The following is a 57,286-nucleotide window of genomic DNA, read 5'->3' on the forward strand; positions in this document are numbered from 1 at the left end:
ATCTTACGATTCCTATACCGAAGATCTAAGCGGGTCTCTTCCCACCTATCCAAGTTTTGAAGAGAAAGTCCAATCGCAGCAGCCTGCTGAGCCTACTACTTCCCCTCAGGCGATGGATGCACAACTGACCGACTTGGCCCTGGCTCAATATGAAAAAAATAAATCTGAGCCTTATTTCAACGGATATAAAGTTCTTGTCTACTCGGGACTCAACCGGGAGGAAGCATTTCAAACCCAAGAAGAAATCCAAGAACTTTTTCCAGAACTCAAAGCGGACCTGCAATACCAGCAGCCGCGCTATCTGGTCAAAGTAGGCCGCTATGCTTACAAAGTAGAAGCTCTCAAAAGCTTTCATTTGATCAGAACAGAATTTCCATCAGCACGGATCATTCCGGACAGGATACAAAGACAGGAATTTTCCTTGCCTACTCAAACCAACGATGCTGAAAGACAAAATTAAATCTCTGGCCAAGGCCTATAAAGAAGAAGTCATTGCCAATAGGAGACATCTCCACTCCCACCCGGAGCTTTCCTATCAAGAATTCGAAACAGCCAAATACGTAGCTTCCAAGCTGGAAGAAATCGGTATTACTGACCTTGAGAAAAAAGCAAATACTGGCTGGACAGCCTTGATCAAGGGTAAAAATCCGGAGAAAAAAGTCATAGCACTAAGAGCAGATATGGATGCCCTGCCGATTATCGAGGCCAATGAGGTACCCTACAAATCCCAGAATCCAGGTGTGATGCATGCCTGCGGTCATGATGCGCATACAGCGTCATTACTAGGAGCTGCCAAAATCCTCCATGAAGTCAAAGATCAATTTGAAGGTACAATCAAATTGATTTTCCAACCCGGCGAAGAAGTCGCTCCGGGAGGTGCTTCTTATATGATCAAAGACGGCGCTTTGGAAAACCCTAGACCCGCTGGTATCATCGGACAACACGTAATGCCTTTCATTCCTGCGGGCAAGGTGGGATTTCGTCAGGGAATCTATATGGCTTCGGCAGATGAGCTTTATATCACTGTCAAAGGTAAAGGCGGCCATGGGGCAATGCCTGAGACCTTGATAGATCCGGTCTTGATCGCATCCCATATGATAGTGGCGCTGCAGCAGGTAGTAAGCAGAGCGGCCAGCCCTAAGATTCCATCTGTTCTTTCCTTTGGAAAAGTAGAAGCTTTGGGTGCGACTAATGTTATTCCAAATGAAGTCAAGATTCAGGGTACTTTCCGTACGCTTAATGAAGACTGGAGAGCAAAAGCCCATGAAAAAATGCTTTCCATAGCCAAAGGGCTGGTAGAAGGCATGGGTGGCGAAGTGGATTTTGAGATTCGCAAAGGCTACCCTTTTTTGGAGAATGATCCAGAGTTGACTGCAAGAGCGACTACTGCGGCGAAAGCATATCTAGGAGAAGAAAACGTGGTGGATCTGGATATCTGGATGGCAGCAGAGGATTTTGCCTATTATTCGCAAGAGATCGATGGTTGCTTTTACCGATTGGGTACACGAAATGAAGCCAAAGGAATCGTTTCTGGAGTCCATACTCCTACTTTTGACATAGAAGAAGATGCTTTGGAAATAGGAGCTGGATTGATGGCATGGCTTGCCGTGGCGGAGTTGGAAAAAGCATAAACATCTCTTAATCCCTTAATTCAATTTCATCAGTATCTTAGGGCAAAATTTTCACCCATGAACAAACTCAAAACTGCGGGGATTTTTGCCCTTTTACTTTTTGTCCACAGCCAGGCATTTGCTTGGGGTCAATTGGGGCACTATCTGATCGGTCTCATGGCCGAGATGCAACTGAAGAAATCCACACTCAAAAAGGTAGAGCGTGTCATACAGCCGATGTCTCTAGGTAGAAGCGGGACTTGGATGGATGAGATTCGCTCTGATAGCACCTTTGATTATGCGACGACGTGGCATTACCTCACTTCCAAAGACGGAGAGTATGATCCAGCACATCAGGAAAAATCCGGAGATGCCTACGAGGCCATTTTGCGCATCAAAGCGGAACTGAAAAAAGGAGGTTTAAGTCCTGAAGTAGAAGCAGAGAAGCTCAAAATGCTGATTCACATGGTAGAAGATATTCATCAACCACTTCATGTCGGCACGGGTGATGATCGCGGAGGCAACGATGTGAGATTAGAGTTTTTTGGAAATCCGACCAACCTTCATGCGCTATGGGACAGTGGGATGATCGATCGCCAAGGCATGAGTTATACAGAGCTAGCTAATGAATTGTATCGAAGAATCACTCCAGACCTACAGAAGCAGTACCAGCGTGCGTCCATGCAGGATTGGCTAGCCGAAGCTGTGGCAGTGAGAGGACAGGTCTATGATCTGCCAGAATCCAAACGGATATCCTATGGATATCTCTACTATAAATATCCTGTTTTGGAAGAGAGACTAGTGGCTGCGAGTGTGCGCTTGGCCCAGATTTTAGAAGAAATTTATGGATAAGTCCATCTGAATGAAAGAAGCTTTGGCGTTGGTGTTTTTATACCAACGCCATTTTTTTATATTTAAAATCAGTTGGCCGATTTTATGAGAGTTTTTTTCACCCTGCTATCTCTTTTTGTCTCTGGATTTCTTTTTGCTCAAAACAAAGAGCTCAAAAAGGAACTGGGTAGAATGTATGCCCAGCCCGATTCTTCAGAGATTTATTTGAAACAGGGAGAAAGCAAATTGCTCACGAAGGCCGACTCAGGGATCTACTTTTATTTTTTGGCAGAGTCATACAATCTTCAGCTGCAAAATGAAGCAGCCCGAAAGGCTTTTCTGCATAGCTTGGACTACATTGATCCTACACTTAATCCGGAGCTGATTTCCTTGGCTTTTATCCGCCTGACACGGATCGAGCAGGGAGCTGGCCAATTTGAAAAAGCACTGCAATACTCTCACGATGGGATCAAACATGCAGAATATTCTCAGGATTCTAATTATTGGGCCTATCACTTACTGGATATTTCGGTCATCCATCATGACATGGAAAATTACGAGTTGGGAATAGACTATGGTAAGCAGGCCTGGGAGCTTCTGAAGTCCTATGATAAAGCCATCCCAGCCTACAAAGCCTATGCACTGAATAGTATCGCTATTAATTTTGACGATTGGAACAAGCCCGATTCGGCACTTTTCTACCATTACAAGGTGCTGGAAGATATCCAGAATCTGGATAGTTTGAATGTCGTTTTTACCTTCAACAACATCGGGAATACGCTGCTCAAGCAGCAAGAATATCTGGAGGCCCGCAAATGGATCGAAATTGCCGTAGGGCTCAATAGAAAGGATGGCTATGCTGCCTATGGATTGGCTACCAATTTTACCAACTTGGCTCACATCGCTTTCAGTCTGGGAGAATGGTCCGAAGCCAGATCATTGATGGATAGTGCAGCTCACTATGTGCAAATCAGTGAGTCGACGGAGAAGCGAAGAGACTATCTCTACGAAGAATACCGCTTTCATAAAGCAAAAGGAGAACTGTCTACGGCAATGGATTTCCTAGAGCAATATGCTTCACTCAAGGATAGTATCTTCCAAGAGGAGCGACTGCAGACCATGGGTGAGCTGGAAACACGCTATGAAGTCGAGCAAAAAGAACGTCAACTTGCAGAATCCAGAGCCTCTCTAGCGGAACATGAGTTGCTGGTCAAAAGCAGAAATAACCAGTTGCTTTTGCTCCTCATTTTCTTGCTGACAGCCTTAGGTTTGGGATTCTTCATTTACTACAGACAAAAGAATAAAAACCGACATTTGGAGCAAGAAGCCAAGCTTCAGGCGATCTATGCTGAGCAAGAAACTCAGAAGAAACTCAAAGACCAGCGTGATGCCATCGCATCCGATCTTCATGATAATATAGGCTCTCAGCTGACCTTTATAGTTTCCTCACTGGGCAATCTGAAATTTGCTGATCTCAGTAAAGAGCGGATGGCGACAAAAATTGATCAGATTTCCGGCTTTACAGTCGAGACAGTCAATGAACTGAGGGACACCATCTGGGCTATGAATAAGGAGACGATCGCTATTCAGGATCTTCAGGCCCGGATCCAAAACCTGCTGGCCAAAGCTCGTGAATCCTGTCCATCTATTCATTTTGAACTTGAAGTAGCAGCAAGCCTTGATCCTGAGCGAAAGCTCAATTCGATCGAAGGGATCAACTACTATCGGATCATCCAGGAGGCCATCAATAATGCCATCAAATATGCTGATGCCAAAATCATCACGATTCATATCTATGAAGTGGAGGGCAAGGTTCAGTTGAAAATCATGGACGATGGGAAAGGAATCGAATCGGACAATCCCTTTGGAAATGGAATGAGTACGATGCGTACCCGCGCTCAGCGGATCGGCAAGGAAATGCAAGTGACCAGTGCAAGCAATGAGGGAACAGAAATTTTAATCAAATAAATCACACATCATGTCCATACGGATTGCGATCGCCGAAGACAATTCATTTTTGCTGAAAGCCATTCTGGAAAAGCTCTCTTTTTACCCAGATTTGGAAGTGAAATTTCATGCATTAAACGGACAGGAATTTTTGGAAAAACTAGAACAGGATTCCAATATTCAGGTCATTCTCATGGATATAGAAATGCCCAAAATGACTGGCATCGAGACCGTGGCTCAGGTTTCTCAGAAGTATCCTCAGATCAAAACGATCATGTTGACAGTATTTGATGATGATGAGAATATCTTTCGATCCATTCAGGCCGGAGCCAATGGGTATTTTCTGAAGGAAGTAGATCCACCGACGCTGTATCAGGGCATCCAAGATATACTGGATGGCGGAGCTGCGATGACTCCATCTATTGCCTTGAAAGCACTCAAGTTGCTTAGAAATCCTCCTTCATTTGAGGAGCCAAAGGAAGAACTTTCCTTGACAAAGAGGGAAACGGAGATTTTGGAGCAAATAGCGAAAGGATTGAATTACAATCAAATCGGTGAAAACCTCTTCATTTCGCCTAAGACTGTCCGAAAGCATATCGAGAATATCTACCAAAAACTACAGGTTCATAGCAAACTAGAAGCAGTGCAGAAGGCTGTCAAAAACAGAATCATCGAAGGCTGATCAATCCTGGAGGCGGATTCTCCATTCTTTGGGGTAATAGTTGTTGATCCGATTGCCGAGGTTTTTGATCCAACCAATCGGTAAATTTTCGTAAGTTATCAAAACCCAGCCGATAGGCATTTCTGCGAGGTTAGGGTCATTTTTTCGGAGAAACTCCAAGGCTTGTTCCTTTGGCAAATCTACTGTCTGAAAGCCCTTTTTGGGAAGTGTCGATAGAGCCCATTCGTGGGATGGAATCCAATCAGTCTTTTGCTTTTTACCGATTTCTACCCCAAAATATCGGATACTTAGATGCTGAGTGAGTTTTTCAAAATAAGCTTTCCACTCCGAAGAGATGCGGAAGTAAGAGTCATTCAGTTGGTAATATTGGCCAGTAAGCGGAAAACCCAATTCCTCATCCAAGCTAGTGGAGTCTTTAGGGCTGACTTCTTTCAAGAAAGGATGTTTGTAGTCTTTGATCTTGCCCGGAGGCAGGGTATATGCATCATCGGGTCGTTGCATGACTGTGATGAAAAAACCCTCTCCTTCGACCAAATGGGGGTAAAATCGATAGCCATAAAATGTCCCATCGTCAGTTTGGACTTGAGTTTCCCGGATATTCCAGGCAGGGTCCAGGGGAATTCTCACGGGCTTGTAGGCAAATTCTGAGGTGAGAAATTGGATCATTTCCTCATTTTCCTGTTCATTGAATGTGCAGGTGCTATAGATCAGATAGCCACTTGCCCCAACCAAACTACCAGCTCGATCCATAATTCTCTTTTGGCGTGACGCGCAAAGTGTGACATGATCCGGGGACCATTCATTTCTGGCTTGAGGGTCTTTTCGAAACATCCCCTCTCCAGAGCAGGGTGCGTCTACCAAGACCAGATCAAAAAATCCCTCCAATGGCTCAAAATGCTCTGGATCATTGTTGCTCACCAAGGCATTGCCCAATCCCCATTTGATGATATTTTCTTTGAGAATCTGAGCTCTTGTTTGGATCACTTCATTGGCTACGAGAAATCCTTCCTTGCCCAAGTAGCTGCTTAGCAAGGTTGATTTGCCTCCCGGAGCAGCTGACAAATCCAGAAAAAGGCCTTTTGGAACCTGAAGTGACTTGAGAATGTGCTCGATAAACATGGAGGATGCCTCTTGGACATAATAAGCTCCAGCATGAAAGCTAGGATCCAGTGTAAATGAGGGCCTTTCTTTCAGAAAAAAACCAGTTTCTGTCCAGGAAATTGGCGTAGCAGATTGAGGGATCTCGTTTGTCTTGTCCGTATTGATTCGGATGGAAGTCTTGGAGTCCCGATTGATAGCCTTTTCAAAAAGATCATAGTCCACATTTCCCAGTTGGGATTTCATTTGGTTTTCAAACTCTACAGGAAGGGAGATGGACATAGTCTGGATTTTTGCCAAAGATAAAAAATTGATCCAAAGGAGTCTCAATCCCCTTTGCGCGGGTAAGATTAGTAGATTTTAATTTTTAAATTCAGAAAAATTCTAAAAATGGACCTTGTTATAAAAGTGATTGTTGCGCTGGTGGCACTCCAGCACATCTTTTTCCTTTGGTTTGAAATGTTTGCCTGGGAGACCATGGGAGCGCGACTTTTCCGCGGCAATTCGCCAGAATATTATAAAAAGACGAAAGCGATGGCAGCCAATCAAGGTTTGTACAATGGCTTTTTGGCTGCCGGGCTGATTTGGTCATTACTTTACCCGGACTCAGGTGTTGCCAGCCAACTATCCTTATTTTTCTTAGGCTGTGTCTTGGTGGCTGGACTGTATGGTGCCTACTCAGTCAGTCGGAAGATCCTTTTTATTCAAGGAGTACCTGCTCTGATTGGAATTTTGCTCATTTTAGTTGCTAATCATTAAATCAATAAACCTATTACCTATGAAATTGTATAAACTACCCAGCAACACCCTGTTGGAAATTGAATCTGAATTTAGGCTTGGACCTGAGCTGGACTGGGATGACCTTCTTGGAAGGGAAAATTTGAAATCGCTGCTATCCAAAGAAAGCATGGCTTGGGAGAAACTCTCAGCAGGAGATGCTGAAAACTTAATCCAAGAGGAACTATTGGCGCCGATGGGCAATCAGGAAATTTGGGCCGCCGGAGTGACCTACTATCGGAGCCGAACTGCCAGAATGGAAGAATCTCAAGACGCTGGTGGTGCAGATTTTTACGACAAAGTTTATGCAGCAGATCGTCCGGAGCTATTTTTTAAAGCGACTCCCTCCCGAGTTGCCGCACCTCGAGGTCAGGTGAATATTAGGAAAGATTCTACTTGGGATGTGCCTGAGCCAGAGTTGACCCTACTGATATCTCCACAAGGAAAAGTGCAAGGCTTCACCATTGGCAATGATATGAGTAGCCGAAGTATCGAAGGAGAAAATCCACTTTACCTTCCCCAAGCCAAAGTCTATCAGGGCTGTGCAGCGATAGGTCCGTGCATATTAATTCAGGATTCTTTGCCGGAAAACACCGAAATTTCATTGAAAATCTACAGGAATGGAATGTTGGCAAGTGAAGGCAAAACTAATTTGACACAATTAAAACGGAAACCACAGGAATTAGCTTCTTGGTTATTCCGAGGCAACACATTTCCAGTGGGTTGTTTTTTGATGACTGGTACTGGTATTGTTCCTGATGATTTCACTTTGGCTAAAGGAGATGAAATAGAAATTAGTATTGAAGGAATTGGTTCACTGGAGAATAAGGTTGGATTAATTTAAATTCTCTGTAGCGTTTGATGCAAAAATTTCGTGTTGATAAACAAAAGCTAAATTTTCAGATATGAGACGATTTTTACTATTCGCATTGTTGATTACTTCCTTGATATCTTGTCAGGAGAGTGAAAAACCAGCTGTCGCAGAATTTCCGCAGACATGGGTTTTCTCAGGATATTCTTCTTCTTGGGTGGCAAATCCTGAAATCACCCCAGTAGTGGATTCACTTTACTATTATGAATTGAGAAAGGATGGGACTTTCACCAAATTCATAGGAGAATTTGAGTTGGTCGGTACTTATGAAGTAGAAGATGACACTACGAATGATTCCGAATATCTTGTTTTGAAATACGATCAGGAAACCTATTTGGAAGACAGAGAGCGGGACGGCATTGGTTTGATTCATTATTGTGGTCAAGATTTTGAGCCTTTTTATTATGTGAGCTCCAATACCATTCGGGGATCATGGGGCGCATGCGATGGACCTAATTTGTATTTTGAGAGGCAATAAGGTGTTGAAAAATTCAACTGAAAAACTGAGGCTGTTTCTGAAATGAGACAGCCTTTCTTTATTTTGTGAGAATGAGTCATTTCTTTCAAAAACCTCTACAGCTTCCCCGATATGCTCAGGGCTATCATTTGATTACAGATCTGGTGGAAGATGCCATTCCTGAACTCCGTCAGATCCAAGTTGGCTTCTTGCAAGTTTTCATACAGCACACTTCTGCTGCTTTGACTATCAATGAAAATGCGGACCCAACTGTCAGAAAAGACTTCCAAACCTTTGTGAATGAATTGATTCCGGAAACTTATCCACGCTTTATCCACACTTATGAGGGTCCAGATGATATGCCTGCGCACATTAAAGCCAGTTTTTTTGATACAAGCCTTCAAATTCCCATTTCTGGTGGAAAACTCGCTTTAGGAATTTGGCAGGGGATTTATCTCTGTGAATTTCGTCGTCATGCCTCTGGTAGGAAACTACTTTTGACAGCCTTTGGAAATAGTTGATATTCTCTGAAATATCTTATTCACCATTTATAAAATTCTATAAAGCTGGTTTAAATACAATTATATTTTTGTCTTATCAGCTAAACTATGAGAATTTTATTGTCACTATGTCTCGGCATGTGTCTGCTATCCAGCGGTACGGCCCTAGGACAAGATCTGCTATCTAATGCCTTCGCTACTAAGGTAAAAGAGCCTATTTTATTGGATGGGATTTTGGACGAAGATGTCTGGAAGACTGCCGGTTGGAATGGTGACTTTATGCAATATTTTCCGTCTGACACTTCTTCAGCTGAGGCGCAGACTCGGGTCAAAATTGCCTTCGACGATCAAAACCTATATCTCGCAGCTGTGATGGAAAACACCTCCTCTGCTAGAAAATACGTTTCTACCTCCCTGAGAAGAGATTATCGCGGAGAGCAAAACGATGGCATCACCTTTATTTTTGATACGTTCAATGATAAAACGAATGCCTACCAGTTTGGGGTGAATCCCTATGGAGTGCAGCGTGAAGCACTTTTGGCTAATGGTGGGAATAGATCAGAGGATCTCAATCTGGCTTGGGACAATAAATGGTATGCCGAAGCACGAATTTTTGAAAACCATTGGCAAGTCGAAGCGATCATTCCTTTATCTACCTTGAGGTTTCAGGATGGAGGTCAAAACTGGAACATTAACTTTTACAGAATTGATAGTCATCAGGGAGAAAGGAGTACCTGGACACCCATTCCACGTAATTTTCCCATTATATCTACGGCTTTTAGCAGAAAGCTGATTTTTGAGGAGCCAATCAAGAAAAACTCAGCCAACGTCTCTCTCATTCCCTATGTGGCAGGTCGAACCTCCAAAAATTTTCTGGACGGAACTTCTGAGTCTTTGACTCCTGCTGTAGGTGGTGATGCAAAAATCGGTATCGGGCCAGCATTGAACTTGGATCTGACTTTCAATCCGGATTTTTCTCAAGTTGAGGTAGATCAGCAGGTCACGAATTTGGATCGCTTTGAAATCTTCTTCCCAGAGAGAAGGCAGTTTTTTCTAGAAAATGCGGACCTTTTTGACAGTTTTGGACAGTCTAGATCCCGGCCATTTTTCTCCAGGAGGATCGGTGTAGATATAGATTCCGCTACTGGACAGAATGTCCAAAGCAAGATCATCTACGGAGCTCGCCTCAGTGGCAAAATCAACGAAGACTGGCGTGTGGGTCTCATGAATATGCAAACTGCTACCGACGATGAGTTGGGGATTTTGGGAAAGAATTATACTGTGATGGCTTTACAAAAGAAGGTTTTCACTCGCTCTAATATTGGGCTCATCTACGTGGATCGTGAAACTCTCGATCAGGAGGGCTCCCCTTCATTTTTTGATCCGAATGCGTACAATCGACTCATCGGAATGGATTATACACTCAATTCCGCTGATGGAAAATGGAGTGGAAAAGTTTTTTACCATCGGACCTTCGAGTCAGAAGAGAAAGACGCTCCCTATTCATTCAATGCCTACATGCTTTTTAGTGATATTCATTGGAGCTGGAGCGCAAGTATTCAGAAAATCGGAATGGGCTTCAATCCTGAGGTAGGCTATGTACCGCGTGTTGATTTTACGAGATTCAATCCTGACGTGGAATATTTATTTTATCCCAAGTCTAGCAGAATTAACAGGCATGGACCGAAACTGGAATTTGAGGGGTATTGGAATGAAGATGTTGGGGTGACCGATCGGGATATCAATGCCAGTTATTCTGTTAGATTCAATTCTCTGGCGGAACTCAATCTGATTCAAAAGAATCGTTATGTGTATTTGTTTCGTGATTTTGACCCGACCAGATCCGGTGGTGAACCGCTTCCTGCAGGCACTGATTATACCACTCAAACCATTGGACTGGAGTACAGTTCTGATCCACGCAAGATGTTTAATGTGCAATTGGAAGCAGAAGCTGGGGAATATTTTACAGGAAATTTTCAGCGTATTGCCAGCGAAATGGGCTTGAGATTGGGGTATTTAGCCAATATTTCCATGAATTTCAATTACGCACGAGTCCGTCTTCCTGCTCCCCAGTCCGATGCTGATCTGATTTTGGTCGGTCCTCGCATAGATCTGACTTTTACCAAAAAATTATTCTGGACGACTTTTGTCCAGTACAACAATCAAATTGACAATCTGAATATCAACACTCGACTACAATGGAGATATGCTCCCGTTTCAGATATGTTTTTGGTTTATACCGATAATTATTTCCCGGGTGATTTTATGCCAAAACAAAGAAGTCTGGTCTTTAAGCTAAATTATTGGCTGAATATTTAGGAGTTGAAAGAGAGCCTAAATTATCCGCTTTTGCTCCTCCTTCTAAATAAGTGCCGGAAGCCTGAACTTGAAACTCAAGACTATTTTTGTCCTTGAACTGCTTTATGCTTCCTTTTTTCTCTCCAATTCTCTCGGTTTGGTTTCCAAAAACAGAAATAGCTTACGAAAGACCAGGCAACTAAATTGAATACCAAAAAATAGTAAGTCTCTGGCTCATACAATACATTCCAATTAGGAGGAAGACCCACGCGATTAACTATCCTTGAAAAAAACACATTTCCAAGTCCGAATAACAAAATTGGAATGTAATTGATTTTATAGCTGAAAAACTCCTTGATTTTATGCCAGGCAGTCATTGTTCTAAAAATTAATGCTAATTCTAGTTATGTAATTTTTTCAAGGCTTCAAAATCCGGCTTGATCATCTTCTTTCTTTTCAGTTCCAATTGATACAGGTATTCTCCGAGCTCGGAGAAGAAAGGCAAACCAAGTTCATCGTATTCATACTTGTCATCATTGAGGATTTCATCTTCATTGGAATAGACTACTGCTGAAACAAAAAATTCTACATTATTTTCAAAATCAACAAAGTAGCTTCCATCGATTAGGTAGCCGTAAGACCATCCAGTTTTATTGAAAATTCGAAATCGAGATGGGATAGCGTCTTTGGAAGTATCAAACTTGAAAAATTTGGAGTAGGAATCAGAATACTCCAGACTATCGTACTTCGGAAAGTCGCTTTCTTTTGGAAGCATACTCATGTACTTTAATACAAATTCACGCTGATCCTCCGTGATTTGGAAGCGCTCTACCTCAGGAAAAGACATCGGATACAGAATTCGCTGTACCACCCCATGCAGGTCGCTGAGTGGGAACTTGTTTTTGTAGGTGAAATCCATTGGCTCTTGGATCAGAGAGTCATTTTTGTAATGTGCTTTGCCGATATGAGGACGACTCGGCACAAAGTAGTCTACCTCCGTATGTCTCTCTGGAAGTGATAGAATGCTATTCCCTTCTTCATCTACAAATTTCACCGGATTGAAGTAGCGGTTTTCTTCTGGGCTGATTGGGAAACTCAGTCTTTGGCTGATTACTGTATTTTCAAGCCCTTTTTCTTTCAGTTTTGCATTGATATAGTCTAGCCCTAAAACTTCATAAAGTCGATTGTAGGCATCATTGTCCGAGACGATCAGGATTTTCTTGATGTAATGGCCGATGCTCGGAAGGGAATCTTTCGAAGAAAAATCTACAAACGAAGGGATCTGAGAAGCACGAACCGAGTCGATCAAAAGGGTGGTATTTCTGTCAAGATCATCGTTTTCTTGTTCGTTGAGCCACTCTAGAGCCAAAACAGCAACGGGGAGCTTGACTGTAGAAGCAGGATAGAAGTATGTTTCGTCGTTAAGATTGTATGAAAAATCCTCAAAAATAGGGTTCCCATGCTCGTTGCGATCTATTCGTGAGTAGAGGATCTGAACCTGGTATTTATCCTTCTCCGCAAGTACCTTTTTGAGAGTTGGGTAAGGATCCAAACCATCCTCAAAAGGGACATCCTGCTTATTGTTACATGAAAAAAGAACGAACAAAGCCAGCCCGAAGACTAAATGAAATTTAGATTTCATGGGATTTTAATTGGTTGAGTGTGTGAGTCAATTGCTCAATGTCTTCCGACTTATGAAAGGCAGAAATTATGATGCGGTTGACCAAGTTGCTTTCTGCAGTGGGATAGCGAAAGGAAGAAATAATAAAACCTCGCTCCTCTAGTTCTTTCGCCCAGCAATCATTCAATAGACGGAATACAGGATAATCGCGATTACCTTCTATCGCGGAAATTTCGGAGATGGCTTGATCGAATTGCGCACAATTTTGAAAAAGAATCCCCTGTTGATTTTGAATTAGATCCTGACATTCAAGAAAAGCAGCCAGATGAGCCGGAGATCCGGGGGAAGCACCTCCATAAAGTGGAGTATTTTTCAGTTGACCGAGTCTGCTCCGATCTCCCAAGATAATGCCTGCCGGCACTGCAAGACCCTTTCCAAGTGATCCGCAGACTATCAACTCAAAGCTGGGATCATTCCATTGAGAATAGGTTCCGAATAGTTTATCACCCAAAACCCCAAAAGCATGACTGTCATCGATCAATAAAGTCACGTCATGGGTTTGGGCAATTTCTTTCACCCAAGTGTAGTCATGGACTTGAGCAGTAAAAGCATCTACGGTATTTCCTATGATCAGAATTTTACTCGAATTGAGCTCTTTGGAGCGTTGGAAACATTGCTTTTTCCATTGTGTAAAATTTAATTGATTAGATGTTTGTTTTCCTTCTGGAAGAATAGCTGAATGGGCGTCAGGAGAAATCCAGATTTCATCGAATTCTCCTGCTAAAACTTGATTTATGGCGATTCCTGCCAGATATCCTGAGCTGACTACCGCGGCATCTTCAGCACCTGCCTGTTGGGAAAAAAAGGATTCGAACTCTTCATAAATCCCCAATCGGATGTTATTAAGTCTACTTTGTCCATGGTTGGAACCCCATTTTTTTAGATTTTGAGCAATGCTGTCAATGAACTCAGATACCAGTGTCATACCCAAATAGGAAGTGCCTGAGAAATACAGGTATTCTTTCTCTTTGATGTTGATTTTGGGGGTGATTCCTTGATCTAAAAAGTGGAGTTGGTCAGCCATTACTTACTTCGCGAAAATTTGAGAATCATCTTGAAAGGATTTAAACTCAAGGGCATTACCGCAAGGATCGAGGAAAAACATGGTAGCCTGCTCTCCTACTTCGCCTTGGAATCTAATGTAAGGCTCGATGACAAATTGAATTCCATTCTCTTTTAGCTTATCAGCCAATTCGTGCCATTCGTCCCAATCCAGAATCACCCCGAAATGTCGAACGGGAACATTTTTTCCATCCACTCCATTAGTGTGAGCCTGTGCTAGTTCCTCTGGCTTGATGTGAGCTGAGAGTTGGTGGCCAAAGAAATTGAAATCGATCCATTTGTCAGTACTGCGGCCGATGTCGCATCCCAACAAATCTCCGTAAAATGCTCTGGTTTCCTCAATGTCCCTAATCGGGAAAGCCAAATGGAAAGGTCTAAATTGACTCATAATATGTACTTTCGTTGCGTGATTTTTATACCTTAAAGATATGTCAAAAAAGAAGAAAGTCTCATTGGTTTTGAGTAGTGGCGGAGCGAGAGGATTGGCGCATGTGGGTGTGATAGAAGAGCTGGAATCGAGAGGGTACGAAATAGCAGAAATAGCAGGTTGCTCTGCCGGAGCTTTGGTGGGTGGCATGTATGCCTGCGGCAAATTGGAAGAGTTTAAAAATTGGATCTGTAATCTGGATCGCATTGACGTATTTTCTCTGATGGATTTTACTTTTTCCAGTAGGGGCTTTATTAAGGGTGAAAAAGTCTACGGTGAACTCAAGAAAGTGGTGGAAGACTGTCAGATTGAAGAATTGGCAGTTCCTTTTTCCTGCAATGCCGTGAATGTAATCACTGGTGAAGAGGTGATTTTCAGAGAAGGGAGTCTGTACAATGCGATCCGTGCCTCTGGGAGTATTCCTTCCGTGTTTGTGCCGGCATTGATTTCCAAAAATTCTCTCATTGATGGAGGAGTGCTTAATCCTGTTCCGATCTCGCTCCTGCGAAATCATGAAGATGAAAATATCTTACTTGTGGTGGATGTGAATGGCCTCGCCCATGAATATATCGCTCCACCTAAAAATGATCAGGAAGGGAATCGCTTTATTACCTTTCCTTCGTGGCTGATGGATTATCGGAAAAAGATGAGCCAGTTTTTTCCGGATGAGAAAGAAGCAGAAAAAGAGCCTTCTTATTCTTCTCTGAATTTGGTAAAGCGATCTTTCGACCTGCTTCAAGATAGATTCTGTGAATTATTACTGCAGCAATTTCCTGTAGATATTCAGGTGAAAGTCTCACGAAAGCAGGCAGGTACGCTTGAGTTTCATAGATCCAGCGAGCTAATAGAAATCGGCAGGATTAAGACAAAGATGGCATTGGACGATTGGGAAAATGGAAATCAATGAACTAAACCGCCTATTGGGCAATATCGATAGCTACTTGCTAGATCAGATTCTTAAGGGTCGTTTTACGAAAGACATGAGAATCCTGGATGCTGGATGTGGTGAGGGCAGGAATATGGTTTACTTGATCCGACAGGGCTATCAAATCTTTGGGATAGATCCCAATGAGACCGCAATTCAGTATTGTCGCTATCAAGCGAAGAGTTTGGATAGCGTGTACGATATCCACCGTTTTCAGCCGGGCAGTTTGGAGGCTATACCTTTTCATTCCGGGGCTTTTGATGCCTTGATTTGTTCGGCAGTTTTACACTTTGCAAGTGATGTGGACAATTTTTGGCAGATGATAAATGAGATTCATCGGGTATTGAAAGTTGGAGGAATCTTCTGGTTTCGGATGTGTACAAACATGGGCGGTATAGAGGCTCACTCTGAAAAACTAGATGAAGGAAAATATCTCTTTCCTGATGGTTCAGAGAGATTTGTGTTAGCAAAGGAAGACCTTGATAGATTAAATACCTTGGGATTTGAATGGCTGGAAACTCCTAAAACTGTGCTGGTATTGGATCAGCGGGAAATGGGTGTATTTCTGATGAAAAAGGTTAAATAACATATTGTTAAATTTAATTGTAAACAATTTTTATGGATATCCAATATGTATTTGAATTGGTCGGAACATTTGTCTTCGCGATTTCCGGAGCCTTGGCTGTAAGAGAGCGGGAGCACGATATGTTTGGTGCTGGGTTTACGGGATTTATCACAGCGATAGGCGGTGGTACGCTGCGGGATATTTTACTGGATGCACACCCTTTGGTTTGGATAGGAGATATCTATTTTCTCTATGCGATTTTTGCAGGAATTTTTGCGGCATTTATTTTTCCCAATTTTCTCAGCAGACTCCGAAAGACCATGTTTTTATTTGATACGCTAGGAATTGGATTTTTTACGGTGTTGGGTGTAGAGAAAGCGTTGAATCTAGGGGTGCGACCTGAAATCGCAGCGATTATGGGGATGTTTTCGGCGGTGATGGGTGGAGTGATCCGAGATACGTTGACCAACGAAATTCCGATCCTATTTCGAAAGGAAATTTATGCGTCAGCCTGTCTGGCCGGCGCCATTTTATATTTGGTGCTAAATTATTTTGGTCTTGCGAGGGACTGGAACCTTTTTATTTCCATGGCCATGGTAGTGGCTATTCGGATGATCGCCATGCGGTACAAATTGAGCTTGCCTAGGTTAGACTGAAGGGTGCTAAAATCTATAAGACTTAATTCAAAACGGGCTTTAGTCTCACAAAGGCAAGTTCATCATTCATATTCAAAAACATGTAGAGGTCACCTTTTCTGAAAAATTTGGTAGAAAAGAATGGTATTGAATCTTTACTATCCAATTTTCGCTCAGCGATTTGATTGAGGGATTTGTCCAAAACCGTAATGACCACTTTAAATTCCGGCTTATCCACAGTTCCTCCTGATTTTTCGCGGCTGAATCTCCAGAAATGATCACCTTCAGGATCATGTATCCAATTGCCAAATGATATTTCCTGATCCATGATGGTTTTAAATTCTTCGAATTGTTCTGTAGAATTAGCCTGTTTTGGATATTTCCCAGGTTTTTCGTTAGCTATCAGATCACTCCTAAGGATTTTTTGAGTCACCTCAAGAGTTTTTAAGTCAATTTTATACAATTTATTGTGAGCTTGATTATAGTGCAATACTTCATCATCAGTGATAGTGATCAGGCTCCAAACAGAGGATTTTCTTTCGTGTGAGCTTATCTCGTATTTTTCCAAGGACTTGAAGGCGTCTAATGGAATCAAGTGCTTGTGATGAGATTTGAGATCAATGAAGGCCAATCCTTGAAGTCCAGCTCCATTGACAGTATAATCACCATAATGACTTATGAAATATTTCCCGGAGCGGGTGATTTTCCCCATACCATCTATCTCCCAGCCTTCAGGCAAAGTGTCACCAGCAAAATATTCATTGGTAAGTCTTAACTGTTCTAGTTTTTGCCCTTGGGCGTCAAGATGAATGATCGACAGATAATCAGTAAACCACATTTCTCCAGAATCGGTCATTTTTATCCCTGTTGTAATCATCTCCTTGACAGCGTTGGGGCCATCTTTATCATATTGAATCAATTCTTTAAGTTCCTGCTTTTCCATATCGATAATTTCCATTCGACTGGATTGGGGGTTGATATTGTAGAGAAGGTCTGTGTTAGGGTCATAGTCGGACATGCTCAGCTCATAGTTTAAAAATAGAAACTCACCTTTTGCATCGATCTTCACTGTATCGATTTCGTAGGAGATTTCTTTTTGATAGGAAAACGACTCTTGATTTTTACTTTGGGAGCAGGAAAAGAAGGCAAGGAAGACGAAGAAAATGGTTAGTTTTTTCATAGCGAGTATGTTTGAAACCTAAAACTCAGGTTTGACTCGGACAAAATGAAGTTCGTCGTTTAGGTTGATGGGCTGATGCAAGTATCCATTGTGAAAAAATGCATTGGATCTAAAGTTCGGAAAATCTTTTTCTTCGACTATCACTTGAAAATCAGCATCGGCTACAGTCACAAATACCTCAAATTTGGGTGGATCAAATTGGGATTGAAACTTACTAACCCGAAAGTAACGTTGGCCGCTCTCGTCCCAAACCCATGGACCAAAACTGATTTCCTTCGCTTTGGCCAAGAGAGCATCTTTCATTTGATCCATTGAAGTGACCTGCTTTTCAAAATTGCCGGGTTTTTTATCAGGTAAAAGTTGCGATGAAAAATCAATCTGGAAGAGAGAGTCTGTAGGTATATCATAAATAGCCTATGAATTGTGAGCTTCTGTGCTGATCAGGATTTTATCCTTCTCCAGCTGAAAAAAGTAGTTTTCGCCACTGCTCATGCTTAGCTCACCATCCAATACGATCTCATAATCAGCCAAATCTTTGAGCAAGGAAATTTCCTGGGTTTGGATAGACTGATTGGGAATGTCCAAGATCCCTATGCCCTGTCCATTACTATTTCCGCCCCTTACTTTCCCATATACTCCATAAAAAACAGATCCTGCGGGATCATATTCACCGGTGAAGCTCAGAATTGTACCTTCGGGAAGTTGACCGGATTGGTAGTCGAGCGCATCCCAATTGTAGCTTTCGATCAGATTACCCAAAGAATCCATTTTGCGAATGACATCAAAAGAAGCAATGATGATTTCACCATTGTCTGTTAGTTCAAATTCGTATGGGGAAAGCCCTCCGATTCCATTGGGTCCATCAGTGCTGAATGAAATCGACCGGCTGATTTTGTAAGAGTTCAAATCAATTAGATCTAGTCTCTTTTCGGAAGTATTGTAGAAATAGAGCGTTTTGCCATCAGGAGAAAAGGCCATCCGACTGAGACCTCCCTGCACATTCAATAGAAGCTCCTTCGAATCGACCTGGACGGTGTCTATTTCATAGGAAAAATGGATGTTTGAAATTGTTTTGGCCTCTTCCGTGCAGGAAATCAATAAGGGGAAGGCTAAAATAAATAGGAGATTTTTTTTCATAAATTAGAAATCAAAAGTAAGTACCGCAAAGCCCAACTCATCCTCGACATTGACATAGGACCAGAGCTTGCCGTCTTTGAAAAACAAGTTTTTTAGTTTAAAATCTATGCCCTCCAGCTTTGATTCCCCGACCACCTTGAAGTCCTTGTCATATACAAAAAGGTAATATTCGTAAGTGATCGGTTCCTCATAGCTTTCCCCACGGAAAGTTTTCTCTCCTAGTCTGAAATACAGCTGCCGGCTTTCATCCCAGAGAATCTCCTGATAATTGACCTGCTCCAAAATCTGATTTTGAAGCTGTCTTACTTCTTCCGGCCCAGAAAAATCCTGAGGAATAACCACCTGAATTTCCGGAGCCGCAATCTGGTGCTGAATATCCACAAACTCCAACGTCTCTGTCTCGAGATTCAACTTGTAGAATCCACTCAAGGCAGCGGTGGATAGGATCAGATCTTTCGGTAATAAGCTGACAGAGCTCCTCACACTGAAAAAGGAGATTGCTGTGCCCTGCTCGGATTCAAAAGTATAAGTGCCTGAATACTCATCCACGATTTTCATTTTGGGTACTGGTAGTGAGCGGGCAGTCTTAGTTTGAGTATCGATGATCAGCAAGATATTATCACTGGCATCTCTGAAACTAGGATAGGAATAGATTTTTTGGGAATCAAAGTCAAATTCTGAATTTGAATAGAGCGCAAAGTAGTTATCAGCCAAAGTACTGTCTATTCCTGTAGGGCTAATTCTTAGGTTTTTGAGGAGTTGCGCATTTCGATCAAATAAGCCAACGTGATTATTGCTTTTTACTAACAGCGTTTGATCAGGACCAATTTTCAACCCTGATAAATAACTCCCCACCCCATTAGGTCCTTCAGTCTCAAATTTGGTTTTTTTCACTAGCTTCAAATTTTCTAGATCTATTTCCACGAGCTGAACAGGACTGTTTTCGAAAAAGTAAAGTTTGGATCGGTCCGGGGAAAGACCATTTGGGAAAATCCCCTGAGAAAGATTGAGAAAGTCATCTCCTGCATCCACTAGGACGGTATCTACAGAAAAGGACAGGTTTTCCAAGAGATTATTGGATGAGCTAGTTTCTTCTTTTCCTGAACAGGAAATCAGCCATGTAAATGCAAAAATTAAGAGCAGATAGTTTTTCATAGATTTTAGTTCAGCTTTAAAGTAAATACAGCAAAGCCCAACTCATCCTCTACATTGACATAGGACCAGAGCTTGCCGTCTTTGATGAATACCTCATTGGTCAGTTTTTGATCGATACCTTTTAGCTGAGCTTCACCTACTAACTCAAAATCTGAGTCAAAGGCGTGAATATAGTTTTCATAGCGTTTTGGGGCTTCATCGTCCAGATTTGGGATTTCTACTTTCGAAAGTCGGAAGTAGAGTTTTCGATTGGCATCCCACATGATTGGTCCAAATTCCACCTGAGAACTGATGTCTGTCATGATCTGCTGAAATTCCTCTATGCTGTTCGCGTTTTGATTGTAGGTGCCTTCCTTAGTCAAGGCGACCAGCTTATGTGGAAATGCCACATGACGAAGGCTATCTTGCCCTGGTCGATAGACATAGATCTCATTGGTGGCAGGGCTGGAGATGATCACTTGCTGATTGACCCAGTCGATCCGAGGACTCAGGGAAAAGAACCTGGTAGGAACTCCCGTAACAAATATGGTTTGGAAGTTTTTAGTAAGATTGAGAGCGGGCATGCTCCATTGATTGCCTGTCTGGGAGGAAAGGTTTACTTCCATCAATTGATAATCTTTTTCAAAGGCATTGATGGCAAAAAGTGAATTACCATCTCCGTAGATCTTTGCATTCGTATTGAGGGGGAAGTCATCTTTGAGATCAATCCCGTCGATTTCGGAGGATTTGAGCATGTATCTAGATAGATTTTTTCCATCCAGGCTAAAAACTCCCGTCCCACTGTAATTGGAAAAGATCAAATTTCCATTTTCCAATTGATGCAAACTTTTGAGATAGTCTCCCACTCCATCCGGCCCTTCTTTTTCAAAAGTCTTTTTACCGATCAAAGTCAACTGATCCAGATCGACTTCTTGAAGGATGTAGTTTTTTGCACTAAAAATATAAAGCCTGCTGCGATCAGGTGATAGTGTGAAATCGCCCATGTAATTACCCTCCAATAGCATCAATTCCTCACCGGAATCTACTATCACCGTGTCAATTTGAAAGCTGAACCCATCAAATAGATCTGAAGAGTCTACTTGCCCGCCGTCTTTTTTGGAGCAAGCAAAGAGGAAAAATATACAGGCACCTAAAAGGAAATTGTATTTCATAGTTTAATTAAAAGTTGAAGTTTAATACTGCAAAGCCCAGCTCATCCTCAACATTGACAAAAGAATAGAGCTTGCCGTTTTTGAAGAAAGGAAACTCTGGAGCATCGTCCATTTCTTCGATTTCTGTTTCTCCGATGAGCGCTAGATTTTCATCAAAAACTAAAAGAAAGACGGTGCTATGGGAGGGAGCATCCTCGACCAAGCTCGGCTCCAAAACACTGGCGAATCTGAAAAAATAGCTGCGGCTATCATCCCAGATCAACTCTCCATAAGTGACCTGAGACCTCATCTTCTCTACCTCATTTTGCCAAGCTTCCCGATCGGTAAATTCTGGCTGGGAGGGAGGGTCAGTTTTCTCTTTGGGAGCATAGTGGAGCTCGTAGCTATGCAGTTGCACAGAGTCACTAGTAGGATCAATCGAATACAGATCGCTGGTGACAGAGGAGCCGATATAGAATTTTCCCTGATGCTCAGATAGAAAATAATCCTCGGCATAGATTTGCATCATAGGGCCATCCGCCAGGGCGACTTTGAAGTTTCGAGTCTTGTCCAAAGCTGGTAAAGGAAAAAGTCTCCCCTCTTTGGTTTCACGCTGGATGAGGGCGAGTTCGACCGATTGGGCTTCCTTGTCAAAGTCAGAACCCGGAATGGTATAGGACCATTTGAGATCTTCGCTGACTTTCATGCGGTTGTTTTGAAGCGTTTTTTCTTGGATTCCGCTGATTTCCTCCTCTTCTAGGTTGATGGATTCATGTTTGATCCCCTGCAAATCAAAGATTCCGGCGGTATTGAATGTCTTGAGCAAAAATTTGTCATCGGCAAGGAGATCCAAACTCCATAAGAAACTGCCGACTCCATTGGGCCCTTCTTGCTCATAGGGAAGCTTTTCCTCCAGGCTCAGCTGATCAAGATTGACTACTGATAGTTTGTTTTCACCCTCATGAAATAAATAGAGCTTTTTCCGGTCTGCACTGATATCTCCCAATCGCAAATGATTGGATAAATCAATAATGTCATCGCCAGAATCCACGACCACTGTATCGACCGAGAAGCTCAGGTTATCAAGAATGTTAGTACTGGATGAACCTTCATTTTCTTCCTTTCCAGAACAGGAAAACAAGAGAATAATTAGGGAAAAGACGGATAGGTTTTTCATTTTTCTTAAAAGTTTAAGGTATAAATGATAAAGGCTGGGTTTTCCCCCTTCACGAATTTTTTATATAGTTTCCCGTCTTTGATCAGGCATCCAGAAAGGGCATGATTCCATTCTTTAATTTCAGTTTCGCCAGTGAGATTCAGATCTTTGTCATACGTAAAAAGATAGACCTCTGCATCTACGAAATTGCCTCTGTCATCATATCTCTCATTCATCTCGGCAAACCTGTAGTAGATTTCTCTTTGCGCATCCCAATAAAACTCTCCATAGGTTATCTGCTTTCTCATTGCCCTCGTAGCTTCCTGCTGAGCTTCTCTGGAATCTGGAGTAGTGGTAAATTGTCCTGTCTTGCTGAGCGGCACTAGCTGATGCGGAAAAGTATGAAGCTGAAGAGAATCAGTCCTCCAATCGTAGGAATAAACATCTGAGGTGGAACCGCTGTAGATTACAAATCGGTCATTGAGGAATTGGATCTCCTGGGAATCTCCGGTCCTCGTTGCTCCATTTCCTACTCTGTAAATGATCTGATAGTTTTTGGTCAGTTCAAGTGCCGGTAGTTCCAGAATCTTGGCACTCATATCTGAAGTGTTGATCACTGCCAGGCCTTCAATGGCTTCTCCAAAAATTCCCGGTAGACTGACCATTGTGCTTTTATCTGGGCTGATATGCAGTTGGCTGGTCATTGAGTAAGCAGCATCATTTGGGATACCGTCAAGATTTTCCGGTCTTACTTTAAAGTTAGCCACATTTTCGCCAGAGACTTTAAAAATCCCTGTTTGGGCGTAGCCTCCTAAAAACACTTCATTTTCCGGTAAAATTTGAAAGCTATTTGGATATTTTGGAATTGCATCCGGTCCATCCTCCTGAAACACAAAGCGATTTAAGAGCTTCATGTTCTCCAGATCAATTTCATGGATTTCGTTTTCCATATAGAGAAAATACGCCTTGGATCGATCCGGACTTAGATCATTCACATAATATGCCCCTGGATTAAAAATCTCTTCGCCCACATCTACCACTACTGTATCGACAGAAAAGGTCAGGTTTTCTAGAATGTTTTCTGATTCTGCATTTTCAGAACTGTCTTTATCTCCGCAAGCAGCGAGAAGGATCAGTGATACAAAGGGAAATAGTTTTTTCATAATCATTTAAAAATCAAAAGTGAATATCGCGAAGCCCAGCTCGTCCTCCACATTGACATAAGACCAGAGCTTGCCGTCTTTGAAGAATGGAGATTCGAATCTGTACTCTATTTCATCCAGTTGAGTCTCACCGATCAGGTTTAGGTTTTTGTCATAGGCAAAAAGAAAGACCTCTGACTTCTTCTCCAGTTCACGGTCTTCATGAGGAATCAGTTGATAACCAAACCGGAAGTATTGTTGTCTCTCTTCATCCCAGAGAAATTTATCAAAGCTGATTTGGTACTTGAATTTGGCCCATTCTGCATAAAACTCATTTTCATCTCCAACCTCATTTTTGATTTCACCTGATTTTTTGAGCGAAACTAATTGGTGAGGGAATTCAATTAGTCGTAATGAGTCGATTTGATAATCATAAATATAAGTATCAGAAGTTGAGGAGCTTGTTATTAATATGACATTGTTTAATATATTTAATTGAACTCCTTCCCTTACTCCCATCACTCTTTTTTCCTCCTTTAGATGTACTTTAAATTTTAATGTTGGAATAAAATTAGGTAGTGAAATAGTTTTCCCTTTTTTGATTTCTGGTTCTACAATAATAACTCTGACATCAGTAGGTGTATGATAAGGACTTGACAGTGCAAACATCAATTTCCCATCATGCGAAATTTTGGCTTGATTAGTTATTAGTCCACCCTCATCTATATCCAAACCATCTATTTCTTTGAAATTGAACTTTAAACTTTTTTCTTTTTCTCCAGAGTTAGAATAGATCCCGACATTGGCAGAGGAGGCAAAGAAAAATCTGCTATTTCTCAATGGTTGTATATTGGGAAGATTGAAACCAATAGAGTTGGGACCTTCTTTGCTGAATTGGTAGATATCTGTCACTTCTAGGGTTTGTAAATCAATTTCGTTGATCGCAATTTTATTATAATCATAGTAGTAATACCTCTGGGCATCCAAGGAAACGGCGGAAAACCTAGCTCCATGTCTGAGGTTAATTACTTCATCTCCAGCATCTACCATGACGGTGTCAACAGAATAAGTTAGGTTTTCGAGTACATTTTCTGATTTAGAGCTTTCGGATTGCTCTTTCCCCGAGCATGAAAGCAAGAGAAAAATCAGTGCAAATTGCGATAGGTGTTTCATGTTTTAAAAATTAAAAGTGAACACTGCAAAGCCCAGTTCATCCTCCACATTGACATAGGACCAGAGCTTGCCGTCTTTGAAGAAAACATTGTAGTCGATTCTTCCCTCTAGATCCAGTTTGGTTTCACCAAGAAGCTTGAAATCTTGATCATAGGCCAATAGAAAATATTCAAATTTATATTCCTCTTCGGGAGTTTTCGGCATATGTATTTTGGTGGCAAGTCTTAGAAATATCTCTCTATTGGGGTTCCATTGTAGCTTTCTAAAGTGGATCTGCTCATTCACTTTTGCCATTTCATCCATAAAGCTTTCTTCAGATTTAGGCCTATTATTTATTTCTCCTGTCAGCCGATTAGGTACTAAATGATGATCGATTTGGATGAACTTTAATTCTTCGGTAAGGGGGTCATATTCATAAAAATCCCCCATAGCAGAACATGAAATCAGAATTTTACCTTCATGTTGAGTCAGATATACTTGCTGAGGAGATACTTGGAAAGATCCATTTTGCTCGAAGACAATGCTGTATTTGTCAACGATCTCCATTTCAGGAGCTTCAATGATTTTGGCAGTATTTGAAGCTAAATCTATGGATACTAAGCCTGATTTTTCGGTGTCATTTTCCAAGGGCCAGGAATAGATCTTCCTGTTTTCCCAATCATAAATGCTATTACCATACAAGTTGAAATTGTTCTCTGCCAAATTTGGATCTATCCCGTCTGGTTTGTTATTCAGGTTTTCGATTTTTGTTCCGCTTTGATCAAAAACCCCATAAACTCCATTATTTCCAAGCAAGGCTAGTTTTCCATCTGGCCCCACTTGGATTGTCCCTACGAAAGCACCAATTCCATTGGGACCTTCGGGTTCAAATTCAGTTTTGCTGATTAATCTATTTTTCTCCAAATCAACCTTTAGGAGTTTGGGAGGCATATTCTCAAAATAATAGAGAAATTTTTTGTCTGGGGATAGATCCAAGGATCGAATACCCATACCCAAATTGAAAATGTCCTCTCCGGAATCCATGACAACTGTATCCACTTTGAATGTCAGATTTTCAAGGATATTTTCGGATTGGGAGTTTTCTTTTTTTTCCGTACAAGAGAAAAGTAGGGAAATCAAAAAAAGAGCAGATAGATTTTTCATTAGTAAGGGTTTAAAGGTTAAAAGTGAATACCGCAAAGCCCAGCTCGTCCTCGACATTGACATAGGTCCAGAGCTTGCCGTCTTTGAAGAAATAGGTGGAAGGAGCGGTATCAAATTGACCTAGGAGACTTTCCCCAATGAGTTCTAATTGCGGATTGTAGACATAGAGGAAGATTTCATAGCGATTTGGTTGCGATGCTGTTTTTTTGGTGCCCAGTCTGAAATAGGACTGCCGAGTCTCATCCCACACCAATCTATCATAGGTAATCTGGCTCTGAATAGCAGCTACGATTTCTTGATACTCTTGACTCGAACTCACCTCATTTGGGTACTCGCCCTCTTTTTCTGGGGCGGTGAGCTGGTGGGGAAAAGTGATAAGTTGGAGGCTATCGATAGCTGGGTCGTATCGATATATCGAGCTGGTACTTCCCATCATGACCAGAACTTGATCTCGGAGGGTTTGAAGGTGAATATCCTCTGCCCTCAGATCAAAGGAGCTTTCTCCGCTCAAAGTAATTGTGAAACTTTTTGCTGCCAGGAACTCAGGCATTTCCCAAGATTTTAAGTGCTTGGATGCTAGATCTGCCCGGGCAAAACTCCATGATCCTTCAAAAAAGTCACCGACTAAAGCATATGCTTGCTTTCCATCTTGTGAAACACGCATTTCAAATGGTGGAGGAAGGGATTCATCACTTCCTTGAGAATCCTTAAGTGTCGAAAGTGAGAGGTCTGTTTGTTGCTGGCCTGCGGAATTGTAGATACCCTGAGTTTCGTAGGAGATGATTGCAAACTCTTTATTGGGTAACGCTTGAATATTGGAAATAAAACTGCCGATGCCATCAGGACCCTCCCGCTCAAAATGAAATGAATTTACGAGCCTTTTCTCCAGAAGATCGATCTCTTGGATCGCCGCTGTTTTTTCCTGGAATACATAGAGCTGGTCAGCGCCGTCATATTCCATCAGAAGAATTCCAGACAGGTCGATCAGCTCATTGCCCGGATGGATATGGATGGTGTCCAACTCGAATGTCAGGTTTTCAAGAATATTTTTGGGATGGGAGTTTTCGGAGGTTTTAGGTTTTGAGCAAGAGAAAAATAGAATAATTAGGGAAAAGAAAAGTAAATGTTTCATGTCTTAAAAATCAAAAGTGAACACCGCAAAGCCCAGCTCATCCTCCACATTGACATAGGACCAGAGCTTGCCGTCTTTGAAAAAGGGGGAATCTGGCACTTTTTCTAGTTCGCTGATTTCTGTCTCTCCGATCAGATTCAGCTCCTTGTCGAAAGCAAAAAGAAAAACACGAGCACGGGTATATCGGTCCTCGCCTTCTAGCTTGGGTTTATAGATCCTACCAAATCGATAGAATCGCTCATTTTTAGAATCGTACAGGAGTTTTTCGAAGCTAATTTGTGTGAGAGCCTTATCCATCTGAGCATCAAATTCTTCTTTGGAAGAGACTTTGTTTTGGATCGGATTTTCCTTCTGATCTGGCACCAGCTGAAAGTCATACTCTAGTAATTGCATGGAATCAGTATCGTAGTCGTATCGATAGATTTTATTGGTCGGCTGGGCACTGATATAGAGTGCGTCCTCAAATTCCTGCAAATTAATGGACTCCACATAGATGGACATGGCCTCTTTGGATTCCAATAGAATCCGAAACTGACCGGCGATATCCATGGCAGGAATAGGCAAAATTTTTCCAGTAGCATTTTCCAGATCCATTTTGACAAGTTTCCGGGATCCAGCTATGAAATTGCCCGGAAGGGAAAAGGCTGTTTTTCGGTCTTTGGCCAAGGTGAATTGGTTGGTCAAATTGTTGGATTCACTTTCTTCCATGCCTTCTATTTGTATGTCATCGGGTTTGATTTTGAGATCCTTGAGGAGTTTGCCCTCCTTTGAAAAAATCCCGGAAACCTGAAAGCTGGTAAAGAGGAAATCCTCTCCAGGAAGCAGCAAAGCCTTGGTATGGTAGTTGGCTCCGATTCCATTGGGACCTTCTTTTTCGAACGGAATTATTTCTTCTAAAACCAGCTGATCTAAGCTGATTTTTTTGACATGTCCCTCCTGCTCATCTAGGAGATAAAAATGAGTTTTGCTTTCGTTCAAGGAGCTAAGATTGACACCTCGAGAAAGATTGATGATTTCCTCCCCCGGATCTACTATTACCGTATCTACGGAGAAGGAGAAATTTTCTAAGAGATTGGAGCTACCGGATTCAGCGCTTTCTTTTTCCCCACAGGAAAGTGTAGCTATAGCCAAGAATAGAATGCCAAGTTTTCTCATACTAAAAGGATTTAAAAGTTGAAGTCATAAACTACAAAGCCGGGGTTTTCCTCGACTACAAAATAGGAATAGAGCTTTTCGTCGTGAAAAAATGCTCTATACGGAGCCCAAGGAAGGTCCACTTTGGTTTCCCCCAATAGGTTTAAATCCTTATCATAGACGAATAAGAAAACATCCATTTTTTTTCTGTCACCATTTTCATTGAATCCATTTGTCTTAGTCGCAAAACGAAAATATTGTTTTCTAATGTCATCCCAGAAAAAGCCTTGGTAAGTTGGCTGCTGATTGATTTGTTCTCCCACTTCTTCTACTCGCTTGTCAGAATCTACCTCAGAAGGAAATGTGCCTGATTTGCTTACTGGGACTAGCTTATGAGGGAATGTTTTCAGAGTCAGTGAGTCATTTTCCAAGTCGTAGATATAGGTATCGGAAGTAGCTCCAGAGGTGATGAAAAACAAATTATCCAATTTCTTAAGTGTGATAAAGTCGCCATAGGTCACACTTCCATTTCCTTCGGCAAAGGTCGATTGGAAGTTTTTAGTCATTTCAAGAGCTGGAAGATCTATGACCTTAGCGGACTTGTTTTCCAAATCAAAGACAGCAATCTGGGACGAAAAGGTCTTTATTTTATCGGCTTTGGAAATCGCCTTTTTCTGATCTGGACTTAAGTAAAGGGTATAATTGATTTGTGACAAGTCATCATCTATTCCTTCAACCTCCGAGGGATCAATCTTTATTTCTCTTATTTTCTCAGCATCCTGAGAAAAAAGCCCAGCCATAGAAAAATCAGCAATTAAAAACTCTCCTGAAGGCAGCATATCAAACTGCTGGAAATATCTAGGAGCTTGGTTGGGACCATCATTTTCAAACTTGATTCTTCGGACAAGAGATGGTTTTGTCAGCTCGATTTCATGGACTTCCTGGCCACTATTAAATGGAAAATATACGATGGGTTGGTTGGGAATTTTTACTAATGTTGAATAGGCTCCAGCATTGAAGATTTCCTCTCCTACATCCACCATTACAGTGTCGGTGGTGATCTGAAGATTTTCCAAAAGATTGTCCGTGCTTTCTCCTGTGTTCTCCGGAGTGCCACAGCCTATCAGAAGGATAAGAAATGCGATAGGGGTCAGTTTGTTAGTCATAGCTATGGATTAAAAATCAAATGAGTATCGTACAAAGCCCGCATCGTCTCCCATGGGCAGGTAGGAGTAAAAACTTCCCCCCAAGAAATTGCCAGAATAAGGAGTATTCTCGAAATCTTCTAAGAGAGATTCTCCCACCAGATTGAAATCTTCATCGTAAGCAAAAATGTAAGCGTCAGCGCTTCTTTTGATTCCTTTAGCGGGATCGGGAAAGACCATGTTTTTGGTGCCAAACCGGAAGTACATTTTCCGGCTAGGGTCCCAGTAGAATTTATTGAAGGTGATTTGTTTTCTGATTTGATTCACGACCTCCATTTGTCGTTCGCGGGAATCTACTTCATGGGGATACTGCCCTTCCTTGCGGTTTTCTACCAGCGTATGGGTGATAGTCTTCCAATCCAGGCTGTCGGTGTGATAGTCATAGACATAGAAGTCTGCAGTCGCCCCGCTATAGATGAGGAATTTATCATTGACCAGTTGCAGACTGACAGCATCTCCAAAAAAAGAACCCATGTTGCCATCTTGCCACACGACCTGATAGCCATAAGTAAGGTCCAGTCCGGGGAGCTTGAGGATTTTACCAGTTTCTGAGGCAATGTCGATAATGGCCAGACCTTCTACCGGTTTGCCAAAGTTCATGGGTAAGGATAGAAACTTGGACCTGTCGGGGCTCATGTGGAAGCCATTCGGGATAGAGAAAGGTCCTTCTGATTCAAAATCAATGGCCTTTGCCAAATCAAGGTCGTACTGTTTGAGTTTTTGACCGTCGAGATTAAAAATCTTAGGAGATTTCTGATCCAGAAGCATCAGCTCATCCCCGTTTAAAATCTGGAAATACATAACCCATCCGGCGATTCCATTTGGGCCCTCTGCTTCAAAAGGATGCCGCTTGATGAGTTTGAGGTCTTCCAAAGAGAGCTCTATAAATTCAAAATCCTGCTCATTAAAAGCGAGTAGTCTTTTGCCATCTGGAGAAATAGATTGTGCAAAGAGTTGATTGGGATTGTAGACCTCCTCCCCTGAATCGACCACCAAACTGTCAATGCTGACCGTGAGATTTTCTAAAATGTTTTTTGAAGAGGTGTCTTCCTGTTTTGTGGAGCAAGAAAAAAGAACAATCAGGGTAATCAGAAAAATCAAGTGTTTCATAGTAAAGAGTTTAGCCTATAAAACTAAAACATTGATGCTAAAAAACTAGTGAAACAATGTTAAAATCGTATTCGCAAAAGAAGAGTCTCATAGCGTTAGACAAGCGACACAAAAGCCAGGGATCATTGCATCAAAAGCTCAAAAAATCTAGGCGTCTAGTAGATAGGAGAAAAGTATGGACTTCACATAGTCCGCTAGATATATATCCTTGGCCAATTAGTTGAGCCAGAAAATCGAAAAATTCAAGACTGAAGCAAATCCTACCCAAAGCAAGTACGGCAGCATGAGGTAGGAAGCCCAAAGGGAAACTTTCCTAAAACGGATCACACAAAGCAGGATCAATATCCATAGGGGTAAAATGATCACGAGACCCAACAGGGGAGACTGAGCTCCAAAAAAAGCAGGTGACCAACAGGCATTCAATGCCAGTTGTACAAAATAGAGGGAGAGAAGAGGTTTCTTTGCCGGATGATTACTTTTCCAGATCAGGTAGCAGGCGATACCCATCAGGATGTATAGCAATGTCCACATCGGTCCAAAGATCCAGTTGGGCGGATTGAAGGAAGGCTTTTGGATCGTGGTATACCAGCCCTGAACGGCCGAGATCGTAAAAAAAGCTCCCAAAGCTCCGGCGAGCTGAGGAAGCAATAGACTGATGAGCAGTTTGTGCCAGTTTTTCATCGACTTAAGAAGAATAGAAATACTGATAACTCAAGGGATAGTTAATTGTTTGGCACTAGCTATATCAAATCGACTCCAATAGAGTTCTAAATGCCAGAGCTTTTTCACCATATCGTTGTACAGTTTGCGTTCTCAATGCATTTGCAAACCGGTTTTCGTATTCAATCAGCTTGTTGGTGTTTTCAGCAAAGAACTGAATGCTGAAGTTGGTCGTGGAATCGTCAGGACTATTGAGCAGTCTATAAAACTTGTGGTCAGTAAACAATCCCGTGGCAAAAATCTCCGGAATGTGGGTGTTTTTCATCCATGACACAAAGTCTTCGGTGATTTCATTGGCGACGCTGAAGGTGATGTTGTAGAGAATCATAGCCGTGTATGGGATTATTTTCTTTTTTTTGTTAACAAATTCTGAACAGCAAAGTTAGGAATCCCTAGCTGAAAAATTCAATTCGCTTCCTTATAGCTCCAGCCCATGCATAAAGTCGTCCCAGATCGAGCCCTAGATTCCAGTATCAAACTTACCTTGGCGAAGGTCTTCATCGTGGTGATCTATGCTGTAGGAGCTGTAGGCCTGAGTTTGCCGGAATACCGAGAGTGGTTTTTGGCACTGACTCCAGCGCAGCTGCTAGTTAGTCTGGTTCTCTTACTGCTCTTTCATCGGGGATGGACCGATGCATTTCCCATTTTTGCCGCTGCGGCATTTTGGATGGGCTTTGGTGCAGAGCTGATCGGGATTCACACAGGATACTTGTTTGGGGACTATGTCTATGGCCCTACACTGGGAGTGCAGCTTTGGGAAGTGCCTATTATCATCGGAGTCAATTGGTTTTTGCTGGCTTACCTTACTGGTTCAGCTTTTCAGAAAATCGACAATGATTATTATGCCGCATTTTTGGGGGCTGTAGCGATGACGGCGATTGACTATATCTTGGAGCCAGTAGCTGTGTCACTGGATTTCTGGTATTGGAAGTTTGATCAGATCCCAGCGGGCAATTACTTGGGTTGGTTTGGGGTTTCATTTCTGATCCATTTGATTTTCAGGAAGGCAAATTTTGAAAAGTCAAACCCGATTACTCTTTGGATGTTGCTGGGGATGATTCTGTTCTTCACGGTACTCAATTTTACAGTGGTGGAATAGAAAATGCTGTTCCTTTCAAAAAACTTCTGTTTTTTTTAAACAATTCCAAAGGAAATAAATTGTAAATAAAAACGACAAAAGAATGATTAAGGCCATAGGATTCATAGGATTGGGATTCGTTTTGATGGAATTATCCGGATGGCTGATCCACAAATATCTTATGCATGGGCCACTGTGGATGATTCACAAGACGCACCATCAGCCTTCCAAATCTTTCTTCGAGCTCAATGATGTCTTTTCAATCTTATTCGGAGGGATTGCTGTATGGTTGATCTTTTTGGGGGTGGAAAATCTGGATTATCGATTCTGGATCGGTGTCGGCATCAGTCTCTATGGGATGCTGTATTTTGTTTTGCACGATGTGCTGGTACACCGGAGAGTCAGATGGTTTGACAGTCCCAAAAGTGGATTTCTGAGAGGGATCTTCAAAGCACATCAGGCACATCATAGAAGTCGGGAAAGAGACGGAGCTGTTTCATTCGGGTTGTTTTGGGTACCAAAGAAGTATTTTAGAAAGGAGGAATAGTGAGTACGTATTCGATCAAAGATTTGGAAATGTTGTCCGGCATCAAGGCCCATACCTTGCGGATTTGGGAGCAGCGCTATGCTTTGCTCAATCCTAAAAGGACAGAGACGAACATCCGCTATTATGATGATGCAGATCTAAAGTTGATTCTCAATGTGGCATTGCTCAATGAAAATGGACTGAAAATCTCCAAAATCGCCGCCATGAATCTGGAGGAAATCCGGACGGAAGTGATGCGGCTCACGGAGCGAAGTCTGGCACACGATGATCAGATCCATGCCCTGACGATCGCCATGGTGGAGATGAATGAAGAGCGATTTGAAAAAATCCTCAACTCCAATATCATCAAGCTGGGATTTGAGCAGACCATGCTGCATGTGATCTATCCTTTCCTCTCCAAAATTGGCATCCTCTGGCAAACCGCTGCCATCAATCCGGCACAGGAGCATTTCATTTCAAATCTGATCAGACAAAAGCTGATCGTGGCCATCGATGGGCAGATGATCTCTGGAGACGGTAAGAAATTTCTGTTGTTTTTGCCCGAAGGCGAACTTCATGAGATTTCACTGCTTTTCACGACCTATTTGATCAAAAGCTTTGGACACAAAGTCATCTACTTAGGACAGAGCACTCCGATGAGCGACTTGATTTCTGTCTATGAATTACATCACCCAGAGTATTTGCTCACCGTGGCGACTACAACTCCTGCCATGGAATCTGTCCAATCCTACGTCGATGAGCTTGGCGGGCTTTTTCCAGATTCGACAGTTTTGGTCAGTGGATTTCAGGTGATCAGTCAGGACCTGGTCCTTCCTCATAATGTACAGCAGCTCACTCAGCTCCGGGACATCAAGCCTATTCTGGAACAAATCAGTCAAGTCTTGCAAGAGAAATAGTTTAACAAAATAAAATATATATTAAACAAAAGGCGTCTTGAAAAAGGCGCCTTTTTTCGTTTCAGGGCGATTTTATTACTATATATACTAGTAAATAGCTTGAAATGAAAGATTTAATGTTTTATAATTTTTGAAAAATGTTAAACAAAAGCTTGTCTTTTTGTTTAATTGATCGTAGGTTTGATTAAACAAAAAAATTGTTAGCCATGACGACTCTAGAATTCAGTTACTCCATCAATCAGCTAAGATCTACCCTTAGCCCTTTTGCGTTGAAATTGACCCGTGACAGGGACGATGCCAATGACCTGATCCAAGACACGATGGTAAAGGCTTTTACCAACCGGGACAAATTTACAGAAGGCACTAATCTGAAAGCCTGGATGTATACGATCATGAAAAACACTTTTATTACCAACTATCAGCGAATGGTGCGGAGAGCGACTTTTGTAGATACGACCGACAATCTGCATTTTATCAATTCGACAGATTCCAAAATCGAAAATGGGGCCTATGGTAGTTTTGCGATGGATGATATCACTGCAGCTATAGACGGGCTAGACTCTGTCTATCAGACTCCTTTTATGATGCATTTCCGGGGATTCAAATATCATGAGATCGCAGAAGAGCTGCAGATCCCGATAGGAACTGTAAAGAATAGAATCCATATTGCCAGAAAGCTCCTGAAAGAAAATCTGATGGTCTACCGAACAATGAATTGATCCCAATGGATAAAAAACATGTGCTGGTCATAGGTTCTGGATTTGCAGGACTATCGGCAGCCACACATTTAGCCGCGGAAGGTTGCCTAGTCACCCTACTAGAGAAAAACAGCAGTCCTGGCGGTCGGGCGCGGAAGTTTGAGCACCAAGGTTTTGTTTTTGACATGGGCCCCAGTTGGTATTGGATGCCGGATGTGTTTGAAGATTATTTTGCACGCTTTGACAAGAAAGTATCTGACTATTATGATCTACTCCGTCTAGACCCATCCTATGCGGTGATTTATGGAGAGAAGGAGCACTGGGATATTCCCGCTGATCTGGATGACTTCAAGGCAATGCTTGAAAAAGAAGAACCAGGCGCAGGAGTCCAATTGGATCAATTTCTAGCCCAAGCCAAGTACAAATACGAAGTGGGAATCCATGATCTGGTCACGCGACCCAGTAGATCTCTTCTGGAATTTGCCTCCCCCTCCCTCCTGCGGGATGTGCTCAAAATGGACGTCTTCCAGTCTATGTCAAAGCATGTTCGAAAATTTTTCAAATCAGAGAAAATCATCCGTTTGATGGAGTTTCCTGTTTTGTTTCTGGGAGAAACAGCCGAAAATATTCCTGCTCTTTATTCATTGATGAATTATGCGGACATCGCTCTGGGGACTTGGTATCCCCAAAAAGGCATGCATGAGATTGTCCGTGGGATGGTCGAGCTAGCTGAAGAAAAAGGAGTCACAATTCGCTATCAGGCGGAAGTCGAAGAAATAGAAATTACGAATGGCTTGGCCACGGGAGTTCGCTTGATTTCGGGTGAAAAAATAGAGGCAGACGTAATCGTGGCAGGAGCCGACTATCATCACGTGGACAAGCATCTGGTCAATCCGAAGTACAGTAATTATTCCGAAGACTACTGGGACAAACGCGTTCTGGCTCCTTCCAGTCTCCTATTTTATGTAGGGGTGGACAAAAAGCTCCAAAATCTGCGTCATCACAATCTTTTCTTTGACGAAGATCTCGGTCCTCACGCAGATGCCATCTATCGCAACCCCAGATGGCCGGAAAAACCCTTGTTTTATGCTTGCGTCCCTTCTCAGACAGACTCAAGTGTAGCGCCAGAGGGTATGGAGAACCTGTTTTTGCTCGTTCCGCTCGCTCCAGATCTGAAAGATACAGAGGAGCTACGCGAAAAATACTACAATCTGATCATGGACAGGCTAGAAAAGTACAGCGGACAAGAGATCCGCTCACATGTGATTTTCAAGAGATCTTATGCCCATAAGGATTTCAAAAAAGACTACCATGCCTACAAGGGAAATGCCTATGGCTTGGCCAATACGTTGACTCAAACAGCCATTTTAAAGCCCTCGTTGAAAAACAAAAAGGTTTCTAATTTGTATTACACTGGACAGCTCACCGTGCCGGGCCCTGGAGTTCCTCCCTCTTTGATTTCAGGGCAAGTAGTAGCCAAAGAGGTGATGAAAGAGCACAAATTTTCTCAAAAAATGTAAATTAAGGTTATGGATGCCAAGGAGTTATTTAATCAGACGAGTTTGGAGTGTAGTAGGCTCATCACGCAGCGCTATAGCACGAGTTTTACATTAGGTATCAGGACACTGGACAAAAAATTTCATCTTCCGATTTACGCTATTTATGGATTTGTAAGATTTGCGGATGAGATCGTGGATACTTTTCATGATCAAGACAAGGAAGGACTTCTTGAAAGATTCAAGAAAGACACTTTTGAAGCGATCCAGAGTGGGTTTTCTATCAATCCCGTGCTTCAGTCTTTTCAGCTTATCGTCAATCAATACCAAATAGATCCAGAGCTCATTCATGCATTTTTGCATAGCATGGAGATGGATTTGGATTTCAAAAAATACAATGACAGTCGCTATACCGAGTACATTTATGGCTCAGCCGAAGTGGTGGGACTGATGTGTCTGAAGGTTTTTTGTGGTGATAATGCCCCCCTCTATGACAAGCTGGCTGATCCTGCCCGTAAACTGGGAGCGGCATTCCAAAAGGTAAATTTCCTACGGGATATCAAAAGTGATTTTGAAGAGCGAGGGAGGGTATATTTTCCGGGAGTTGATTACAGATTCTTTGATCTGACTATCAAAAAACAAATCGAAGAAGATATCCAGCGGGACTTTGATGATGCTCAGATCGGCATCGAGCAGTTGCCAGAGGGTGCTAAGCTTGGCGTTAGAGTTGCCTACTTGTATTATCAAAAGCTATTTGACAAGATCAAATCTCTGTCCGCAGAGGTTATCCGACAGCAACGTATCAGGATCCCCAATTCCCAAAAACTTTCACTTCTGGTCGGTACTTTTTTTGAGACCAAACTGGGCATCAGCTGATGGAAAAGTACCTGTATCTGTCTATAAATATTCTCACGATTTCTTTTCCGCTGGTTCGCTCCTTTGAGCCCAAAATCCATTTTGCACGTAAATGGTCGGCCCTTTTTCCTGCGATCGTATTTACAGCTGCATTCTTTCTGGTTTGGGATCACTGGTTTACTGTCATGGGAGTATGGGAGTTTAACCCTCGCTATCTTCTGGGTATTTATCTATTTGAATTGCCTCTGGAAGAATGGCTCTTTTTCATCACTGTTCCTTTTGCCTGTGTCTTTATCTACGAGGTGCTGAAATATTTTTTTCCCAAAGACTATTTTCAAAATTGGTCTAAGCCTTTCGTGTATGTCCTTGTTCCATTTTTAGTGGGATTTGGATTTATTCATTTGGACAAATGGTACACTTCTGTCAATTGCTTTGTAGGGGCAGCAGTGCTGATACTCCATTTTTTGGTCTTTAATGATCGGTTTTTGGGGCGTTTTATATTTGCCTATCTGGTTCATTTGATTCCGTTTTTTATCTGTAATGGCATCCTGACTGGAGGAATCACCGAAGAACCTGTGGTGATCTATAACAATGCTGAAAATTTGGGGATTAGAATCTGGACGGTACCTGTGGAGGATGCGATCTATAGCATGACCTTGCTGCTGATGAATGTCAGTATTTTCGAAAGACTTCGAGCTCAGAAAACAATTCCTTCTTTCAAAAGTTAATACATCGCTATGAAGCTTCTCCAAGTAGATATCGACACACAATCAGGCTTTTGCTTTGGAGTGGTATATGCGATTGAGATGGCAGAAGAGATTCTGGATGAGCAGGGCTATCTCTACTGCTTGGGGGATATTGTGCACAATGATGAAGAAGTCAAGCGACTCGCGCAAAAGGGACTCAAAATCATCGACCATGGGGATCTGTATGGTCTTAGGGATGAAAAAGTCTTGATTCGGGCGCATGGAGAGCCTCCTTCTACCTACAAACTGGCGATTCAAAATAACCTTACTTTGATCGATGCCTCTTGTCCGGTGGTGCTCAAATTGCAGAATCGCATCAAAAATTCCTTTGACAAGCAGGAGCCTATCTATATCTATGGCAAGCATGGACATGCTGAGGTCATCGGTCTATTGGGTCAGACAGACAATAAGGCCGTAGTGTTTCAAGATATCAATGAGCTGGATCTGCCTAGCCTACCCAAAAATCTGACACTCTACAGCCAAACGACCAAATCCACGGGCAAATTCTATGAAATCCACCAAACGCTCAGAGATAATGGGATCGAGGTAAATGTCAACGATACCATCTGCCGGCAGGTATCCAATCGGGACAAGGAGCTCCGGGAATTTGTGAGTCGCTACGACAAAGTGATTTTTGTGAGCGGAACCAAATCCTCGAATGGGAAGGTCTTGTACCAAGTCTGTAAGGAGCGAAATGATCAAACCTACTTCGTGTCTAGTCCCAGTGAAATTCAGTCTGACTGGTTTACTTTGGGTGATCGGGTGGGAATTTGTGGAGCTACTTCCACTCCCATGTGGCTGATGGAGGAGGTCAAAGAAAGAATTCTTACCTTTTAGATCTAGCTAAGCAAGATTTAGATGCATTCCCACTTCCCATTTATTTCTGATAAAAAAGTAGACCCGCAAGGCCTTTTGATTGCCTGGACGATTATTGCGTTGTGGGCAGTGAGCTTAGCTTTTCTCCTGCAGCTCCAGATTAGTTGGGAAAGCCCATGGACCTATTTGGCTATCTTGCTCCAAATGCACCTTTATACAGGTTTGTTTATCACGGCTCATGATGCCATGCATGGAGTGGTCTCTTCTCACAGAAAGCTTAATACTTGGACCGGTTGGATAGCAGCGGGACTTTTTTCGTTCAACAGCTATGGCAGACTTTTTCCCAAGCATCATCTTCATCATCGACATGTCGCCAGTGAGCGAGATCCAGACTATCATCCTTCCGGGAATTTCTTCATTTGGTACTTTTCTTTTATCAAACAATACCTGAGTCTGTGGCAATTTGTATTGATGGCCATTACCTTCAACCTGCTCAAATTGTGGATAAGTACCGAGAATTTGATTGTTTTTTGGATGCTGCCTGCAATTTTATCCACATTTCAGCTCTTTTACTTTGGTACCTACTTGCCACATCGGGGTGAAAACCCCAATAAGCATCACTCTTCTACCCAATCCAAAAATCATGTGTGGGCATTTCTATCCTGTTATTTTTTTGGATATCACTACGAGCATCATGACTCTCCAGGGATTCCTTGGTGGAGGCTCTGGAGAATGAAAGAAAAGCAAAGCACTTGATACAAATCAAAATTTAGTTGAACTTCAAACCTTTTGCTCCAAAATTGATTTTGATAGAAATCATCCTCTAAAAATGAAGAAAAGTCTACTCGTGATCCTTCTTTTTTTGGGCAGCTTTTCCGGCTATGCCCAAGGTGTTCTGAAAGGAAAAATCACCAATCCTATCAATAATGAGCCTGTGGCGTTTGCCAATATTTTGATTTTGGATACCGAACTCGGTGCTATTTCGGATGAGAATGGAGCTTACGAAATCACAAATATTCCGGCAGGACTTTACAATGTGCGGGCGAGTTTTGTGGGGTTCAAAACGGTGACCAAATATGAGGTGAGGATCACGCTGGCCAAGGCTGTTCAGTTGGATATAGAGATGAGCGAGGATGCGTCCGAGCTGAATGAGGTCGTGGTGAGTTCGGAATTTTCCCGGTCTGAAGAGACTCCGCTTTCTGTGCGAAAATTGAATTCCAATGAAATCGAACGCTATCCTGGAGGAAACAGAGATATTTCCAAAGTGATTCAGGCCTTGCCAGGAGTGGCAAGTACTCCGAGTTTTCGCAATGACATTTTGATTCGTGGAGGCGCTCCCAATGAAAACAAGTTTTTTGTCGACGAGATAGAGGTGCCAGTGATCAATCACTTTTCTACCCAGGGGAGTTCCGGAGGGCCGGTTGGGATCTTGAATGTCAATTTGATCAAAAATGTGGATCTGATTGCAGGAGGATTTCCTGCCAACCGCATGAATGCTCTTTCATCATTCTTCGACGTGCAGCTCAAAGAAGGTAGAAGAGACCAGATGTTTACCCAGCTTACTTTAGGAGCGTCAGAACTTACCCTTTCCAATGAAGGGCCAATCGGTGAGAAGACCACTTATCTACTTTCCGCTCGGAGATCCTATTTGCAGGGCCTTTTCAAATTGCTTCAGCTACCCTTTTTGCCGACGTTCAATGACTTTCAGCTGAAAACCACTACCAAACTCAATGAGAAGACAGAGTTGACATTTCTGGGAGTGGGAGCCATTGATAAATTCGTTCTCAATGAGGAACTGCCAGACGGTGAAGATGAAGAGGAACTGGAAAACCGCCTTTATTTGCTGGGAGTTTTGCCTGTGCAGGAGCAGTGGAATTATGCGACGGGCTTTAAGTTGAAGCGCTTCCGGGAAAATGGCTACTGGACTTTTGTCTTGAGTCGCAATATGCTGAACAATAGGTCGTATAAATATGCGGGAAATGATGAAAGCTCCGCTGACAATCTCTTATTTGACTATTTGTCCCAAGAATCAGAAAATAAATTCCGTGCTGAAAACTCCATTTTTGGTTCTGGATTCACACTGAAACATGGAGTCAACTATGAGTATGCCCGCTATTTTATTGACAATTTTGATCGCTCTTCTCTAGCCTCTACCGGGCAGGTCATTGATGTCAACTCGACCACTCATTACAATTCTTATGGAGCTTTTGTTTCTGGAAGCAAATACTTCAACGGGGAGCGATTGCTTCTTACCGGGGGATTAAGGATGGATGGGTCTGACTTTGGCAAGACTGCCCAAAATCCACTGAATCAGATCAGTCCGCGGCTTTCCGTCTCCTATCAGTTGCGACCCAATCTATTCGCTACAGCTAATGTGGGAGTATATTATCAAAAGCCTCCGTACACTGTGCTGGGGTATCAAGATAATGAAGGCGAGCTGGTCAACCAGGAAAATGATGTCCGGTACATCCGCAGCAGTCAGCTGATCGGCGGGATAGAGCTACTCCAGCCCGAGAAGAACAGAAGATTCACTGCGGAAGCTTTTTACAAACAATATGACAATTACCCTTCATCGATCCGAAATGGAATAGCACTTGCCAATCTGGGAGCAGATTTTGGCGTCATAGGTAATGAGCCTGTTTCTTCGGATGCCAAAGGGAAAGCGTATGGTTTGGAATTGCTGGCTCAGCAGCGTCTGTTCAATGATTTCTATGGTATTGCGGCACTTACTCTGGTCAGAAGTGAATTTACCAATCCGAATACAGAGGGCTATGTCCCTTCCAGTTGGGATAATAGATTTATTCTCAGCCTGACTGCAGGCAAGCGATTTGGCAAAAACTGGGAATTGGGAGCTCGGTGGAGATTTTTGGGAGGTACTCCTTATACTCCCTATGATATCGAGGAGTCAGCCTTGATCAGCAATTGGGACCTACGAAATACTGGCATCTTAGACTATGATCAGATCAATGCTGTTAGATTGGCGGCATTTCACCAATTGGATCTGAGACTGGATAAGAAATACTTTTTCAAAAACTGGAATCTCAACTGGTACGTGGATATCCAAAACGCCTACAATTTCGAAGCGGAGCAAGCCCCTCTTTTGGTGCCTGTGCGGGATGATGCCGGGGCGATCCTGATCGATCCCAACGATCCTAGCCGCTATCAACTCAAACTGATTGAGAATACAGCAGGAAGCCTACTACCGACTGTAGGTATTATAGTGGAGTTTTAAGAGTTTAATTCAGTGACTGCAGCAGTCGTATGATTCTGCTGGATCTTCGGTCCAGATCATCCACTTGATAGATGTAGGAGATCCACTTGCTTTGTTCCTCTGAGCTTAGCTTTTGAAAGAGCTTCCATTTCCCGGGATCATCCTGTAGACAGGCAATAAGTTCTTCTGGGATTTGGCTTGGGATTTCTTCTTGAAAAAGCTTGACATAGACTGGATCTCCTTCTTCTTTACCGATGATTTTTCGGATAGCTTTGGCTAGTGGAATGAACAGTTGGCCATTGCCCATGGGCATCAAATGTTTGCCTTCGAAAGCATACGAATCAAAAGAGCCAGAGACCTTCATCATACCATAAGCCTTGCTGCCGGAGAGGATGATCTCAGGGAATTTGACAAAAGTCCACCCGCCTTTCCCGGTAAACTTTTCCAAAAAATAAGTGCCTTCGACAATGAGTTTCATCCAAAAAAAGAGCAGGCTTTAGACCTGCTCTCCTGTTTTGAGTTTATTGTACTTGACCGAATCTCCATCGGATGTTGAGACCAAAGACATCAGCAAAAAAGTCCGTGTTTTCAACTATTCTTAATGTTGGTCGCCAATCGGCTCCAATCACGATAGGTACTTCTTCGAAAGCGTATTCGATCCCGATTTCACCGGCTGCTCCTAAAGAAAAGGGATCATCGATGTATAGTGATGGACCGAAACCAGCATACCAATTGAATTCACTCGACCCTACCGGTCTGTAGATTGGGTTCCAAATCAGGTCAATCCCAACTCCGGATCCGAAGCTCAAATCACCATGGATACGGCTAAATTCGCCGAGAGCAAAAACCCCATCGATAGCCACGTTGTTTCCACCGAACTGGCCGAAACGAACACCAAGTTCCTGAGCCTTAGTCTCCATCGAAGCTGCTAGCCCAAAGAATAATACTAATGAAAGAATTTTAAGGTACTTCATAAGTTAATTATTAAGGTATAGTTTAAAATTATCTACAAATATTAAAATTTATTCTTAAAACTAATCAGTAGGTGAGAGGTATTTGTATACCACACCCGCCAAAATCGCACCAATGATCGGAGCTATCCAAAAGAGCCAGAGCTGCTGCAAATAGATGCCTCCTGCAAAAATAGCCTGCGAAGTACTTCTTGCCGGATTGACAGAGGTATTGGTCACAGGAATGCTGATCAAGTGGATCAAAACTAAGGCCAAACCTATGGCGAGTCCACCAAATCCTGCCGGAGCCTTTGGATGCGTCGACCCCAAAATGACCATCAAAAAGAAAAATGTCATCACTATCTCACACACAAGTGCAGCTGTCATGGAATATCCTCCCGGTGAGGCTTCCCCAAATCCATTGGAGGCAAAACCACCCAATTCCACTCCGGCTTTGCCTGTAGCTATCACGTACAGGATACCTGCTCCGGCTAATCCTCCCAAGACTTGGGCGACGATATAGGGGATCAGATCTTTCTGATCAAATCTCCCACCGATCCACAATCCCACCGATACGGCGGGGTTTAGATGGCATCCTGATATGTGTCCTATGGCATAAGCCATCGTCACCACCGTCAGCCCGAAGGCGAATGCCACTCCTACAAAACCAATTCCCAAATCAGGAAAACCTGCTGCCAAAACAGCGCTACCACAGCCCCCCAGAACAAGCCAGAGGGTGCCAAAGAACTCTGCAATAAGTTTTTTCATAGTGTACAGTTGGGTTAAAAATCTAGATAATTTAAAAAATTATAATGGTATTATTCGCCTTGAAAAGCAATGAATGTCAGCACTTTATATGATTTCATGATAAAATAACCCAGCGGTAAATGGAGGAATATATCAGGTGACGCAGGTACGATAGGAGCAACTGATCCTATTTATAGCTGCTTTCGGTAATAGCTGGGGAGGATAATGGAGTAAAAAGAATGAACGTGATTTGATTGGTGAGATGGAGTTTTGCCTAGTGTAGCCTGCTGTTTTCCTTCTGTCTAAGAAAGCTAAAACCCCTAGAAGTATCGGGTATGGAAGCGGGAGCGAGAAGTCCAAACCAAAAAGAATACACTGACAAAATAGAAAAAGCCTGCAAAATTGATTTTGCAGGCTTACGTACGTCTCGTTCTTGTTTCAATTAATCCACTTTGGGAGCCCATGCGGAGCAAAGCATATGATCTGCTGCGCGATCTGGATGCTCACAGTCAGCACGGTTGTAGCGCTGACAGCTCATGCAATGCATGGAGTCATTGAGCTTTTGGATCAGGGAAAACTGATCGCAAACATATTCTTCACTGACTTTCAGATCGTGCGTTTTGCATTGATTAGCAGTAGTGAAAGAATTACAGTGATTACAGCTGGAGGCGATTCTGATTGACATAATGAGTTCGTTTTGTTGTACTTAATTTTACGAAAAAGAACGCTTAATTGATTGATAGTCAGATAATATCAATTTGAATTAATTAAAAATAGCGGTGAGAAATAAGGCTTGACTTTATGTTGTTTGTCAATGTTTGCTAGTCCATTTCCTTCCCCATTATTTTCCAAATTCGTTCTATAGACTTGAAATTCAAGGCTTTTCTCAGGTAGTTGTTAGCTCGGACTATTCAAAAGTCTCCTTCTTACTCTTGCTTTTCGTAGCACTCGCTCGATGTCCTAAAGAAGTAATTGTTATTTAAAATCATTAAATATTGGCTGATTTGAGCCTTTTTCGGTCATTTTGAGCAAAAGAAAAGGCGCAAGCAAAACTGCTGCGCCTTTCCTGAAGCTCTTCTCGTATGAGCTTTAAATCTTATGTTTTGGCAGGTCTGCCACAGTCTCACAGCAGAGCTGCTCCATCACCTGTCGGAATTGTCTTTTTAAGATAGAGATAGTATGCGTGCCTCCTTCTTTGCCCAAAGCAGCTACCCCATACATAAAGGATCGACCCAAGAAAGCAAACTCAGCTCCAGAGGCCAAGGTACTCGCAATGTCAGGTCCTGTTCGGATCCCGCTATCCATCATGACTGTGATCTGGTCTTTGAATTTCGGAGCGATCTCCTGCAGAGGCTTGATCGTGGATTCTCCATGATCTAGCTGGCGGCCTCCATGATTGGATACAATCACTCCGTCTAGACCTAGGTCAACGGCTTTTTGTACATCTTCTTCACTGGCAACTCCCTTGATGACCAGTTTTCCTTTCCATTTATCTCGGATAGGTTTGATCCGCTCTTCATTTAGCCTTCCGCTGAAAGTCTGATTCATAAACATGCCCAGATGCTTCAGATTCAGTCCTTTCGGGATATAAGGCTTGAGGGTTTTAAATTCCGGTGGTCCCGCCATCAATGTTTCCATAGCCCATCTTGGTCTGCCCATGATCTGCAAAATATTGTTCAGGGACATGCGTGGAGGAATAGATAGTCCGTTGATGATTTCTTTGGATCGATAGCCAAAAGTCGGCACGTCCGAGAGAATCACCAGCACGGGATATTCCGCATCTGCGGCCCGCTGGATGAGTTTGTCTCGCAAGTCGGCTTCTTTGGGATGATAGAGTTGAAACCATGCATTGCCCTGAGAGATCTCTCCGATCGTCTCTATATCAGCCGTGCTCACGGTGCTTAGGATGTAAGGAATATTATGTTCGAAGGCCGCTTTGGCCAAGATTTCCGGTGCTTTTGGCCAGATCATACCCTGCAGTCCAATGGGAGAAATCCCAAAGGGAGCCGCGTATTCTTTCCCAAACAAGTTTGTTTTCAGAGAAATGCCCTGATAGTCCCGCAGGTAGTAAGGCTTAAGGAGAATCTCCCGAATCTCTTCGGTATTTCTTCGCAGGTTGACTTCGGCATTGCAGCCACCATCCAGGTATTCAAAGGCAAATCGAGGTATTCTCTTTTTGGCTTTGGCTCTTAGATAGTCTATGTCAGGATAATTGGAATTGTACTTTTCTTCCATGTTTTGCTACAGGTGTATGGCTCAGTTTGGGAAATAGGCTTGTTTATCTACCTCCAAATCCCCGCGAGGATCTTTCGGAAACCAAAAATAGCAAAAAGTGAATGCGGACTGTCCTGAAATCTCCTGTTCGGCTTTTTTGTGTTTTGGATAGACGCTTCGGGTTGTTAAATGAATCATTCGAAACCTGCGATCAAAAGTCCTGACTTGGATGAAAGCAAATACAATCTCGGGCTGTCTACATAAAAAAAGCACAAGTCTAAAGACCTGTGCTAAATGAGTTATATACCCCAGAATAAAACCCGAGGCGATTTTAATTACAAACTCAGCTCCCCATTCGCCACTTGACTGGCAAGGATCAGGGCATTGTAAAGGTTGGCAATTTTACCAGACTTGGAGATTTCTGAAAAAGGCTTTTCCTCACCCTCAGCTCCCCCTACCAAGACATCCATATCCAAGGCAATTCCAGATTCCAGGATGACTTTTTTGACTTGCGCTGCTGTCAAACTCGGATAGTAAGAGCGGATCATCGCTGCCAACCCTGCCACTGCCGGAGCGGCCATAGACGTGCCTCCCTGAAATTCATAGCTATTATCGGGCATGCTGGAGTATATCTGATCCCCAGGAGCAAAGATATCCACATTCTCCTTGCCATAATTGGAGAAAACAGCGACTAGATCTGTATCCAAATGAGAGGTCAGCGCTCCGACGGTCAAGTAGTTATCCACAAACTCGTTGCGATTGCTTCTTTTATGATCATTCGGGAAACTCGGGTTTTCGGAATCATCCAGATTCAAAGCATCATTGCCTGCCGCATGGACGAAAAGGACATCTTTGGAAGCGGCATAGTCCAGCGCTTCATAGACCCACTCTGCATTGGGAGAAAAAGGCTTTCCAAAGCTCGCATTGATGACTTTGGCACCATTATCAGCGGCATAGCGAATTGCCCTTGCGATGTCTTTGTCATATTCATCCCCGTTGGGTACTGCTCGGATGGACATGATCTGCACATTCTGAGCGACTCCATCTGCACCTTTTTTATTGTTTCGCACCGCGGCGATGATGCCAGCGACATGCGAACCGTGACTTTCGCTCGATACACGGATATCGGGATTGCCATTGCCATAGTCTAGATCCGAGAAATCATAGGGATCGTCTCCGACCGGACTTCTCCCGTCAAAATCCACATTGAGATTATAGTTTACCTGCTCTTCATAATAGGTGATCCCCTCTTCGAGATCTTTGAGCGCTTCGGGAATGCTTTGTCCCATAGCATAGACCTGAGAAAGCATGGCTACGATTTGCTCTTGTTGGGCATTTTTGGGTTCGAAATTTTCCAAGTCTTCCAACGAATAACTCTCCTTTCCCAAGGCCTCTTGCATCATGCCATCAGCCATGGTGATCACCTGCTTGATCTGTCGGATTTGTGGCAAGGTGGCATTTGCCTCCTCCAGCTTCTCGTCCAATTCTGCTTTTGCAGCATCCTGATAGGCTTGATCGCCGATTTTCAGGCGAAGGATACGGGCGATCTCCATCTGTTCATTGTAGGATTCCCCGAGGAAATTATAGCCATGGATATCATCGATATAGCCATTGCCGTCATTGTCAATGCCATCTCCCGGCTTCTCACCCGGATTGGTCCAAAGCACCTCCTGAATATCCTCATGATCCAGATCGATGCCTGAGTCAATGACCGCTACGATGACGGTTTCGCCTTTTTTCTTTTTCAAAAGCTCCGCATAGGCACGATCCACACTCATTCCCGGAATGGTATCCTGCTGCAAGTCCAGATGACCCCAGTGCTGTGCCTGCTGATCGGTGAGTTCGGCTTGCTTGTGGGAAAGAGTAGAATAGGTGATCGGAGGGGCGGTGATCAAAGAACTGGTCGTACAGGATGAGGCCAAAACCAGCAGTCCCATACCAGCCCAGAGTTTCAATTTGGATTTATTCATACCTAAAAGTAACGGGAGATTCTGAGTATTGGAGGGTTTTTATGAGTTAAAAATGGTGAAGGGTTTTTTTAAGTGATCAGTCTCAGTGGTCAGTTGGCAGGAGGTAGTTTTTCAAGGAAAAGCAGACTCATCGAAAAAATAAAGTCTAATTAAGAAATGGGTGTCACCTGAATCTGTCCGCCAATAGCTTTTAAAACTTTCATGATGGTAGCAAATTGGGGTTTTGCTCCATCAGATAGGGCCTTATAAAGGCTGGGTCTGCTGAGGCCGGTTTCTTCTGCGATTTTACTCATTCCTATGGCTTTCGCGACATGTCCGATCGCAACGACCACATCTTCATCTGTTCCATTTTCCAGAATTTCATTTAGATAGGCTGCAATCATTTCATTGCTGTCCAAGTAATCAGCGATGTCAAATTTAGAGATTTTCATTTTTCAAATCCTTGAATTTAGCGGTTAAGGTGTATCTGTCTGAATACTAAAATATAGAAAAAATCCTTCGCTCTTGTCCGAGAGAGCTGGCTTTTGATTGACCGATCCAACCTTTCAGGAATGAGTTCAACACATTATTTAAAGTCCCAAAGACATTCCGGAGAGTGTTTGACAGATTAATTATAGCCTCAATCACATTCGCTTGTCTGTTGAAGACTTTCAATAAGGTCTCAAACACCTAATGGAGAGTCTTTATCACTATCATGAATGACAAAATCACCTAATCGAAAGTCTTGAACACCAAAAATAGCGTGTCAAACATATTGTGGAATGTCACAAAGATATTTTTGCGTTTTTGAATCTGTAGATATCTGTGCCTTTTTCTGCGAAGATCTGGGGAGAATGAGTTAAACCACTCGAATTGTATTGAAACAAATTCAGAATAATACAATGAAAAATAAGTTAAAAAAGTATGTTATTTCGTCAAAATGAATTTATGAAGTAATATATTTTGTTTGTTGTAAATTTTATTTTACCTTCGATAGTATTGTAGAAGAACTCACTTTTACTTTTAAACTAAAGAAAAATGAATCAATCACTTCAAAGACTTCAGACAATTATCCATAGAACTCCGACAAATGAGATTACAATCGAGGACCAAAAATTTCTTTTAACTGAACTCCATGCCTATCTTCTTCCATTAAGGCCACTTATTGAACAGATTCAAGATGAAATGGAAAAAGATTTGGGGGTTACCGTTGATGTTAATTTTAACTTTGGAGCGCAGATTGGAAAAATTCTTAAAGAATGTTCGTATCCAATATTGAACTCTGAAATTTAATTGCATTGGAAGGAAGGTCATTAAATTCATGCAATTTTAAAGCCGAGTAAAGGGAAATCTAATCTCCGCGTCCTCTGCGCCTTTGCGGTAAGAAAAAAAACCTTCGAGGTTTCGAAAACAAAAAAAGCCTTCCCATTGCTGGAAAGGCTATTTGGTGTCCACGGACAACAGTCGACTGTCAACCGTGGTCCGTGGACTATAAATTACTTCATACTTCCAATCATATCCTCAGGCTTCACCCACTCATCGAATTGCTCGGAGGTAAGGAGACCCAAGGCGATAGCAGCTTCACGAAGGCTAGTACCTTCCTTATGCGCTTTCTTGGCGATAGCAGCGGCATTTTCATATCCTATATGGGTATTCAAAGCTGTTACCAGCATCAAGGAGTTTTCCAAGTGACGTTGGATCATCGGCGTATTGGGTTCGATCCCCACCGCACAGTTGTCATTGAAAGATACGCATGCATCTCCGATCAATCTTGCAGATTGTAGGAAATTTGCCGCGATCATGGGCTTGAATACATTTAGCTCGAAATGACCATTAGATCCACCGATGGAAACAGCCACATCATTTCCCATCACCTGAGCTGCCACCATCGTCATGGCTTCTACCTGAGTTGGATTGACTTTTCCTGGCATAATGGATGATCCTGGCTCATTTTCAGGAATCAAGATCTCTCCGATACCGGATCTTGGACCGGAAGAAAGCATACGGATGTCATTGGCGATTTTCATCAGGGAAACAGCCAATTGCTTCAAGGCGCCATGTGCTTCTACCATGCCATCATGTGCTGCCAAAGCTTCAAATTTATTTGGAGCAGTCACGAAAGGCTGTCCGGAGAATTCAGCGATTTTCTTCGCAACCAATTCAGAATAGCCTTGTGGCGTGTTGAGTCCGGTTCCTACGGCTGTTCCACCCAAAGCCAATTCGGAAAGGTGAGCCAAGGTATTTTTCAATGCTCTCAATCCATGATCCAGCTGAGCTACATAGCCGCTAAATTCCTGTCCCAAAGTCAGTGGAGTCGCATCCATAAAGTGGGTACGGCCAATTTTCACCACATCTTTGAAAGCTTTGGATTTGGCATCCAAGGTATCTCTCAATTTCTGAACACCCGGGATGGTTGTTTCTACCACCATTTTGTAGGCAGCGATGTGCATTGCCGTTGGGTAGGTGTCATTGGATGACTGAGACTTGTTCACATCGTCATTCGGGTGGATGGATTTTTTGGCATCTTCCAAAGATCCTCCCTGCAATACGTGCGCTCTGTAGGCGATTACTTCGTTGGAGTTCATGTTGGATTGGGTACCGGAACCGGTCTGCCAAACCACCAAAGGGAACTGATCGTCCAGTTTTCCTGCCAAAATCTCATCACAAACCGTAGAGATGATGTCTGCTTTTTCCTGGGCCAAAACGCCCAATTCAGCATTGGTTTGTGCAGCGGCTTTTTTCAAAATGGCAAAAGCGCGGATGATTTCGATCGGCATGCGGTTCTTTTCGCCACCGATTTTGAAGTTGTTGATCGAGCGCTGCGTCTGCGCTCCCCAATATTTGTCTGCAGGCACCTCTACAGGCCCCATCGTGTCTTTTTCTATACGAATGCTCATAAGAGTGGATTTATTGAATTCAGATTTCCGGCCGCTAAAATAAGGGCAAATGGCTTTTTTCCCTAGTTGCGAGCGCTTTAATCCTTCATTTGTAGGTTTATCAATTGATGAAATTCCTCCCGGGAGGATTTGACTTGTCTGTGAAAAAAGAAAATGGCCAGGGAATAGTTCAAAACAGCCAAGGCCAGACAGATAAATCCGTTGAGAAAATTATCAGCCAGTCCCATAAAAAATCCGGCAAAAGCCAATAGGATAATGCTCCAGAAAACCACAAAAAAGAGGGCTCCTGGAAATAGTTTGTATTGGAGAAAAAGGATTGATCCACGCGCGGTTTCTTCCACTTCGCCCAAAATCAAAGGAAGGAAGGTATTGCTTCTATTGATGACCTTGGAAATGCGAAAGCTGTTTTTGCCGACGATCCCATTGAAGGAAGCCTTGCGGGAAAGCTCGGTTCTTTTGTCGAGAAAATTGACCTCCAACGTTTTTTTGGAAATATGCTCCATGACCTCCTCTTTGGAAAGAGCGCTGACAAGCGTTTCGCTATGAAAAGGAATCAGGGTCATGGATTCAGAAATGGACTAAAATTTATTAAGGGAGGATAATTTACGAATTAAGATTTGGGATATACGATTTAGAATTACGAAATACGAAATGAGAAATACGAGCAGCAGAGAAGATTTTGGCCAATCTCGAGTCTCTCAATCTCCATTCTCTAATAATGAACATCGAATAATGAAGAACCTTCCAACTTTACCACTTTTCAACTTTTAACCGCCACACAAGAAATCTCCACATTCACATTTTTAGGGAGCTTAGATACTTCTACGGTCTCACGTGCAGGAGGATTGCTCTTGAAATACTGTCCATAGGCCTCATTGATCGTTGCAAACTCATCCATGGATTTGATAAAAATGGTGCACTTCACCACATCTCCAAAACCAAAGTCAGCTGCACGAAGGACAGCCTCCAGGTTTTTCATCACCGCGTGAGTTTCTTCCGTGATATTTTCATTGATCAGTTCTCCGGTTTCTGCATCCAGAGGAATCTGACCGGATACATACAAGGTATTTCCTGCCAAAACAGCCTGAGAATAAGGTCCAATAGGTGCCGGAGCTTCTGGGGTAAAGATGATTTGGTTTGCCATATTATTTTAAAGTATCAAGTATTAAGTATTAAGTATCAAGATTTTGGTACCAAGTCCAAAGTACAAGGTACAAAGTAGGGTTAAAAGTAATTAGGATGAAACAATTCCCCATTGCTAAGAAATTACTCTTTAAAGAGGGAATTGGTCGGAGTAAACATTCGTGTATTTTGCAAATACAACTTACGACTCACCACTTACAAAATCACATCTCAAACTGAGACTGATCACTGCCCCATTTCCACTAAATCACTGCTTCTTCGCTTCTTCCCAAAAGACATCCATTTCTGCTAGGGTCATATCAGAAAGGTTCTTTCCAGCAGATTTGGCTGAATTTTCTAGGTACTGGAATCGCTTGATGAATTTTTTGTTGGTTCGCTCCAAAGCCTCTTCAGGATTGATATCAATAAATCGTGCATAATTGATCAGAGAAAAAAGTAAGTCTCCGAACTCTCCACTGGCTTTTTCCTGGTCGATTTCCTTTTCATCCGCAGCATTGAATTCGGCCTTGAACTCTTGCATTTCCTCCTCCACTTTTTCCCAAACCTGATGTTTTTCTTCCCAATCAAAACCCACTCCTCGGGCTTTTTCCTGAATTCTCATCGCTTTGATCAAGGCTGGAAGGGAGCGGGGCACTCCACCCAAAACGGATTTATTGCCTTTTTCCTGAAGTTTGATTTTTTCCCAATTTTGACTGACTGTATCCGCATCATTGGCCTCCGTATCTCCATAAATATGGGGATGGCGGCGGATGAGTTTTTCGCAGAGTGCATCGATCAGGGTAGTCACATCAAAGTTGCCCTCTTCGGAACCAATTTTGGCATAAAAGACTATATGAAGTAGGATGTCCCCGAGTTCCTTTTTGATTTCTTCGGGATTGCCATCCAAGATAGCGTCCGACAATTCAAATGTCTCCTCAATCGTCAGATGTCTCAGGCTTTCAGTGGTTTGCTTCCTGTCCCAAGGGCATTGGGCACGAAGCTCATCCATGATGGTCAATAGGCGGTCAAAGGCTGCTAATTGCTCAGCCCGGGTACTCAAATTAGACATTGCGTGGGAAACTAAGTTTGATTTGTGGTCGTTTTCGAAGTAAAGCTTTAAATTTGCGCAAATTTATCCGTTATGACAACAGTATTAATAACCCTGGGCTTTGTGGCATTATTCTTCGTTTTGATGTCTGTAAGGCTCCTATTCCTAAAAAACGGAGAATTCAAAGGCACCTGTGCCTCCCAAAATCCCTATCTCAACAAAGACGGCGGAACCTGTAGCTATTGTGGAAAAACCGTAGATGCGAATAGCAGCTGTGGCAATCCAGACAATGAGGTGGACAAGGTTTTGGCCAAATTCAAATAAATAACCATCCCGCTTGTGGGCGGGATTTTTTAATAAGTTGTACTTAATTCACTTCTGTACGTGTCGTTAATCAAATCTATCTCTGGAATCAGAGGTACTATTGGAGGAAAAGCTGGTGAGGGTCTCACTCCCATCGATGTAGTCAAATTTGCATCTGCTTATGGTGCATGGGTTTTGGAAAAAACCGGAAATGCGAAGGTGGTCATCGGTCGGGATGCCCGATTGTCAGGTGACATGGTTTCGCGTTTGGTTTCTGCCACCCTGCAAGGATTGGGAATCCACGTGATCGATCTCGGTCTGAGCACTACCCCGACGGTAGAATTCGCAGTTCCTTTGGAAAAAGCCGGTGGAGGAATCATCCTGACAGCCAGCCACAATCCTATTCAATGGAATGCGCTGAAATTGTTGAACTCCAAAGGAGAATTTATTTCAGATGCAGAAGGAAAAGATATTCTTCAAAAAGCCGAAAATGAGGATTTCACCTTCGCAGAAGTAAAAAAATTGGGTGCTTACACGTTTGTAGATAACTATATCGACCGTCATATCCAGCATGTATTGGATTTGGAATTGGTAGATGTGGAAGCCATCAAAGCCCGTAATTTCAAAATTGTTGTGGATGCGGTTAATTCCACCGGGGGCATTGCCGTTCCAAAATTGCTTCGTGCTCTGGGAGTTGAAGTAATCGAAGAAATGTTCTGTACCCCTGATGGTCATTTCCCTCACAACCCTGAGCCACTTCCTGAAAACCTGAGAGATATTTCTCAAAAGTTGGAAAAAGGAAGCTTTGATCTAGGAATCGTGGTGGATCCAGATGTGGACCGTTTGGCGTTTATCACTGAGGATGGATCTCCATTTGGTGAAGAATATACCTTGGTGGCTGTTGCAGACTATGTGCTGTCACAAACTCCTGGAAATACCGTTTCCAACCTTTCTTCCACTCGTGCATTGAGAGATGTGACTGAAAAAAGAGGTGGAGCCTATACCGCCGCAGCTGTGGGAGAAGTGAATGTGGTGAACCAAATGAAAGCCGTAGATGCGGTGATCGGTGGAGAAGGAAACGGCGGAATCATCTATCCCACCTCACACTATGGAAGAGACGCCTTGGTTGGGATTGGTTTGTTTTTGACACATTTGGCTAAATTTGGAAAGACAATCTCCAGACTGAGAGCGACTTACCCCAGCTATTATATTTCCAAAAATAAGATTGAGTTGACTCCGGAGATCAATGTGGATCGGATTCTGGATGCCATCAAAACCAAATACCAAAAGCATCCGATCAATGACATAGACGGTGTCAAGATCGAGTTTGAAAAGGAATGGGTGCATTTGAGAAAATCCAATACTGAGCCGATTATCAGAATCTATTCGGAGTCTGATTCAGAAGCGACCGCCGAGCATTTGGCAAAGAAAATCATGCAGGATATCAAGGAGGTGGTTTCCGCTTCCCTGCTATAAACTATAGAATACAAACCCAACTAGTAAAGAGATGAAAGTCTATTTTGATAATGCCGCAACTACAGCTATGGATGAGCGAGTGATCGAAGCCATGCTGCCCTATATGAGGGATCACTATGGCAATCCTTCCTCCGTTCACAGTCATGGACGTGAAGTGCGTACTGCCATAGAGAGATCAAGAAAGAAAGTGGCGGAACTGCTCAATACGACTCCTGCTGAGATTTTCTTTACTTCAGGCGGTACAGAGGCTGATAATACGGCTTTGGTTTGCGGCATCGAAACTCATGGCATTACCCATGCGATCACCTCTCCTTTGGAGCATCATGCGGTACTGCACACGCTGGAAGTTTGTGAGCAAAAAGGCAAACTCAAATTGACCAAATTGGATGTCAATGAGCAAGGTGAAATTGACTTGGATCAGCTGGAAGCAAGCCTGAAAGCCAACCCAAACTCTTTGGTTTCCCTAATGCATGCCAATAATGAGATCGGAAATATCAATGACCTGAATCGCATCGGTTCCTTGGCAAAAGAATATGGAGCCTTCTTCCATTCTGATACTGTTCAGACCATGGGACATTATGTGCATGATCTGAAATCCTTGCCTGTTGATTCTATTGTTGCTGGTGGTCATAAGTTTCATGGACCGAAAGGATCTGGTTTCTTGTATGTGAGAAAAGACAAGAAGATCCATCCATTTATTCACGGTGGAGCTCAGGAGAGAAACATGAGAGGTGGAACGGAGAACGTGATCGGAATCATCGGCATCGCGAAAGCTTTGGAATTGGCGTATGAAGATATGGCTGCACATGAAACTCACGTGAAAGCTTTGAAGAAGCATTTCATCGAAAAGCTAACAGCTGGTATTCCAGATGTGGAGTTCAATGGATTGTCTGCCGACTTGGATAAGTCTTTGTATACAGTATTGAATGTGAGTTTGCCTCCATCTGAAGCCAATGCAGGGATGCTATTGTTCAACTTGGACCTGGAAGGGATTTCCGCATCAGGTGGATCTGCTTGCAGCTCTGGTGCGACCGTCGGATCGCATGTTTTGAGAGCCTTGAATCACAAGCCGGAGAGAGATTCAGTTCGATTCTCATTCAGCCGATACAACACCATCGAAGACGTAGACTACGCAGTTGAAAAACTCAAAGAACTCTACGCTGTGGAGGTATAAATTAGGAAGGGAGCTGAAAGGCTCCTTTTTTGTTTCAATTTTGAAGAGTTCAATAATTATTGGTGTTTTTCAATTAAATTGAATTATGAAAACTCAATATCTTAAACATCAATTTGTTACAAATCCTCAGGGTGAGAAAGTAGCTGTGATTGTTCCTATCCATGAATATGAAAAAATGCTCGAGGAATTGGAAGAGTTGGAGGATATCAGACTTTATGATGAGGCAAAAGTTTCAGATAGTGGGGAACGCATTTCTATCTCCGATTATATGAAAAAGAGAAATCTAAAGGATGGGTAAATATGAGATACTTTTTAACCCAAAAGCCGAGAAGCAATTAGACAAATTATCCAATCAGGTAGTTAAGCCTATTTTGGAAGCCATACTATCCCTATCAGAAGACCCTCGACCCTCAGGTTGCAAGAAATTAAAAGGAAGACCTGCCTATAGAATAAGGGTTCAAAACTACAGGGTAATCTATGAAATTCTTGACAAAGTGCTTTTAGTTGAAGTGATTGCTATTGGACATCGAAAAGATATCTACAAGTAATACCTTGCTTCAAATTCTCATTTCCCTTTATACCCAATCGCATAAGGAGTCCAGATTTCGTAGATAGGATTTCCGGTAGAGCTCAGGCCACTGTGATGCCATTCGCCATCGATCACTTCATAATCAAAGCTCAAACTTGCCCCTACTCTTGAATCGTCTCTTGAGAAAAAGGTGATGTTTTCAGTATATTTTCCGTCGATTGCTGTGTATGTTCCTCCTCCAGATCCAGAAAATTCCTTAGTCTCTGAATTGAAAGCTATCCACTGAAATCTTCCTCCAGAAAGAATCTTGACCGTCCGTCTGGCTCCCGGAGTGCTTCTGGAGATTTCTCCATCTCTTTTTCTTCCTGTGATTACCCAGTTGCCAGTGAGATCATCAGGTTCGGCAGGCAACTTTTCCCAGATTTCCACGAGCATATTGCCTTTGATTTCCGAACTGATCACAATTTTACCATCTACAAAGTCCAGTTTGTATTTGTTGTTGGTGCCAACTTGAAATGGATCAAGGGTGAAAAAATCGAGCGTTTCCACGTAGCTGTTTCCTTCCAACGTAAAGGGACCACCTCCCGCCCCGATGAAGTGATTGTCAGCTACATTTTTGGCTCCAAATGCAAAATAATCATCCTGATAGATTTTGATGTACTCCACGTCTGTGACAGGTTGGCCATTTTGATGGGTCATTTTCCAGGCACCTTCGAGAGACTGTCCATACACGAGGGACAAAAGGAATAAAAATGGGAGAACTAGAAGTTTTTTCATGAGATGGATCGAATGTCTTTGCTCAAATTCCAAAACAATTGCCGAAAAATCAACACTTTCTGTACCGATGGCATCTTTTCTTTGATAGACTTGTAGGATGAAAAGCTACATTCTTGCCTTTCCGCTGTCAAAAATTGAAGAGATGTTTCCCAATCGCTGCATCAAACAGGTAGATTTGGATGGCTTGAAAGTGGGCGTAACAAGAATAGAGGAGGAATTTTTTGCTTTCGAAAGCACTTGTCCCCATCGATTGACTTCCTTGATTCCCGGAGAGATTTCCGAATCAAAAGAAGTCATTTGTCCACTTCACTCTTACAGATTTGATTTGAATTCCGGAGCCGTCAAAGCAGGAATGTGTGGAGATTTGAAAGTCTATCCGGTCGAAATGGACGAAGCTGGCTTGAAAATTTCAATCCCTGAGATTAGTAATTGAACGCAAGCTTGATTCCGCCGTAGTAATTTCTCTCCGGAGCCGGTTGATAGTATCTTCCACCAAATGGATTCAGGTCATTTCCCAAAGAATATAATTCATCCAGAAGATTGTCTACTCCTGTGAAAACCTCCAAATCCCAATTGCTGAATGATCGGACATAGCCCAGCCTCGCATTGATCAAATTAAATGGATCAGAATAAACCGTATTGGCATCGTCGAGAGGGATTTCTCCAGTGTATTGATGAGTCAGGTTGAGATAGATGCCTGGCTTAGTTCTAAGGTCAAGTCGTGTCACCAAGTTAGTTTTTGGCACTCCGGTCAGCTCATTTCCGGAGAAGTCATTTTCGCCTTTTTGGTAGTCTTTAAACTCGAAAAACTGTCCAGTATAAGCTGTTCCGATCAAAACGTCTTGAAAGAATCCTGAAGCATTTCTCAGCAGTG

The 57,286-nt window shown here is 42.7% G+C and carries 60 protein-coding genes and 1 pseudogene (2 of these 61 running past the window's edge); 30 read left to right on the forward strand and 31 right to left on the reverse strand.

Annotated elements, in window-relative coordinates; translation table 11 throughout:
* The 5 genes from G460_RS0114300 to G460_RS0114320 all read left to right on the forward strand — a co-directional run.
* A protein-coding gene (locus G460_RS0114300; RefSeq protein ID WP_026956003.1) for a hypothetical protein crosses the window boundary here: on the forward strand, positions 1-460 show its 3' portion. The gene continues 83 nt to the left of window position 1, outside the view; the window shows 460 of its 543 coding nt (coding positions 84-543); its start codon lies off the left edge, out of view; the stop codon is at positions 458-460.
* Positions 441-1,631, forward strand: coding sequence for a M20 metallopeptidase family protein (locus G460_RS0114305; RefSeq protein WP_026956004.1), 1,191 nt, complete (start codon positions 441-443; stop codon positions 1,629-1,631). Before G460_RS0114300 ends, G460_RS0114305 begins: the two co-directional genes overlap by 20 nt.
* A gap of 57 nt (positions 1,632-1,688) precedes the next feature.
* On the forward strand, positions 1,689-2,462 hold the full coding sequence (locus G460_RS0114310; RefSeq protein ID WP_026956005.1) for a S1/P1 nuclease: 774 nt from the start codon (positions 1,689-1,691) through the stop codon (positions 2,460-2,462).
* Between the two features lie 84 nt (positions 2,463-2,546).
* Complete coding sequence (locus G460_RS0114315; RefSeq protein ID WP_026956006.1) at positions 2,547-4,409, forward strand: tetratricopeptide repeat-containing sensor histidine kinase; 1,863 nt, start codon at positions 2,547-2,549, stop codon at positions 4,407-4,409.
* A gap of 10 nt (positions 4,410-4,419) precedes the next feature.
* Positions 4,420-5,070 carry a response regulator gene (locus G460_RS0114320; protein WP_026956007.1) on the forward strand — a complete coding sequence of 217 codons (651 nt, stop codon included), beginning with the start codon at positions 4,420-4,422 and terminating at the stop codon, positions 5,068-5,070.
* Here the strand turns inward: G460_RS0114320 and G460_RS0114325 are convergent, their stop codons facing one another.
* Complete coding sequence (locus G460_RS0114325) at positions 5,071-6,450, reverse strand: methyltransferase RsmF C-terminal domain-like protein (protein WP_051316055.1); 1,380 nt, start codon at positions 6,448-6,450, stop codon at positions 5,071-5,073.
* Positions 6,451-6,558: 108 nt separating this feature from the next.
* Between G460_RS0114325 and G460_RS0114330 the strand changes: the two genes are divergently transcribed.
* From G460_RS0114330 to G460_RS0114350, 5 genes are all read left to right on the forward strand, one after another.
* Positions 6,559-6,927 (forward strand): DUF1304 domain-containing protein, encoded by a 369-nt coding sequence (locus G460_RS0114330; protein ID WP_026956009.1) that lies wholly within the window; start codon positions 6,559-6,561, stop codon positions 6,925-6,927.
* Positions 6,928-6,946: 19 nt separating this feature from the next.
* The gene (locus G460_RS0114335; protein ID WP_026956010.1) at positions 6,947-7,789 is read left to right on the forward strand and encodes a fumarylacetoacetate hydrolase family protein; all 843 of its coding nucleotides are present in this window, start codon (positions 6,947-6,949) and stop codon (positions 7,787-7,789) included.
* Positions 7,790-7,850: 61 nt separating this feature from the next.
* On the forward strand, positions 7,851-8,294 hold the full coding sequence (locus tag G460_RS0114340; RefSeq protein ID WP_026956011.1) for a hypothetical protein: 444 nt from the start codon (positions 7,851-7,853) through the stop codon (positions 8,292-8,294).
* Positions 8,295-8,365: 71 nt separating this feature from the next.
* Entirely contained in the window at positions 8,366-8,794 is a 429-nt protein-coding gene (locus G460_RS0114345) for a secondary thiamine-phosphate synthase enzyme YjbQ (protein WP_026956012.1), read from the forward strand.
* 87 nt (positions 8,795-8,881) lie between these two features.
* Positions 8,882-11,092 carry a carbohydrate binding family 9 domain-containing protein gene (locus G460_RS0114350; RefSeq protein ID WP_026956013.1) on the forward strand — a complete coding sequence of 737 codons (2,211 nt, stop codon included), beginning with the start codon at positions 8,882-8,884 and terminating at the stop codon, positions 11,090-11,092.
* A 379-nt stretch (positions 11,093-11,471) separates the two neighbouring features.
* Here the strand turns inward: G460_RS0114350 and G460_RS0114360 are convergent, their stop codons facing one another.
* The 3 genes from G460_RS0114360 to G460_RS0114370 are packed head-to-tail and all read right to left on the reverse strand — an operon-like array spanning position 11,472 to position 14,202.
* Positions 11,472-12,713 (reverse strand): serine hydrolase, encoded by a 1,242-nt coding sequence (locus G460_RS0114360; RefSeq protein WP_026956015.1) that lies wholly within the window; start codon positions 12,711-12,713, stop codon positions 11,472-11,474.
* The gene (locus G460_RS0114365; RefSeq protein WP_026956016.1) at positions 12,703-13,776 is read right to left on the reverse strand and encodes an aminotransferase class I/II-fold pyridoxal phosphate-dependent enzyme; all 1,074 of its coding nucleotides are present in this window, start codon (positions 13,774-13,776) and stop codon (positions 12,703-12,705) included. The genes G460_RS0114360 and G460_RS0114365 overlap by 11 nt, the downstream gene beginning before the upstream one ends.
* A 3-nt stretch (positions 13,777-13,779) precedes the next feature.
* Complete coding sequence (locus G460_RS0114370; protein ID WP_026956017.1) at positions 13,780-14,202, reverse strand: VOC family protein; 423 nt, start codon at positions 14,200-14,202, stop codon at positions 13,780-13,782.
* A gap of 40 nt (positions 14,203-14,242) precedes the next feature.
* Here G460_RS0114370 and G460_RS0114375 point away from each other — a divergent pair, with 40 nt between their 5' ends.
* Genes G460_RS0114375 through G460_RS0114385 form a run of 3 tightly spaced genes read left to right on the forward strand, consistent with a single transcriptional unit; the run spans position 14,243 to position 16,387 of the window.
* Positions 14,243-15,148 (forward strand): patatin-like phospholipase family protein, encoded by a 906-nt coding sequence (locus G460_RS0114375; RefSeq protein WP_026956018.1) that lies wholly within the window; start codon positions 14,243-14,245, stop codon positions 15,146-15,148.
* Positions 15,135-15,752 (forward strand): class I SAM-dependent methyltransferase, encoded by a 618-nt coding sequence (locus G460_RS0114380; protein WP_026956019.1) that lies wholly within the window; start codon positions 15,135-15,137, stop codon positions 15,750-15,752. The genes G460_RS0114375 and G460_RS0114380 overlap by 14 nt, the downstream gene beginning before the upstream one ends.
* A 32-nt stretch (positions 15,753-15,784) precedes the next feature.
* Entirely contained in the window at positions 15,785-16,387 is a 603-nt protein-coding gene (locus G460_RS0114385) for a trimeric intracellular cation channel family protein (RefSeq protein ID WP_026956020.1), read from the forward strand.
* A 22-nt stretch (positions 16,388-16,409) separates the two neighbouring features.
* Here the strand turns inward: G460_RS0114385 and G460_RS0114390 are convergent, their stop codons facing one another.
* The 14 genes and pseudogenes from G460_RS0114390 to G460_RS0114460 form a co-directional block, all read right to left on the reverse strand.
* The gene (locus G460_RS0114390; protein WP_026956021.1) at positions 16,410-17,546 is read right to left on the reverse strand and encodes a DUF4221 family protein; all 1,137 of its coding nucleotides are present in this window, start codon (positions 17,544-17,546) and stop codon (positions 16,410-16,412) included.
* A gap of 18 nt (positions 17,547-17,564) precedes the next feature.
* Positions 17,565-18,683 (reverse strand): annotated as a pseudogene (locus G460_RS23440) (DUF4221 family protein).
* A gap of 3 nt (positions 18,684-18,686) precedes the next feature.
* Positions 18,687-19,838 (reverse strand): DUF4221 family protein, encoded by a 1,152-nt coding sequence (locus tag G460_RS0114405; protein WP_026956024.1) that lies wholly within the window; start codon positions 19,836-19,838, stop codon positions 18,687-18,689.
* 5 nt (positions 19,839-19,843) lie between these two features.
* Positions 19,844-20,989, reverse strand: coding sequence for a DUF4221 family protein (locus G460_RS0114410; protein ID WP_026956025.1), 1,146 nt, complete (start codon positions 20,987-20,989; stop codon positions 19,844-19,846).
* A 7-nt stretch (positions 20,990-20,996) separates the two neighbouring features.
* Positions 20,997-22,145: a DUF4221 family protein gene (locus G460_RS0114415; RefSeq protein WP_026956026.1), complete on the reverse strand. Its 1,149-nt coding sequence runs from the start codon at positions 22,143-22,145 to the stop codon at positions 20,997-20,999.
* Between the two features lie 5 nt (positions 22,146-22,150).
* Positions 22,151-23,287 carry a DUF4221 family protein gene (locus G460_RS0114420; protein WP_169817516.1) on the reverse strand — a complete coding sequence of 379 codons (1,137 nt, stop codon included), beginning with the start codon at positions 23,285-23,287 and terminating at the stop codon, positions 22,151-22,153.
* 6 nt (positions 23,288-23,293) lie between these two features.
* On the reverse strand, positions 23,294-24,439 hold the full coding sequence (locus G460_RS0114425) for a DUF4221 family protein (RefSeq protein ID WP_026956028.1): 1,146 nt from the start codon (positions 24,437-24,439) through the stop codon (positions 23,294-23,296).
* Between the two features lie 3 nt (positions 24,440-24,442).
* A complete protein-coding gene (locus G460_RS0114430; RefSeq protein ID WP_026956029.1) occupies positions 24,443-25,582 on the reverse strand; it encodes a DUF4221 domain-containing protein in 1,140 nt (379 codons plus the stop codon).
* Between the two features lie 10 nt (positions 25,583-25,592).
* Positions 25,593-26,714 (reverse strand): DUF4221 family protein, encoded by a 1,122-nt coding sequence (locus G460_RS0114435; RefSeq protein WP_026956030.1) that lies wholly within the window; start codon positions 26,712-26,714, stop codon positions 25,593-25,595.
* 3 nt (positions 26,715-26,717) lie between these two features.
* Positions 26,718-27,869, reverse strand: a complete 1,152-nt coding sequence (locus G460_RS0114440; RefSeq protein ID WP_026956031.1) for a DUF4221 family protein — start codon at positions 27,867-27,869, stop codon at positions 26,718-26,720.
* 11 nt (positions 27,870-27,880) lie between these two features.
* A complete protein-coding gene (locus tag G460_RS0114445) occupies positions 27,881-29,014 on the reverse strand; it encodes a DUF4221 family protein (RefSeq protein ID WP_026956032.1) in 1,134 nt (377 codons plus the stop codon).
* A 9-nt stretch (positions 29,015-29,023) separates the two neighbouring features.
* Positions 29,024-30,163 (reverse strand): DUF4221 family protein, encoded by a 1,140-nt coding sequence (locus G460_RS0114450; protein WP_026956033.1) that lies wholly within the window; start codon positions 30,161-30,163, stop codon positions 29,024-29,026.
* A 216-nt stretch (positions 30,164-30,379) separates the two neighbouring features.
* Positions 30,380-30,844 (reverse strand): TspO/MBR family protein, encoded by a 465-nt coding sequence (locus tag G460_RS0114455; protein ID WP_026956034.1) that lies wholly within the window; start codon positions 30,842-30,844, stop codon positions 30,380-30,382.
* Positions 30,845-30,908: 64 nt separating this feature from the next.
* Complete coding sequence (locus G460_RS0114460; protein ID WP_026956035.1) at positions 30,909-31,211, reverse strand: DUF4286 family protein; 303 nt, start codon at positions 31,209-31,211, stop codon at positions 30,909-30,911.
* 105 nt (positions 31,212-31,316) lie between these two features.
* On the opposite strand from G460_RS0114460, the gene G460_RS0114465 reads away from it, so the two are divergent.
* The 10 genes from G460_RS0114465 to G460_RS0114510 all read left to right on the forward strand — a co-directional run bounded on the left by G460_RS0114465 (position 31,317) and on the right by G460_RS0114510 (position 41,247).
* Complete coding sequence (locus G460_RS0114465; RefSeq protein ID WP_026956036.1) at positions 31,317-31,982, forward strand: carotenoid biosynthesis protein; 666 nt, start codon at positions 31,317-31,319, stop codon at positions 31,980-31,982.
* Between the two features lie 82 nt (positions 31,983-32,064).
* Positions 32,065-32,508: a sterol desaturase family protein gene (locus tag G460_RS0114470; RefSeq protein WP_026956037.1), complete on the forward strand. Its 444-nt coding sequence runs from the start codon at positions 32,065-32,067 to the stop codon at positions 32,506-32,508.
* Entirely contained in the window at positions 32,508-33,404 is an 897-nt protein-coding gene (locus G460_RS0114475) for a MerR family transcriptional regulator (protein WP_026956038.1), read from the forward strand. The genes G460_RS0114470 and G460_RS0114475 overlap by 1 nt, the downstream gene beginning before the upstream one ends.
* A 206-nt stretch (positions 33,405-33,610) precedes the next feature.
* Positions 33,611-34,123, forward strand: coding sequence for an RNA polymerase sigma factor (locus G460_RS0114480; protein ID WP_026956039.1), 513 nt, complete (start codon positions 33,611-33,613; stop codon positions 34,121-34,123).
* A gap of 5 nt (positions 34,124-34,128) precedes the next feature.
* Entirely contained in the window at positions 34,129-35,622 is a 1,494-nt protein-coding gene (locus tag G460_RS0114485; RefSeq protein ID WP_026956040.1) for a phytoene desaturase family protein, read from the forward strand.
* 9 nt (positions 35,623-35,631) lie between these two features.
* Positions 35,632-36,474 (forward strand): phytoene/squalene synthase family protein, encoded by an 843-nt coding sequence (locus tag G460_RS0114490; RefSeq protein ID WP_026956041.1) that lies wholly within the window; start codon positions 35,632-35,634, stop codon positions 36,472-36,474.
* On the forward strand, positions 36,474-37,181 hold the full coding sequence (locus G460_RS0114495; RefSeq protein WP_026956042.1) for a lycopene cyclase domain-containing protein: 708 nt from the start codon (positions 36,474-36,476) through the stop codon (positions 37,179-37,181). Before G460_RS0114490 ends, G460_RS0114495 begins: the two co-directional genes overlap by 1 nt.
* Before the next feature lie 9 nt (positions 37,182-37,190).
* Positions 37,191-38,036, forward strand: coding sequence for a 4-hydroxy-3-methylbut-2-enyl diphosphate reductase (locus G460_RS0114500; protein ID WP_026956043.1), 846 nt, complete (start codon positions 37,191-37,193; stop codon positions 38,034-38,036).
* Positions 38,037-38,057: 21 nt separating this feature from the next.
* Entirely contained in the window at positions 38,058-38,771 is a 714-nt protein-coding gene (locus G460_RS0114505) for a fatty acid desaturase (protein WP_026956044.1), read from the forward strand.
* Positions 38,772-38,844: 73 nt separating this feature from the next.
* On the forward strand, positions 38,845-41,247 hold the full coding sequence (locus G460_RS0114510) for a TonB-dependent receptor (RefSeq protein WP_026956045.1): 2,403 nt from the start codon (positions 38,845-38,847) through the stop codon (positions 41,245-41,247).
* A 4-nt stretch (positions 41,248-41,251) separates the two neighbouring features.
* Here the strand turns inward: G460_RS0114510 and G460_RS0114515 are convergent, their stop codons facing one another.
* The 7 genes from G460_RS0114515 to G460_RS0114550 form a co-directional block, all read right to left on the reverse strand.
* Complete coding sequence (locus tag G460_RS0114515; protein WP_026956046.1) at positions 41,252-41,704, reverse strand: YdeI/OmpD-associated family protein; 453 nt, start codon at positions 41,702-41,704, stop codon at positions 41,252-41,254.
* 43 nt (positions 41,705-41,747) lie between these two features.
* Positions 41,748-42,200, reverse strand: a complete 453-nt coding sequence (locus G460_RS0114520) for a hypothetical protein (protein WP_026956047.1) — start codon at positions 42,198-42,200, stop codon at positions 41,748-41,750.
* A gap of 60 nt (positions 42,201-42,260) precedes the next feature.
* Positions 42,261-42,944, reverse strand: coding sequence for an aquaporin Z (gene aqpZ, locus G460_RS0114525; RefSeq protein ID WP_026956048.1), 684 nt, complete (start codon positions 42,942-42,944; stop codon positions 42,261-42,263).
* Between the two features lie 421 nt (positions 42,945-43,365).
* On the reverse strand, positions 43,366-43,608 hold the full coding sequence (locus tag G460_RS23200; protein WP_157366935.1) for a hypothetical protein: 243 nt from the start codon (positions 43,606-43,608) through the stop codon (positions 43,366-43,368).
* A gap of 404 nt (positions 43,609-44,012) precedes the next feature.
* Positions 44,013-45,158, reverse strand: coding sequence for an alpha-hydroxy acid oxidase (locus G460_RS0114535; protein WP_026956050.1), 1,146 nt, complete (start codon positions 45,156-45,158; stop codon positions 44,013-44,015).
* A 314-nt stretch (positions 45,159-45,472) separates the two neighbouring features.
* Positions 45,473-47,107 carry a S8 family peptidase gene (locus G460_RS0114545; RefSeq protein ID WP_026956051.1) on the reverse strand — a complete coding sequence of 545 codons (1,635 nt, stop codon included), beginning with the start codon at positions 47,105-47,107 and terminating at the stop codon, positions 45,473-45,475.
* Positions 47,108-47,256: 149 nt separating this feature from the next.
* Entirely contained in the window at positions 47,257-47,538 is a 282-nt protein-coding gene (locus tag G460_RS0114550; RefSeq protein ID WP_026956052.1) for an addiction module antidote protein, read from the reverse strand.
* A gap of 586 nt (positions 47,539-48,124) precedes the next feature.
* On the opposite strand from G460_RS0114550, the gene G460_RS0114555 reads away from it, so the two are divergent.
* A complete protein-coding gene (locus G460_RS0114555) occupies positions 48,125-48,379 on the forward strand; it encodes a hypothetical protein (protein ID WP_026956053.1) in 255 nt (84 codons plus the stop codon).
* A 203-nt stretch (positions 48,380-48,582) separates the two neighbouring features.
* On the opposite strand, the gene fumC is transcribed toward G460_RS0114555, so the two are convergent.
* The 4 genes from fumC to mazG form a co-directional block, all read right to left on the reverse strand.
* Complete coding sequence (gene fumC, locus G460_RS0114560; protein ID WP_026956054.1) at positions 48,583-49,983, reverse strand: class II fumarate hydratase; 1,401 nt, start codon at positions 49,981-49,983, stop codon at positions 48,583-48,585.
* 77 nt (positions 49,984-50,060) lie between these two features.
* On the reverse strand, positions 50,061-50,546 hold the full coding sequence (locus G460_RS0114565) for a hypothetical protein (RefSeq protein WP_026956055.1): 486 nt from the start codon (positions 50,544-50,546) through the stop codon (positions 50,061-50,063).
* A 197-nt stretch (positions 50,547-50,743) separates the two neighbouring features.
* On the reverse strand, positions 50,744-51,127 hold the full coding sequence (locus tag G460_RS0114570; RefSeq protein WP_026956056.1) for a RidA family protein: 384 nt from the start codon (positions 51,125-51,127) through the stop codon (positions 50,744-50,746).
* Between the two features lie 246 nt (positions 51,128-51,373).
* Positions 51,374-52,174 carry a nucleoside triphosphate pyrophosphohydrolase gene (gene mazG, locus G460_RS0114575; RefSeq protein ID WP_026956057.1) on the reverse strand — a complete coding sequence of 267 codons (801 nt, stop codon included), beginning with the start codon at positions 52,172-52,174 and terminating at the stop codon, positions 51,374-51,376.
* 72 nt (positions 52,175-52,246) lie between these two features.
* Between mazG and G460_RS0114580 the strand changes: the two genes are divergently transcribed.
* From G460_RS0114580 to G460_RS0114600, 5 genes are all read left to right on the forward strand, one after another.
* Positions 52,247-52,477: a hypothetical protein gene (locus G460_RS0114580; protein WP_026956058.1), complete on the forward strand. Its 231-nt coding sequence runs from the start codon at positions 52,247-52,249 to the stop codon at positions 52,475-52,477.
* A gap of 60 nt (positions 52,478-52,537) precedes the next feature.
* Complete coding sequence (glmM, locus tag G460_RS0114585; RefSeq protein ID WP_026956059.1) at positions 52,538-53,932, forward strand: phosphoglucosamine mutase; 1,395 nt, start codon at positions 52,538-52,540, stop codon at positions 53,930-53,932.
* A gap of 31 nt (positions 53,933-53,963) precedes the next feature.
* Positions 53,964-55,106 carry a cysteine desulfurase family protein gene (locus tag G460_RS0114590; protein WP_026956060.1) on the forward strand — a complete coding sequence of 381 codons (1,143 nt, stop codon included), beginning with the start codon at positions 53,964-53,966 and terminating at the stop codon, positions 55,104-55,106.
* 85 nt (positions 55,107-55,191) lie between these two features.
* Complete coding sequence (locus G460_RS0114595) at positions 55,192-55,404, forward strand: hypothetical protein (protein ID WP_026956061.1); 213 nt, start codon at positions 55,192-55,194, stop codon at positions 55,402-55,404.
* Positions 55,397-55,654 (forward strand): type II toxin-antitoxin system RelE family toxin, encoded by a 258-nt coding sequence (locus tag G460_RS0114600; protein WP_026956062.1) that lies wholly within the window; start codon positions 55,397-55,399, stop codon positions 55,652-55,654. Before G460_RS0114595 ends, G460_RS0114600 begins: the two co-directional genes overlap by 8 nt.
* A 17-nt stretch (positions 55,655-55,671) precedes the next feature.
* Here G460_RS0114600 and G460_RS0114605 read toward each other — a convergent pair whose 3' ends face one another.
* Complete coding sequence (locus tag G460_RS0114605) at positions 55,672-56,412, reverse strand: hypothetical protein (RefSeq protein WP_026956063.1); 741 nt, start codon at positions 56,410-56,412, stop codon at positions 55,672-55,674.
* 97 nt (positions 56,413-56,509) lie between these two features.
* Between G460_RS0114605 and G460_RS0114615 the strand changes: the two genes are divergently transcribed.
* A complete protein-coding gene (locus tag G460_RS0114615; protein WP_026956064.1) occupies positions 56,510-56,845 on the forward strand; it encodes a Rieske (2Fe-2S) protein in 336 nt (111 codons plus the stop codon).
* On the opposite strand, the gene G460_RS0114620 is transcribed toward G460_RS0114615, so the two are convergent.
* Positions 56,835-57,286 carry the end of a TonB-dependent receptor family protein gene (locus G460_RS0114620; RefSeq protein WP_026956065.1) on the reverse strand. It continues 1,783 nt past the right edge of the window, so 452 of the gene's 2,235 nt are visible here — the last part of the coding sequence; its start codon lies beyond the right edge, outside the window — the gene reads right to left on this strand; it ends in the stop codon at positions 56,835-56,837. The two genes, G460_RS0114615 and G460_RS0114620, sit on opposite strands and share 11 nt — an antisense overlap.

The sequence above is a fragment of the Algoriphagus vanfongensis DSM 17529 genome, from assembly GCF_000429465.1.
Classification (GTDB): domain Bacteria; phylum Bacteroidota; class Bacteroidia; order Cytophagales; family Cyclobacteriaceae; genus Algoriphagus; species Algoriphagus vanfongensis.

Coding starts and splice junctions, on each gene's coding strand:
- G460_RS0114470 (WP_026956037.1), top strand. CDS start 32,065: ATGATTAAGGCCATAGGATTCATAGGATTGGGATTCGTTTTGATGGAA.
- fumC (WP_026956054.1), bottom strand. CDS start 49,983: ATGAGCATTCGTATAGAAAAAGACACGATGGGGCCTGTAGAGGTGCCT.
- G460_RS0114360 (WP_026956015.1), bottom strand. CDS start 12,713: ATGAAATCTAAATTTCATTTAGTCTTCGGGCTGGCTTTGTTCGTTCTT.
- G460_RS0114345 (WP_026956012.1), top strand. CDS start 8,366: ATGAGTCATTTCTTTCAAAAACCTCTACAGCTTCCCCGATATGCTCAG.
- G460_RS0114485 (WP_026956040.1), top strand. CDS start 34,129: ATGGATAAAAAACATGTGCTGGTCATAGGTTCTGGATTTGCAGGACTA.
- G460_RS0114305 (WP_026956004.1), top strand. CDS start 441: ATGCTGAAAGACAAAATTAAATCTCTGGCCAAGGCCTATAAAGAAGAA.
- G460_RS0114455 (WP_026956034.1), bottom strand. CDS start 30,844: ATGAAAAACTGGCACAAACTGCTCATCAGTCTATTGCTTCCTCAGCTC.
- G460_RS0114325 (WP_051316055.1), bottom strand. CDS start 6,450: ATGTCCATCTCCCTTCCTGTAGAGTTTGAAAACCAAATGAAATCCCAA.
- G460_RS0114450 (WP_026956033.1), bottom strand. CDS start 30,163: ATGAAACACTTGATTTTTCTGATTACCCTGATTGTTCTTTTTTCTTGC.
- G460_RS0114385 (WP_026956020.1), top strand. CDS start 15,785: ATGGATATCCAATATGTATTTGAATTGGTCGGAACATTTGTCTTCGCG.
- G460_RS0114495 (WP_026956042.1), top strand. CDS start 36,474: ATGGAAAAGTACCTGTATCTGTCTATAAATATTCTCACGATTTCTTTT.
- G460_RS0114520 (WP_026956047.1), bottom strand. CDS start 42,200: ATGAAGTACCTTAAAATTCTTTCATTAGTATTATTCTTTGGGCTAGCA.
- G460_RS0114460 (WP_026956035.1), bottom strand. CDS start 31,211: ATGATTCTCTACAACATCACCTTCAGCGTCGCCAATGAAATCACCGAA.
- G460_RS0114380 (WP_026956019.1), top strand. CDS start 15,135: ATGGAAATCAATGAACTAAACCGCCTATTGGGCAATATCGATAGCTAC.
- mazG (WP_026956057.1), bottom strand. CDS start 52,174: ATGTCTAATTTGAGTACCCGGGCTGAGCAATTAGCAGCCTTTGACCGC.
- G460_RS0114445 (WP_026956032.1), bottom strand. CDS start 29,014: ATGACTAACAAACTGACCCCTATCGCATTTCTTATCCTTCTGATAGGC.
- G460_RS0114430 (WP_026956029.1), bottom strand. CDS start 25,582: ATGAAAAATCTATCTGCTCTTTTTTTGATTTCCCTACTTTTCTCTTGT.
- G460_RS0114500 (WP_026956043.1), top strand. CDS start 37,191: ATGAAGCTTCTCCAAGTAGATATCGACACACAATCAGGCTTTTGCTTT.
- G460_RS0114465 (WP_026956036.1), top strand. CDS start 31,317: ATGCATAAAGTCGTCCCAGATCGAGCCCTAGATTCCAGTATCAAACTT.
- G460_RS0114340 (WP_026956011.1), top strand. CDS start 7,851: ATGAGACGATTTTTACTATTCGCATTGTTGATTACTTCCTTGATATCT.
- G460_RS0114565 (WP_026956055.1), bottom strand. CDS start 50,546: ATGACCCTGATTCCTTTTCATAGCGAAACGCTTGTCAGCGCTCTTTCC.
- G460_RS0114510 (WP_026956045.1), top strand. CDS start 38,845: ATGAAGAAAAGTCTACTCGTGATCCTTCTTTTTTTGGGCAGCTTTTCC.
- G460_RS0114505 (WP_026956044.1), top strand. CDS start 38,058: ATGCATTCCCACTTCCCATTTATTTCTGATAAAAAAGTAGACCCGCAA.
- G460_RS0114590 (WP_026956060.1), top strand. CDS start 53,964: ATGAAAGTCTATTTTGATAATGCCGCAACTACAGCTATGGATGAGCGA.
- G460_RS0114350 (WP_026956013.1), top strand. CDS start 8,882: ATGAGAATTTTATTGTCACTATGTCTCGGCATGTGTCTGCTATCCAGC.
- G460_RS0114370 (WP_026956017.1), bottom strand. CDS start 14,202: ATGAGTCAATTTAGACCTTTCCATTTGGCTTTCCCGATTAGGGACATT.
- G460_RS0114330 (WP_026956009.1), top strand. CDS start 6,559: ATGGACCTTGTTATAAAAGTGATTGTTGCGCTGGTGGCACTCCAGCAC.
- G460_RS0114605 (WP_026956063.1), bottom strand. CDS start 56,412: ATGAAAAAACTTCTAGTTCTCCCATTTTTATTCCTTTTGTCCCTCGTG.
- G460_RS0114410 (WP_026956025.1), bottom strand. CDS start 20,989: ATGAAATACAATTTCCTTTTAGGTGCCTGTATATTTTTCCTCTTTGCT.
- G460_RS0114320 (WP_026956007.1), top strand. CDS start 4,420: ATGTCCATACGGATTGCGATCGCCGAAGACAATTCATTTTTGCTGAAA.
- G460_RS0114600 (WP_026956062.1), top strand. CDS start 55,397: ATGGGTAAATATGAGATACTTTTTAACCCAAAAGCCGAGAAGCAATTA.
- G460_RS0114435 (WP_026956030.1), bottom strand. CDS start 26,714: ATGAAACATTTACTTTTCTTTTCCCTAATTATTCTATTTTTCTCTTGC.
- G460_RS0114480 (WP_026956039.1), top strand. CDS start 33,611: ATGACGACTCTAGAATTCAGTTACTCCATCAATCAGCTAAGATCTACC.
- G460_RS0114335 (WP_026956010.1), top strand. CDS start 6,947: ATGAAATTGTATAAACTACCCAGCAACACCCTGTTGGAAATTGAATCT.
- G460_RS0114615 (WP_026956064.1), top strand. CDS start 56,510: ATGAAAAGCTACATTCTTGCCTTTCCGCTGTCAAAAATTGAAGAGATG.
- G460_RS0114415 (WP_026956026.1), bottom strand. CDS start 22,145: ATGAAAAACCTATCCGTCTTTTCCCTAATTATTCTCTTGTTTTCCTGT.
- G460_RS0114420 (WP_169817516.1), bottom strand. CDS start 23,287: ATGAAAAAACTATTTCCCTTTGTATCACTGATCCTTCTCGCTGCTTGC.
- G460_RS0114310 (WP_026956005.1), top strand. CDS start 1,689: ATGAACAAACTCAAAACTGCGGGGATTTTTGCCCTTTTACTTTTTGTC.
- G460_RS0114440 (WP_026956031.1), bottom strand. CDS start 27,869: ATGAGAAAACTTGGCATTCTATTCTTGGCTATAGCTACACTTTCCTGT.
- G460_RS0114595 (WP_026956061.1), top strand. CDS start 55,192: ATGAAAACTCAATATCTTAAACATCAATTTGTTACAAATCCTCAGGGT.
- G460_RS0114425 (WP_026956028.1), bottom strand. CDS start 24,439: ATGAAACACCTATCGCAATTTGCACTGATTTTTCTCTTGCTTTCATGC.
- G460_RS0114315 (WP_026956006.1), top strand. CDS start 2,547: ATGAGAGTTTTTTTCACCCTGCTATCTCTTTTTGTCTCTGGATTTCTT.
- G460_RS0114570 (WP_026956056.1), bottom strand. CDS start 51,127: ATGGCAAACCAAATCATCTTTACCCCAGAAGCTCCGGCACCTATTGGA.
- G460_RS0114375 (WP_026956018.1), top strand. CDS start 14,243: ATGTCAAAAAAGAAGAAAGTCTCATTGGTTTTGAGTAGTGGCGGAGCG.
- G460_RS0114545 (WP_026956051.1), bottom strand. CDS start 47,107: ATGAATAAATCCAAATTGAAACTCTGGGCTGGTATGGGACTGCTGGTT.
- G460_RS0114490 (WP_026956041.1), top strand. CDS start 35,632: ATGGATGCCAAGGAGTTATTTAATCAGACGAGTTTGGAGTGTAGTAGG.
- G460_RS0114515 (WP_026956046.1), bottom strand. CDS start 41,704: ATGAAACTCATTGTCGAAGGCACTTATTTTTTGGAAAAGTTTACCGGG.
- G460_RS0114365 (WP_026956016.1), bottom strand. CDS start 13,776: ATGGCTGACCAACTCCACTTTTTAGATCAAGGAATCACCCCCAAAATC.
- G460_RS0114550 (WP_026956052.1), bottom strand. CDS start 47,538: ATGAAAATCTCTAAATTTGACATCGCTGATTACTTGGACAGCAATGAA.
- aqpZ (WP_026956048.1), bottom strand. CDS start 42,944: ATGAAAAAACTTATTGCAGAGTTCTTTGGCACCCTCTGGCTTGTTCTG.
- G460_RS0114535 (WP_026956050.1), bottom strand. CDS start 45,158: ATGGAAGAAAAGTACAATTCCAATTATCCTGACATAGACTATCTAAGA.
- G460_RS0114555 (WP_026956053.1), top strand. CDS start 48,125: ATGAATCAATCACTTCAAAGACTTCAGACAATTATCCATAGAACTCCG.
- G460_RS0114405 (WP_026956024.1), bottom strand. CDS start 19,838: ATGAAAAACTATCTGCTCTTAATTTTTGCATTTACATGGCTGATTTCC.
- G460_RS0114390 (WP_026956021.1), bottom strand. CDS start 17,546: ATGAAAAAACTAACCATTTTCTTCGTCTTCCTTGCCTTCTTTTCCTGC.
- G460_RS0114580 (WP_026956058.1), top strand. CDS start 52,247: ATGACAACAGTATTAATAACCCTGGGCTTTGTGGCATTATTCTTCGTT.
- G460_RS23200 (WP_157366935.1), bottom strand. CDS start 43,608: ATGTCAATCAGAATCGCCTCCAGCTGTAATCACTGTAATTCTTTCACT.